Annotated in this window: 54 protein-coding genes, 1 pseudogene and 1 riboswitch (2 of these 56 running past the window's edge); of the genes and pseudogenes, 21 read left to right on the forward strand and 34 right to left on the reverse strand. The window is 66.9% G+C overall.

The genetic code is table 11. The annotated features are described in order from the left end of the window. From AC4D14_RS14520 to aspS, 4 genes are all read right to left on the reverse strand, one after another. Positions 1-192, reverse strand: the 5' end (the start) of a protein-coding gene (locus AC4D14_RS14520) for a riboflavin synthase (protein ID WP_490903366.1). It extends 468 nt beyond the left edge of the window; 192 of the gene's 660 nt are visible here — the first part of the coding sequence; its start codon is at positions 190-192; its stop codon lies beyond the left edge, outside the window. Positions 193-195: 3 nt separating this feature from the next. Beyond that, complete coding sequence (gene ribD, locus AC4D14_RS14525; RefSeq protein WP_490903367.1) at positions 196-1,392, reverse strand: bifunctional diaminohydroxyphosphoribosylaminopyrimidine deaminase/5-amino-6-(5-phosphoribosylamino)uracil reductase RibD; 1,197 nt, start codon at positions 1,390-1,392, stop codon at positions 196-198. Next, the gene (gene pnuC, locus AC4D14_RS14530; RefSeq protein WP_490903368.1) at positions 1,389-2,081 is read right to left on the reverse strand and encodes a nicotinamide riboside transporter PnuC; all 693 of its coding nucleotides are present in this window, start codon (positions 2,079-2,081) and stop codon (positions 1,389-1,391) included. Before pnuC ends, ribD begins: the two co-directional genes overlap by 4 nt. Positions 2,082-2,198: 117 nt before the next feature. Further along, positions 2,199-2,342: riboswitch (FMN riboswitch) on the reverse strand. A 331-nt stretch (positions 2,343-2,673) separates the two neighbouring features. Next, a complete protein-coding gene (gene aspS / locus AC4D14_RS14535; RefSeq protein WP_490903369.1) occupies positions 2,674-4,473 on the reverse strand; it encodes an aspartate--tRNA ligase in 1,800 nt (599 codons plus the stop codon). A 163-nt stretch (positions 4,474-4,636) separates the two neighbouring features. Here aspS and AC4D14_RS14540 point away from each other — a divergent pair, with 163 nt between their 5' ends. Continuing rightward, positions 4,637-5,920, forward strand: a complete 1,284-nt coding sequence (locus AC4D14_RS14540) for an APC family permease (protein ID WP_490903370.1) — start codon at positions 4,637-4,639, stop codon at positions 5,918-5,920. Between the two features lie 115 nt (positions 5,921-6,035). Here the strand turns inward: AC4D14_RS14540 and hisS are convergent, their stop codons facing one another. Beyond that, positions 6,036-7,364 carry a histidine--tRNA ligase gene (hisS, locus tag AC4D14_RS14545; RefSeq protein ID WP_490903371.1) on the reverse strand — a complete coding sequence of 443 codons (1,329 nt, stop codon included), beginning with the start codon at positions 7,362-7,364 and terminating at the stop codon, positions 6,036-6,038. A 287-nt stretch (positions 7,365-7,651) separates the two neighbouring features. Here hisS and AC4D14_RS14550 point away from each other — a divergent pair, with 287 nt between their 5' ends. Next, entirely contained in the window at positions 7,652-9,154 is a 1,503-nt protein-coding gene (locus tag AC4D14_RS14550) for a DUF349 domain-containing protein (RefSeq protein ID WP_490903372.1), read from the forward strand. A gap of 94 nt (positions 9,155-9,248) precedes the next feature. Then, on the forward strand, positions 9,249-9,944 hold the full coding sequence (locus tag AC4D14_RS14555) for a hypothetical protein (protein WP_490903373.1): 696 nt from the start codon (positions 9,249-9,251) through the stop codon (positions 9,942-9,944). A gap of 188 nt (positions 9,945-10,132) precedes the next feature. Here the strand turns inward: AC4D14_RS14555 and AC4D14_RS14560 are convergent, their stop codons facing one another. The 9 genes from AC4D14_RS14560 to pdxT form a co-directional block, all read right to left on the reverse strand. Continuing rightward, on the reverse strand, positions 10,133-12,523 hold the full coding sequence (locus tag AC4D14_RS14560; protein WP_490903374.1) for a RelA/SpoT family protein: 2,391 nt from the start codon (positions 12,521-12,523) through the stop codon (positions 10,133-10,135). 113 nt (positions 12,524-12,636) lie between these two features. Then, the gene (secF, locus tag AC4D14_RS14565) at positions 12,637-13,635 is read right to left on the reverse strand and encodes a protein translocase subunit SecF (protein ID WP_490903375.1); all 999 of its coding nucleotides are present in this window, start codon (positions 13,633-13,635) and stop codon (positions 12,637-12,639) included. Further along, entirely contained in the window at positions 13,632-15,371 is a 1,740-nt protein-coding gene (gene secD / locus AC4D14_RS14570; RefSeq protein WP_490903376.1) for a protein translocase subunit SecD, read from the reverse strand. The genes secF and secD overlap by 4 nt, the downstream gene beginning before the upstream one ends. A gap of 87 nt (positions 15,372-15,458) precedes the next feature. Further along, positions 15,459-15,929: a preprotein translocase subunit YajC gene (yajC, locus tag AC4D14_RS14575; RefSeq protein ID WP_490903377.1), complete on the reverse strand. Its 471-nt coding sequence runs from the start codon at positions 15,927-15,929 to the stop codon at positions 15,459-15,461. A gap of 108 nt (positions 15,930-16,037) precedes the next feature. Then, on the reverse strand, positions 16,038-17,150 hold the full coding sequence (ruvB, locus tag AC4D14_RS14580; protein ID WP_490903378.1) for a Holliday junction branch migration DNA helicase RuvB: 1,113 nt from the start codon (positions 17,148-17,150) through the stop codon (positions 16,038-16,040). Continuing rightward, positions 17,150-17,773: a Holliday junction branch migration protein RuvA gene (gene ruvA, locus AC4D14_RS14585; protein ID WP_490903379.1), complete on the reverse strand. Its 624-nt coding sequence runs from the start codon at positions 17,771-17,773 to the stop codon at positions 17,150-17,152. The genes ruvB and ruvA overlap by 1 nt, the downstream gene beginning before the upstream one ends. A 141-nt stretch (positions 17,774-17,914) precedes the next feature. Beyond that, a complete protein-coding gene (gene ruvC, locus AC4D14_RS14590) occupies positions 17,915-18,493 on the reverse strand; it encodes a crossover junction endodeoxyribonuclease RuvC (protein WP_490903380.1) in 579 nt (192 codons plus the stop codon). Positions 18,494-18,526: 33 nt separating this feature from the next. After that, entirely contained in the window at positions 18,527-19,285 is a 759-nt protein-coding gene (locus tag AC4D14_RS14595) for a YebC/PmpR family DNA-binding transcriptional regulator (protein ID WP_490903381.1), read from the reverse strand. Between the two features lie 2 nt (positions 19,286-19,287). Continuing rightward, positions 19,288-20,001 carry a pyridoxal 5'-phosphate synthase glutaminase subunit PdxT gene (gene pdxT, locus AC4D14_RS14600; protein WP_490903382.1) on the reverse strand — a complete coding sequence of 238 codons (714 nt, stop codon included), beginning with the start codon at positions 19,999-20,001 and terminating at the stop codon, positions 19,288-19,290. 84 nt (positions 20,002-20,085) lie between these two features. Between pdxT and AC4D14_RS14605 the strand changes: the two genes are divergently transcribed. The 4 genes from AC4D14_RS14605 to AC4D14_RS14620 all read left to right on the forward strand — a co-directional run bounded on the left by AC4D14_RS14605 (position 20,086) and on the right by AC4D14_RS14620 (position 24,884). Beyond that, the gene (locus AC4D14_RS14605; RefSeq protein WP_490903383.1) at positions 20,086-21,357 is read left to right on the forward strand and encodes a Mur ligase family protein; all 1,272 of its coding nucleotides are present in this window, start codon (positions 20,086-20,088) and stop codon (positions 21,355-21,357) included. Next, the gene (locus AC4D14_RS14610; RefSeq protein WP_490903384.1) at positions 21,357-22,079 is read left to right on the forward strand and encodes a type 1 glutamine amidotransferase; all 723 of its coding nucleotides are present in this window, start codon (positions 21,357-21,359) and stop codon (positions 22,077-22,079) included. Before AC4D14_RS14605 ends, AC4D14_RS14610 begins: the two co-directional genes overlap by 1 nt. 78 nt (positions 22,080-22,157) lie before the next feature. Continuing rightward, on the forward strand, positions 22,158-24,167 hold the full coding sequence (locus AC4D14_RS14615; RefSeq protein ID WP_490903385.1) for a M3 family metallopeptidase: 2,010 nt from the start codon (positions 22,158-22,160) through the stop codon (positions 24,165-24,167). 6 nt (positions 24,168-24,173) lie between these two features. Next, positions 24,174-24,884: a GNAT family N-acetyltransferase gene (locus AC4D14_RS14620; protein ID WP_490903386.1), complete on the forward strand. Its 711-nt coding sequence runs from the start codon at positions 24,174-24,176 to the stop codon at positions 24,882-24,884. A 62-nt stretch (positions 24,885-24,946) separates the two neighbouring features. On the opposite strand, the gene AC4D14_RS14625 is transcribed toward AC4D14_RS14620, so the two are convergent. Further along, positions 24,947-25,573, reverse strand: coding sequence for a hypothetical protein (locus tag AC4D14_RS14625; protein ID WP_490903387.1), 627 nt, complete (start codon positions 25,571-25,573; stop codon positions 24,947-24,949). A 286-nt stretch (positions 25,574-25,859) separates the two neighbouring features. On the opposite strand from AC4D14_RS14625, the gene AC4D14_RS14630 reads away from it, so the two are divergent. Beyond that, a complete protein-coding gene (locus tag AC4D14_RS14630; RefSeq protein WP_490903388.1) occupies positions 25,860-26,672 on the forward strand; it encodes a DUF2382 domain-containing protein in 813 nt (270 codons plus the stop codon). An 84-nt stretch (positions 26,673-26,756) separates the two neighbouring features. Here the strand turns inward: AC4D14_RS14630 and pdxS are convergent, their stop codons facing one another. The 5 genes from pdxS to thrS form a co-directional block, all read right to left on the reverse strand. After that, complete coding sequence (gene pdxS / locus AC4D14_RS14635) at positions 26,757-27,671, reverse strand: pyridoxal 5'-phosphate synthase lyase subunit PdxS (protein WP_490903389.1); 915 nt, start codon at positions 27,669-27,671, stop codon at positions 26,757-26,759. Between the two features lie 185 nt (positions 27,672-27,856). Beyond that, positions 27,857-28,792 (reverse strand): diacylglycerol/lipid kinase family protein, encoded by a 936-nt coding sequence (locus tag AC4D14_RS14640; RefSeq protein WP_490903390.1) that lies wholly within the window; start codon positions 28,790-28,792, stop codon positions 27,857-27,859. A gap of 2 nt (positions 28,793-28,794) precedes the next feature. Beyond that, the gene (pgsA, locus tag AC4D14_RS14645) at positions 28,795-29,421 is read right to left on the reverse strand and encodes a phosphatidylinositol phosphate synthase (protein WP_490903391.1); all 627 of its coding nucleotides are present in this window, start codon (positions 29,419-29,421) and stop codon (positions 28,795-28,797) included. 3 nt (positions 29,422-29,424) lie between these two features. Beyond that, on the reverse strand, positions 29,425-30,045 hold the full coding sequence (locus AC4D14_RS14650) for an HIT family protein (RefSeq protein WP_490903392.1): 621 nt from the start codon (positions 30,043-30,045) through the stop codon (positions 29,425-29,427). Continuing rightward, positions 30,045-32,057, reverse strand: coding sequence for a threonine--tRNA ligase (gene thrS, locus AC4D14_RS14655; RefSeq protein WP_490903393.1), 2,013 nt, complete (start codon positions 32,055-32,057; stop codon positions 30,045-30,047). The genes AC4D14_RS14650 and thrS overlap by 1 nt, the downstream gene beginning before the upstream one ends. 222 nt (positions 32,058-32,279) lie before the next feature. On the opposite strand from thrS, the gene AC4D14_RS14660 reads away from it, so the two are divergent. Together AC4D14_RS14660 and AC4D14_RS14665 are read left to right on the forward strand one after the other, a co-directional pair. Further along, the gene (locus AC4D14_RS14660; protein ID WP_490903394.1) at positions 32,280-32,711 is read left to right on the forward strand and encodes a VOC family protein; all 432 of its coding nucleotides are present in this window, start codon (positions 32,280-32,282) and stop codon (positions 32,709-32,711) included. 149 nt (positions 32,712-32,860) lie between these two features. Further along, entirely contained in the window at positions 32,861-33,085 is a 225-nt protein-coding gene (locus AC4D14_RS14665; protein WP_490903691.1) for a glutaredoxin domain-containing protein, read from the forward strand. On the opposite strand, the gene AC4D14_RS14670 is transcribed toward AC4D14_RS14665, so the two are convergent. Then, positions 33,082-33,789 carry a lipoate--protein ligase family protein gene (locus AC4D14_RS14670; protein WP_490903395.1) on the reverse strand — a complete coding sequence of 236 codons (708 nt, stop codon included), beginning with the start codon at positions 33,787-33,789 and terminating at the stop codon, positions 33,082-33,084. The genes AC4D14_RS14665 and AC4D14_RS14670 overlap by 4 nt on opposite strands. Before the next feature lie 168 nt (positions 33,790-33,957). Between AC4D14_RS14670 and AC4D14_RS14675 the strand changes: the two genes are divergently transcribed. Next, a complete protein-coding gene (locus AC4D14_RS14675; protein ID WP_490903396.1) occupies positions 33,958-34,407 on the forward strand; it encodes a DUF4383 domain-containing protein in 450 nt (149 codons plus the stop codon). A 53-nt stretch (positions 34,408-34,460) separates the two neighbouring features. Beyond that, the gene (locus tag AC4D14_RS14680) at positions 34,461-35,351 is read left to right on the forward strand and encodes a diacylglycerol/lipid kinase family protein (protein ID WP_490903397.1); all 891 of its coding nucleotides are present in this window, start codon (positions 34,461-34,463) and stop codon (positions 35,349-35,351) included. A gap of 24 nt (positions 35,352-35,375) precedes the next feature. On the opposite strand, the gene AC4D14_RS14685 is transcribed toward AC4D14_RS14680, so the two are convergent. The 3 genes from AC4D14_RS14685 to AC4D14_RS14695 all read right to left on the reverse strand — a co-directional run bounded on the left by AC4D14_RS14685 (position 35,376) and on the right by AC4D14_RS14695 (position 37,629). After that, the gene (locus AC4D14_RS14685; protein WP_490903398.1) at positions 35,376-36,407 is read right to left on the reverse strand and encodes an aldo/keto reductase; all 1,032 of its coding nucleotides are present in this window, start codon (positions 36,405-36,407) and stop codon (positions 35,376-35,378) included. Positions 36,408-36,465: 58 nt separating this feature from the next. Further along, the gene (locus AC4D14_RS14690) at positions 36,466-36,750 is read right to left on the reverse strand and encodes a DUF427 domain-containing protein (protein ID WP_490903399.1); all 285 of its coding nucleotides are present in this window, start codon (positions 36,748-36,750) and stop codon (positions 36,466-36,468) included. Between the two features lie 102 nt (positions 36,751-36,852). Next, the gene (locus AC4D14_RS14695; protein WP_490903400.1) at positions 36,853-37,629 is read right to left on the reverse strand and encodes a thioesterase family protein; all 777 of its coding nucleotides are present in this window, start codon (positions 37,627-37,629) and stop codon (positions 36,853-36,855) included. Positions 37,630-37,903: 274 nt separating this feature from the next. Between AC4D14_RS14695 and AC4D14_RS14700 the strand changes: the two genes are divergently transcribed. Further along, the gene (locus AC4D14_RS14700) at positions 37,904-39,403 is read left to right on the forward strand and encodes an MDR family MFS transporter (RefSeq protein WP_490903401.1); all 1,500 of its coding nucleotides are present in this window, start codon (positions 37,904-37,906) and stop codon (positions 39,401-39,403) included. A gap of 9 nt (positions 39,404-39,412) precedes the next feature. Here AC4D14_RS14700 and AC4D14_RS14705 read toward each other — a convergent pair whose 3' ends face one another. Then, entirely contained in the window at positions 39,413-40,288 is an 876-nt protein-coding gene (locus AC4D14_RS14705) for a Rieske (2Fe-2S) protein (RefSeq protein ID WP_490903402.1), read from the reverse strand. Positions 40,289-40,594: 306 nt separating this feature from the next. Here AC4D14_RS14705 and ypfJ point away from each other — a divergent pair, with 306 nt between their 5' ends. Continuing rightward, complete coding sequence (gene ypfJ, locus AC4D14_RS14710) at positions 40,595-41,500, forward strand: KPN_02809 family neutral zinc metallopeptidase (RefSeq protein ID WP_490903403.1); 906 nt, start codon at positions 40,595-40,597, stop codon at positions 41,498-41,500. Positions 41,501-41,672: 172 nt separating this feature from the next. Further along, complete coding sequence (locus AC4D14_RS14715; RefSeq protein WP_490903404.1) at positions 41,673-42,752, forward strand: ATP-dependent DNA ligase; 1,080 nt, start codon at positions 41,673-41,675, stop codon at positions 42,750-42,752. A 44-nt stretch (positions 42,753-42,796) separates the two neighbouring features. Here AC4D14_RS14715 and AC4D14_RS14720 read toward each other — a convergent pair whose 3' ends face one another. Then, the gene (locus AC4D14_RS14720; protein ID WP_490903405.1) at positions 42,797-43,486 is read right to left on the reverse strand and encodes a hypothetical protein; all 690 of its coding nucleotides are present in this window, start codon (positions 43,484-43,486) and stop codon (positions 42,797-42,799) included. Positions 43,487-43,583: 97 nt separating this feature from the next. Between AC4D14_RS14720 and AC4D14_RS14725 the strand changes: the two genes are divergently transcribed. Then, positions 43,584-43,919, forward strand: coding sequence for a VOC family protein (locus tag AC4D14_RS14725; protein WP_490903712.1), 336 nt, complete (start codon positions 43,584-43,586; stop codon positions 43,917-43,919). 74 nt (positions 43,920-43,993) lie between these two features. Here AC4D14_RS14725 and AC4D14_RS14730 read toward each other — a convergent pair. Then, positions 43,994-44,662, reverse strand: a pseudogene (locus AC4D14_RS14730) (alpha/beta fold hydrolase); the annotation flags it as partial. A gap of 627 nt (positions 44,663-45,289) precedes the next feature. On the opposite strand from AC4D14_RS14730, the gene AC4D14_RS14735 reads away from it, so the two are divergent. Continuing rightward, positions 45,290-46,036, forward strand: a complete 747-nt coding sequence (locus AC4D14_RS14735) for a YqjF family protein (RefSeq protein ID WP_490903406.1) — start codon at positions 45,290-45,292, stop codon at positions 46,034-46,036. Positions 46,037-46,060: 24 nt separating this feature from the next. Here AC4D14_RS14735 and AC4D14_RS14740 read toward each other — a convergent pair whose 3' ends face one another. The 4 genes from AC4D14_RS14740 to AC4D14_RS14755 form a co-directional block, all read right to left on the reverse strand. After that, complete coding sequence (locus tag AC4D14_RS14740; protein WP_490903407.1) at positions 46,061-46,639, reverse strand: dienelactone hydrolase family protein; 579 nt, start codon at positions 46,637-46,639, stop codon at positions 46,061-46,063. Next, positions 46,632-47,663, reverse strand: a complete 1,032-nt coding sequence (locus AC4D14_RS14745) for a Rossmann-fold NAD(P)-binding domain-containing protein (protein WP_490903408.1) — start codon at positions 47,661-47,663, stop codon at positions 46,632-46,634. Before AC4D14_RS14745 ends, AC4D14_RS14740 begins: the two co-directional genes overlap by 8 nt. A gap of 86 nt (positions 47,664-47,749) precedes the next feature. Continuing rightward, the gene (locus AC4D14_RS14750) at positions 47,750-48,517 is read right to left on the reverse strand and encodes a sulfite exporter TauE/SafE family protein (protein WP_490903409.1); all 768 of its coding nucleotides are present in this window, start codon (positions 48,515-48,517) and stop codon (positions 47,750-47,752) included. Positions 48,518-48,556: 39 nt separating this feature from the next. Then, positions 48,557-49,243, reverse strand: coding sequence for a cupin domain-containing protein (locus AC4D14_RS14755; RefSeq protein ID WP_490903410.1), 687 nt, complete (start codon positions 49,241-49,243; stop codon positions 48,557-48,559). On the opposite strand from AC4D14_RS14755, the gene AC4D14_RS14760 reads away from it, so the two are divergent. Then, on the forward strand, positions 49,226-49,600 hold the full coding sequence (locus AC4D14_RS14760) for a DUF2087 domain-containing protein (RefSeq protein ID WP_490903411.1): 375 nt from the start codon (positions 49,226-49,228) through the stop codon (positions 49,598-49,600). The genes AC4D14_RS14755 and AC4D14_RS14760 overlap by 18 nt on opposite strands. Positions 49,601-49,732: 132 nt before the next feature. Continuing rightward, a complete protein-coding gene (locus AC4D14_RS14765) occupies positions 49,733-50,323 on the forward strand; it encodes a hypothetical protein (protein WP_490903412.1) in 591 nt (196 codons plus the stop codon). 36 nt (positions 50,324-50,359) lie between these two features. Here the strand turns inward: AC4D14_RS14765 and AC4D14_RS14770 are convergent, their stop codons facing one another. Then, the gene (locus AC4D14_RS14770; RefSeq protein WP_490903413.1) at positions 50,360-51,379 is read right to left on the reverse strand and encodes a LacI family DNA-binding transcriptional regulator; all 1,020 of its coding nucleotides are present in this window, start codon (positions 51,377-51,379) and stop codon (positions 50,360-50,362) included. Positions 51,380-51,529: 150 nt separating this feature from the next. On the opposite strand from AC4D14_RS14770, the gene AC4D14_RS14775 reads away from it, so the two are divergent. Then, positions 51,530-52,717, forward strand: coding sequence for an FAD-dependent oxidoreductase (locus AC4D14_RS14775; RefSeq protein ID WP_490903414.1), 1,188 nt, complete (start codon positions 51,530-51,532; stop codon positions 52,715-52,717). A gap of 122 nt (positions 52,718-52,839) precedes the next feature. Continuing rightward, positions 52,840-53,556 (forward strand): DUF4386 domain-containing protein, encoded by a 717-nt coding sequence (locus AC4D14_RS14780; protein WP_490903415.1) that lies wholly within the window; start codon positions 52,840-52,842, stop codon positions 53,554-53,556. 123 nt (positions 53,557-53,679) lie between these two features. Here the strand turns inward: AC4D14_RS14780 and AC4D14_RS14785 are convergent, their stop codons facing one another. After that, entirely contained in the window at positions 53,680-54,408 is a 729-nt protein-coding gene (locus tag AC4D14_RS14785) for a TetR/AcrR family transcriptional regulator C-terminal domain-containing protein (RefSeq protein WP_490903416.1), read from the reverse strand. Positions 54,409-54,514: 106 nt separating this feature from the next. Next, on the reverse strand, positions 54,515-55,476 hold the 3' portion of the coding sequence (locus AC4D14_RS14790; RefSeq protein ID WP_490903417.1) for an AMP-binding protein. It continues 646 nt past the right edge of the window; the window shows 962 of its 1,608 coding nt (coding positions 647-1,608); its start codon lies off the right edge, out of view — the gene reads right to left on this strand; it ends in the stop codon at positions 54,515-54,517.

The raw sequence follows: 55,476 nt of genomic DNA on the forward strand, positions 1-55,476 counted from the left end.
GACGTCGACGGCGATCCGGCCGCCGTCCCGGCGCACGGCGGTCAGGCAGACGCCGTTGACGGCTATTGATGCTCCCGGCTGGAGGTCGGCGCCGGTGGACGGCGCGTCGAACACCAGGACGGCGCTCTCCTGGTCGGCTGAGACGTCGAGTGAGACGACGCTGCCCTGTTCGGCAACAATTCCTGTGAACATGCTCTACTCCTGGGAGAACTGGGGGGTGTGGGCTGCGTACCCGGGGGCGTCGGGGTTTTGCGGGTTGTTTCGGGCACTTCGGCCTTCGGTGCCCGTGGTACCGGGCGGTGCGGATCCGGAGGGCCGCAGGCGCAGGCGGACGTCGCTGCCGAGCTGGAGCACGGCGGGTCCTCCCGCGGGGTCGGACTGCCAGCGGTTGGCCTGGGCCAGCGTGGCGACGCCGATGGGGGGAAGCATTGGCGTTCCCTCCCCCAGGAGTACCGGAGCGAGGTAGCTGACGAGCTCGTCGACAACCCCCGCGCTCACGAACGCTCCGGCGATCCGGGGCCCGCCCTCAACGAGGACGTGCCGGACGCCGATGGCTGCCAGTTGCGCCAGTGCCTCGTGCACGTCGCGGGTCTGCAGGTGCACGAACCCGGGACCGCGCACGGCTGCGTCCTCGGGGACCGCTCGCAGGCCCATGACGGCGCGCCGTGGCTGCTTCGCGCGCTGGAGGGGATCGGATCCGCCGTCGTCGCCGGCCGGCCGCGCGGTGAGGCGCGGATTGTCGGCAAGGACGGTGCCGGTGCCGGCGAGGACGGCGTCGGCCCGGACCCGGATCGAGTGGCCGTCCTGCCGCGCTTCGGGTCCGGTGATCCACTGGCTTGTGCCGTCGGCGGCTGCCACCCTGCCGTCGAGGCTCTGCGCCGTCTTCAAGGTCACGAACGGGCGGCCTTCGGCGACGGCGCGCATCCACCGCTCGTTGAGGTGCTCGGATTCCGCTTCGAAAAGCCCGCCGTCGCACTGGACACCGTGGTCGGCAAGCCACCGGGCGCCGCCGGCGGCCTCGCTGGTCTGGTCGGGCGCGGCATAGACAACCCTGGCGACCCCGGCGTTGAGGATTGCGGCCGAGCACGGTCCGGTGCGTCCTTGGTGGTTGCATGGCTCGAGGGTGACGACCATCGTTGCACCTTCCACACTGGCGTTGCCGCGCTCGCGGGCATCGGCCAGAGCCGCGACCTCCGCGTGGTCGGTTCCGGCACCGCGGTGGTGGCCCGTGCCGAGCACCGTGCCGTCGGGTGCGAGCACCACCGCCCCGACGAGAGGATTCGCGCCGCGGACCCCTTGGCCCGCGAGTTCGAGAGCGAGGCCCATGGCTGCGGCCTCAGCCGCCGTCCGGGCGCTGGACCCGGTCGCCGGACCGCCCGAGGCCACGCTCATGGTGCCTGCCGGGCGGGAACGCCGGGCACTGCCGTCTTTTCCGCTGCGTCCTGCCGGCCGCGGGCGCGGTACCAGACGAAGAATCCGACGAGGGTGAACCCGCCGTAGATGAGGTACATGACCGCGCTGGCGTAGTATCCGGCGCTGAACAGCAGCGGCACGCCGACAATGTCAACGGCCACCCAGATCAGCCAGAACTCCACCCATCCCTTGGCCATCCCGAAGGTCGCGAGGAGGGATCCGACGAACGTCCAGGCGTCGGCCCAGACCGGCTCGTAGGAGCCGAGGACCCGGAAGAGGGGGGTGAGGGCAACGGTTCCAAGGATCATGCCTGCGACGAGGCCGATGCGCGCCCGGCCCGAGGCCCAGCGGGGGGTGATGGCGGGGCCGCCGTCGTGGCGGCTGCGGCGCCACTGGCGCCATCCGTACACTGAGACCGCAATGAACATGACCTGCCGGCCGGCCTGGCCGAGGAGGTTCACGGCTCCCGCTCCGCCGAAAACCGAGCCGAGGAACACCGTGAGGAGGAGGACGTTTCCAACGATCCCGACGGGCCACGCCCACACCCGGCGGCGCATGCCACCCAGGGCGCTGAGCAGGCCGAAAACGTTGCCGATGACCTCACGCAGCAGCAGCGATCCGCCGCCAACGGGAATGCGGGCCTCGAAGAGCCACTGAAGAAAATCCATGTCGTTCCTTAACCGTTTCAACGGCTGCGGGGTGACGACAAAAGAGCTGCCCGCGCGCGGCAAAAACCGTGGCGCGGGCCCCCTCGGCGCGAATGCGCACGTAAGGGTGCCCTGCTGTTCGTGCTTCTCCCATCCAGACTTTAACTGTCGGTGCCGGAATTTCACCGGCTCAACCGGGGCTGACAACGCGGGTGCGCAGCCTGCCGTCGGGTCGCGGACTATAACCGCCGGTTCGGAATTACACCGACCCCGGAGCACGTACTCCGAAGATTATTTCACAACCGGATGCGGGCTCTTCACAATTCGTCCCACAGCGATCACGCGCCCGCCCATCCGGGTCGGCCGCGTCCCGTCACGCCCAGCCGAACGGCAGGAAGGAGTCCGCCCGAAACAGCAAATCACCACGTTATGGGGCGCCGAAAGCGTGGTCATGTGCACATTCAACCCAGGGCGCCGGACCACGCGCAAGGAGTCCCCCAAAACAGCAGATCACCACGCCTTCCGGGCCGGAGGACGTGGTGATCTGCAGTTTCGCTATGGGGTTGCGGCAGCCGCGGTTGCGGCGGGAACGACAAGGTGGAGGGTCCGGGCCCTAAGAGGCCGAGGCCTCCCCCGACGCCTTTGGTGCTTCGGCGCTCTTCGGCCGGGCGTCGACGCCAGCCTCCTTGCGCTGCTGCGGTGTGATCGGTGCCGGAGCTGCAGTCAGCGGGTCATAGCCGCCGCCTGACTTCGGGAACGCGATGACGTCCCGGATCGAGTCGGTGCCCGCGAGCAGCGAGACGACCCGGTCCCAGCCCAGGGCGATTCCGCCGTGGGGAGGCGCGCCGTACTTGAAGCCCTCGAGCAGGAACCCGAACTTCTCCTGCGCCTCCTCGGCGCTCAGTCCCATGACGGCGAAGACGCGCTCCTGCACGTCGCGGCGGTGGATACGGATCGACCCGCCGCCAAGCTCGTTGCCGTTGCACACGATGTCGTAGGCGTACGCCAGCGCGCTCTCGGGGTCGGTGTCGAAGGTGTCCATGAACTCGGGCTTGGGCGAGGTGAACGCGTGGTGCACGGCGGTCCAGGCTCCGGCGCCGACGGCGACATCACCGGCGGCGACGGCGGCCGAAGTGGGCTCGAACATCGGCGCGTCGACAACCCATACGAACGCCCAGTCGCCGTCCTTGATGAGCCCGGTGCGGTGGCCGATTTCAACGCGGGCGGCACCCAGCAGGGCGCGGGAGGAGGTTTTCTCGCCGGCGGCGAAGAAGATGCAGTCGCCCGGGTTCGCCCCGACGGCGGCGGCGAGGCCCTCGCGTTCGGCGTCGTTGAGGTTCTTCGCGACGGGGCCGCGGAGGCTGCCGTCGTCGTCGATGAGGACGTAAGCGAGGCCCTTGGCGCCGCGCTGCTTGGCGAACTCCTGCCACGCGTCGAGCGTACGGCGGGGCTGGGAGGCTCCGCCGGGCATGACGACGGCGCCCACGTAGGGGGCCTTGAAGACGCCGAAGCCGGTGTCCTTGAAGAACTCGGTGAGTTCAGTGAGCTCGAGCCCGAAGCGCAGGTCCGGCTTGTCGGAGCCGTACTCGGCCATGGCATCGGCGTAGGTCATCCGGCGGATCGGGGTGGGGATCTCGACGTCGATGAGCTTCCACAGGCGCGTGATCAGCTGCTCGCCCAGGGCGATGATGTCGTCCTGCTCGACGAAGCTCGCCTCGATGTCGAGCTGGGTGAATTCCGGCTGGCGGTCGGCGCGGAAGTCCTCGTCGCGGTAGCAGCGGGCGATCTGGTAGTACTTCTCGAACCCGCCGACCTGCAGCAGCTGCTTGAACAGCTGGGGTGACTGCGGCAGCGCGTACCAGGATCCGGGGGCAAGGCGCGCGGGCACCAGGAAGTCGCGTGCGCCCTCGGGAGTGGAGCGGGTCAGCGTGGGGGTTTCGATCTCAACGAAGCCATCATTGTGGAGGAGTTCGCGGGCAACCCGGCTCGCCTCGGAGCGCAGGCGGAGGTTCTTCTGCGGGGCGGGGCGGCGCAGGTCGAGGTAGCGGTGCTTCAGGCGGGCTTCTTCGCCCACTTCGACGTGTTCGTCGATCTGGAAGGGCAGCGGGTCGGAGGTGTTGAGGACGACGACCTTGTCGGCCATCACCTCGATCTCGCCCGTGGCCAGGGCGGGGTTCTCGTTGCCCTCGGGCCGCTTCTGCACGGTTCCGGTGATCTGCAGGACGTACTCGTTGCGCAGGGTGGAGAAGACCTCCTCCTCGCGGACGACGACCTGGGCCACGCCGGAGGCGTCCCGGAGGTCGAGGAAGGCGACGCCGCCGTGGTCGCGGCGCCGGGCCACCCAGCCGGTCAGGGTTACGGTCTGTCCAATATGCCCGGATCCGAGCGAGCCGAGTTCATGCGTGCGCAGCACAGCATTCCTTCCTACAGAAGTACCGCAGGCGAATGTTCACCTGCCTAGTGTTAGATCAAACGTGTCCGAGTTTACCGGTCATCCCCCGCGGCGCCCGCCAGCAGGCCGGGGCGGCGGATTCCGGCCGAGGATGCGGGCAACGACAGTGGAAGGCGGAACCCCGATGAGCAGTGGTCCGGGACTGCGGCGGTCCATGGGAGGCTTCGACGCGACAACGGTGGGCGTGGGATCGATGATCGGCGCCGGCGTGTTCGTCGTCTTCGCACCGGCTGCCGCGGCGGCAGGCAGCTGGCTTCCCGCCGCCGTCCTGCTGGCGGGTTTCATCGCCTACTGCAACGCGGCCGCAACGGCCTCCCTCGCCACCGTCTACCCGCAAAGCGGCGGCACCTACGTCTACGGGAGGCGCCAGCTGGGGCATTGGCCGGGGTTCATCGCGGGGTGGGCCTTCGTGACCGGGAAGACCGCCTCCTGCGCCGCAATGGCCTTCACCTTCGGGCTTTACGCGGCGCCGGATTTTGCAACGGCGGCCGCCGTCGCGGCCGTGGTGGGCCTGACCACGGTGAACCTGCTCGGGGTGAGCCGGACGGCACTGATGACCCGCGGAATCGTTGCCCTGGTGGTTCCGGTGCTCGCGTTCGTTATCGTCGCCGCGTGGGCGGCGCCCGGCACGGGCGGCTCGATGCCGCCGGACGGCGGGGCGGCGGGGCTGCTGCAGGCCTCAGGTCTGCTGTTCTTCGCCTTCGCCGGATACGCGCGGGTCGCAACGATGGGCGAAGAGGTGCGCGAGCCGCGGAAGAACATCCCCGCGGCGATCCTCGGCGCCCTCGGCTTCACGCTGGTGCTGTACCTGCTGCTGGCCGTCTCTCTGCTCTCCGCCCTTGGGCCTGCGGCGCTTGCTGAATCGCCGGCGCCGCTGCGCGATGTGTTCACCGCCGTCGGAACAACCGGCGGGTCAACCGGCCCTGACGCGGGCTCGGTGGCCCGGACGGCGGTGGTTGTGGCGGCAGCCCTTGCGAGCCTCGGGGCGCTGCTGGCCCTGATCGCCGGCGTGGGGCGGACAACCCTCGCGATGGCGCGCGAGGGCGACCTCCCCCGTGCCCTGGCAGGGATCTGGGAGCGGTACGGCGTTCCCTGGGCGGCAGATCTGACGACCGCCGGGCTGGTGATCTTGCTCCTGCTGACCACCGATGTCCTGACCGTCGTCGGGTTCTCGAGCTTCGGTGTGCTGCTCTACTACGCCATCGCCAACGCCGCGGCCCTCACCCTCCGGGAGCGGCAGTGGTACGCCCCGCGGCTGCTCAACGTCATCGGTGCCGCGGGCTGCCTGCTGCTTGCCTTCACCCTTCCCGCGGCCTCGGTGCTCACGATGACCGCGGTGCTCGTTGTGGGTGTCGCCGTCCGCGCCATCGCACTCACGCGGCGCCGCCGGCAGACCGAGCGCGGCTGAAGTTCCAACGGAAACGCACCGGAAAGCGGCTGCCGCAGCGGATTAATCCGGTGCGCCCATCGTTATGGGGTGCGCCGGTCATTGCGCGGTGCGCCCGTCGCTAAGCGGTGCGGCCTCAGGCGCGGGTGACCTGCGGCAGCAGATCGTCCGCCGGGGGCGTCCACGTGGCGGGGTCGGCGGCGGTCTGGTCGCCGGAGCGGATGTCCTTGACCTCGTGGGTCCCGTCGGCGCTAGTGAACCAGACGAACGGAATGCCCCGCCGGTCGGCGAACTTGATCTGCTTGCCGAACTTCTCCGCGCTCGCCGCGACCTCCGCGGAGATGCCGCGTGAGCGCAGCGAGGCGGCGACGTCCTGCGCCTGCGACCAGGAATCGTCGTCGGCGAGGGTGATGAGCACGGCGGTGGGGACCTGGCGGGACACCACGGCGAAGTCCTGGCTGAGGATCCGCGAAACGATCCGCGTGACGCCGATCGAGAGCCCGACGCCGGGGAAGGTGCGGTTGCCCTTTGAGGCGAGGCTGTCGTAACGGCCGCCCGAGCAGATCGAGCCGAGTCCCTCGTGGCCGTCGAGCACCGTCTCGTAGACGGTGCCTGTGTAGTAGTCGAGGCCGCGCGCGATGCTCAGGTCGGCCACGACCCTGCCCGGCGCCCGGCGTGAGGTCTCGGCGATGACCTCCTCCAATTCGGCAAGGCCCTGCTCAAGGAGGTCGTCCTCCACACCCAGGGCGCGCACCTGCGCCACGAACGACGTGTCCGGGGTGCGGATCGCGGCGAGGGCAAGGGCCGCCTCGATCTGCTCGTCCGTCGCACCGAGCTCCTCGCGGAGCAGGTCACCCACCTTCGCGGCGCCGATCTTCTCAAGCTTGTCGATGCTGCGCAGCACCGATGCGGTGTCGGTGATCCCGATGCCCCGATAGAAGCCCTCGGCGAGCTTGCGGTTGTTGACGCGCACGGTGAAGTCGGGGATGGGAAGCGCGCCGAGTGCCTCGACAATGACGAGGGTGAGCTCGACGTCATTGCGGAACGGCAGGGCGCCGTCACCGACGACGTCGATGTCCGCCTGGGTGAACTCGCGGGCGCGGCCCTCCTGGGGGCGCTCGCCCCGCCAACACTTCTGGATCTGGTAGCGGCGGAAGGGGAACGCGAGGTGGCCGGCGTTTTCGACGACATAACGGGCGAAGGGCACGGTGAGGTCGTAGTGGAGGGCGAGGCCGTCCTCGGAGGCCGAGGCCTCCTCCGCCTGCAGCCGCGAGACCGCATAGACCTCCTTGTCGATCTCCCCCTTGCGCAGGAGCTGGCCGACGGTCTCAACTGCCCGGGTCTCAATGTTGGAGAAGCCGTGCAGTTCAAATACGCGCCGCAGGGTGTCGAGCACGTGCAGTTCAATCAGCCGCTCCTGCGGAAGCCATTCCGGGAAGCCGGACAATGATGCCTTACGTGCCATGGGGCGGGTCTCCTTGGGTTGGCGCATACACCGGTGCGGCACTCAGTTTAGGGCGGGATGACCCGCGCGGCGAAACCCGCGCGGGAGTGCCCTCCCTGCCCGCCCCAGCACATCATTCGTCACACCGGCCACCCTGTTCCCGCTGGTTCGTTGCAGAACGAAACACAGCGGGCAGACGCGCTGCCGAACGGACTGCCAGCGGTTCCCGGAACGATAGACTCCTAATCTCTGAAGTAAGTGGCTCCGGACGCGTGCCTGGCCATCCAACGAGCGAAAGACTTCCAGCGGTGACAGATAGTCAGCAATCCGACGAAATGACCATCGGCGACGTAGCCCCCGCCGCAGACTCCCCGACAGACACACCCGGTACTGAGCCGGCGGACAGCACCGAAGCCGCTCCGCCCGCCGGCGGGAGCGTACCCGCACCCGCGGCGCAGCCGGTTCCCGCCCCGCGGGCTCCCCTGCCCACAGCACTTGCGCCGCGTCCGCATGGCAAGGTGCAGCGCCCGGTCGCCGTTCCTCCCGTGCACAGCACGCCGCTCGAGGAAGCGGCGAAGTTCGCGCGGGTCGAGGACGACGGTCACGTGTTCCTGCTGCTCGACGGGGAGGAACACCCGGTGGGGCAGCTGCCCGATGCGTCGAAGGATGAAGCCCTCGGCTACTTTGTGCGCAAGTATGACGACGTCGCGAGCCAGGTCGCATTGCTGGAACAGCGGGTGAAGAGCAAGGCCCCGTCGTCGGACATGCTGAAGACCGCCGGCCACCTGCGCAGCCAGGTCGCGGAGCGCAAGCTCGTCGGCGACGTCCCGGCCCTCGAGGCACGCATTGACGCGCTGTCCGAGTCGATCCGCGGGCTCGAAAAGGCCGAGCGGGCCGCACAGGAAGCGGTCAAGGCCAAGGAGCTCGCGGCGAGGGAAGCGATCGTCTCCGAGGCCGAGGAACTGGCAGCCCGCGACCCCGCGACTGTCCAGTGGAAGGCAAGCAGCACGCGGATGAATGAGCTGTTCGAGCTGTGGAAGACGGCGCAGAAGAACGGTCCCCGCCTGGGCCGCGGCACCGAGGACGCCCTGTGGAAGCGGTTCCGTGCCGCACGCACCGTCTTTGACCGGCACCGCCGCGCGTACTTCTCCCAGCTCGACAGCGAGAACGCCGAGGCCAAGCGGGCCAAGGAGGCGTTGATCGCCAAGGCCGAGGCGCTGGCGACCTCCACCGACTGGGGTGCGACGGCGGCCGAGTACCGCCGCCTCATGGACGACTGGAAGGCCTCAAAGCGGGCGAGCCGCAAGGACGACGACGCCCTGTGGGCGCGCTTCCGTGCCGCCCAGGACCGATTCTTCGAGGCGCGCAAGAGCGCCAATGAAGCAGTGGATGAGGAGTACGGGGCGAACCTCGTGGTCAAGGAGGCCCTGCTCCAGGAAGCGAAGCAGCTCGTGCCGGTGCGGAATCTCGCTGCCGCGAAGAAGGCCCTGCAGTCGATCCGTGACCGCTGGGAAGAGGCGGGCAAGGTTCCCCGTGCGGACATGGGGCGGATGGACGCCGGGCTGCGCTCGGTCGAGGACGCGGTCAAGGCCGCCGAAGACGAGCACTGGCAGAAGACCAACCCGGAGACCAAGGCACGCACCAACAGTGCGCTGAGCCAGCTTGAGGCAACCATTGCCTCCCTGCGCGAGGACCTTGCCGCGGCCCGGGCAGCCGGAGACGCCAAGCGCATCTCCGCCGCGGAGGAAGCCCTCGCCGCGCGGGAACAGTGGATGGAAATGCTGCAGCGCTCGGCCCAGGACTTCTCCTAGCCTCCCCGCTCCGGCACGCTGTGCCCCTCCCCCCGTTTTCCACATTCGGGAGGAGGGGCTTTCTCAGTGCTGCGCCGTTGGCGATGCTGGAGCAATGCCGCCTCTGCTCGACCCCGCCGGCACCCAGCCGGTCCGGCTCCTGCCACGCCCTCCGGAGCTCGGAACCGGACCGCCGGGCACCGCGTTGTTCCATGCCGGCGACCTGTTCAGCGCCGTTGAGCTTCAGGCGATGTCGATGGATGGCCTGGTGCGGCGCGTGTATGGCCAGTCGTACGTCCGGACCGGGCAACCCGACGACCCGGTCTGCCGGGCGCAGGCGGCGGCGAACGCCGTCCCTTCACCGCTGCGGGCGAGGGTGGCGCTGGGCCGCCAGTGCGCGGCGTGGGTGTACGGCTGCGCTCCGCCGCCGCCGCTGGTGAGCGTCGTCACCGACCACCGCCGCCGCACCACTGCCCTGCCCCCGTTTAGTGGTGCGACGATGCACCAGGTTGCGCTGGGGCCATTCGACATCAACCTCGTGGGCGGGGTACCGGTGACCACGCCCCTGCGCACAGCCCTGGACATCGCCGTGCACGGGTGCGACGGCTCGGCCGTTGAGGTGCTCCGCGCGATCGGCTCGAACCCGGCGCTCGACTGCCCGCTGCGGCTTGTCGAAGCGGCACTGGCGTGCACGCGCCGGGTTCCGGGACGGACCCGGGCCCTGGAGCGGATCCGCAGGGCCAGCGGGGGTGCGGTCGGCAGGGCACCGCAGCCTGGGGCGGCTGAACGCGCCGGGCGCTGCGGGAAATGAAGGCTGTGCACGGGACGGTGTGCATTGGACGCAGTGCGGTCGGACGCGCCGCGCTGTGGGACGTGAGGACGGTGCACGGGACGGTGTGCGATCGGAGGCCGGTTGAACGACGGCGATGGAATGACGGCGGGCGGCGGGCCCCCTGGCCCTCCGCCCGCTCAGGTTGCCCGCCTGCCCGGACAGCGGGCCTAGGTGCGGCGCTGGGAACCGGTGGTGCGGTAGACGTCGAAGACACCGTCGATGCGACGCACCGCCGCCAGCACGTGGTCGAGGTACTTCGGGTCGCCCATCTCGAAGGCGAACCTCGACATCGCCACCCGGTCGGAGGAGGTGTTCACGTTCGCGGCCAAGATATTGACCTGGTTCTCGGAAAGCACGCGGGTCACATCCGAGAGCAGGCTCTTGCGGTCGAGCGCCTCGACCTGGATCTCGACGAGGAACACGCTCGACTGGGTGGGAGCCCATTCCACGGGAACGATCCGGTCGGGCTGGTCGCGGAGGTCGACAACGTTGCGGCAGTCGGAGCGGTGGACCGAGACGCCGGAGCCGCGGGTGACGAAACCGACGATCGGATCGGGCGGAACCGGGGTGCAGCACCGGGCCAGTTTCACCCACACGTCCCCCACACCGCGCACGGTCACGCCTGAGTCGGAAAATTTCGGCCGGCGCGGCTGCGTGGCGACGGCGGTCTCGGCGAGGTTGTCCTCGGCGTCCTCGTGCCCGCCCATCAGCGCGACAAGGTGCTCGATGACGTTCTGCGCTGAGGTGTGGCCGTCGCCGACGGCCGCATAGAGTGCAGCGATGTCCTGGTGGCGCAGCTCCTGGGCGACAGTGAGCAGGGCCGAATGGGTCATCATGCGCTGCAGGGGAAGGTTCTGCTTGCGCATGGCGCGGGTGAGCAGGTCCTTGCCCTTGTCGATTGCCTCCTCGCGGCGCTCCTTCGTGAACCACTGGCGGATCTTGTTCCGGGCCCGCGGGCTCTTGACGAAGCCCTGCCAGTCCTGGCTGGGCCCGGCGCCTTCGGCCTTGGAGGTGAAGATCTCCACCCAGTCGCCGTGGTTGAGTTCGCTGTTGAGCGGCACGAGCCTGCCGTTGACGCGTGCGCCGATCGTCCGGTGGCCGACCTCGGTGTGGACGGCGTAGGCGAAGTCCACGGGGGTCGAGCCCGCCGGCAGCGCCATGACCTCGCCCTTGGGCGTGAACACGAACACTTCGCGGGCGTTGATCTCAAAGCGCAGCGAATCGAGGAACTCGTTGGGGTCGGCCGTCTCCTGCTGCCAGTCGACGAGGCTGCGCAGCCAGCCCATGTCCTCGTTGTCCGGCCCGTCGGAGGCCTTCCCGGCACCGTTCTTGTACTTCCAGTGCGCCGCGACGCCGTACTCGGCCCGCCGGTGCATGTCATGGGTGCGGATCTGGATTTCAACGGGCTTGCCGCCGGGTCCGATGACCGTCGTGTGGAGCGACTGGTACATGTTGAACTTCGGCATGGCGATGTAGTCCTTGAACCGCCCGGGCAGCGGGTTCCACCGCGAATGGAGCGAACCAAGGGTGGCGTAACAGTCACGGACGCTGTCGACGAGGACGCGCACGCCCATCAGGTCGTGGATGTCGTCGAAGTCTTTGCCCCGCACAATCATCTTCTGGTAGATCGAGTAGTAGTGCTTGGGCCTGCCGGTGATCGTGGCCTTGATCTTCACGGCGCGAAGGTCGTCGTCAATCTGGTTGCGGATCAGGTTCAGGTGCTTCTCGCGCTCCGGGGTGCGGTCCCCCACCATGCGCACGATTTCCTCGTACACCTTGGGGTGGAGCGCGGCGAAGGAAAGATCCTCGAGCTCCCACTTGATCGTGTTCATGCCCAGCCGGTGGGCCAGCGGCGCGAAGATCTCAAGGGTCTCCCGCGCCTTCTTCGCCGACGATTCAGGCGAGACAAACCGCCAGGTGCGCGCGTTGTGGAGGCGGTCGGCGAGCTTGATGACGAGGACCCGGATGTCCTTGGCCATCGCGACCACCATTTTGCGCACTGTCTCGGCCTGGGCCGCGTCGCCGAAGGACACCTTGTCGAGCTTGGTGACACCGTCGACGAGCATGGCGACCTCGGGACCGAAGTCCCGGCGCAGTTCGTCAAGGGTATAGGCGGTGTCCTCGACTGTGTCGTGGAGCAGGGCGGCGGCGAGCGTGGTGCCGGTCATGCCCAGTTCGGCGAGGATCGTCGCAACAGCCACGGGGTGGGTGATGTACGGGTCGCCGCTCTTGCGCATCTGGCCCTCGTGGCTGCGCTCGGCCACCAGGTAGGCCCGCTGGATGAGGTCGAGGTCTTCCTTGGGGTTATTCGCCCTGACCGTGCGCAGCAGCGGTTCAAGGACCGGCGAATATCCGCTTGTGCCGCGGCCCGCAAGCCGGGCGATCCGTGCCCGCGTGCGGGCGCGGCGTCCCGGCGACGCCTGGTCGGGGCTTGCCGCCGTCGGCGCCGGTTTGACGGTGAGCGAGGGCGCCACCGGACCCGGGACAGGGCGCTTGGGGGCGTCGGCCTGTGCCGTGCGGCCCTCGGGCCGCCCGGCGGAGGTTCCCGCGTCAGCCATGTTCACCCCTCATCTTGAGTGCGTTCTGTACAGGCCGGGCCCGTGGGGTGGGCCCGCCGCACTGTACACACAATCAAGTTTAGCCGGGTCCGACGGCGGACCCGGCCACCGCCTCAGGCTTCGGCGGCTTCGAGGGCCCGGCGGTGCTTGACCTTCTTCTCCTGCTTCTTCATTTCGGGCTCGTTCAGGCGCAGCGCCGCGTACATCGGCGCGGCGACGAAAATGGTGCTCAGTGTGCCGAGGATGATGCCGATGAACAGGGCCAGCGAGAGGTCCCGCAGCGTACCTGCGCCGAGGAGGTAGGCGCCGATGAACAGGATCGAGGCAACCGGCAGCACCGCTACAACGGAGGTGTTGATCGACCGCACGAGGGTCTGGTTGACGGCGAGGTTCACCTGCTCCGCGAAGGTGCGCTTGGTCGTCGTCGAGACTTCGGCGGTGTTCTCCCGGATCTTGTCGAAGACTACGACCGTGTCGTACAGGGCGTAGCTCAGGATTGTGAGGAAGCCGATAATCGCCGACGGCGTAACCTCGAAATCGCTCAGCGAGTAGAGCCCTGCGGTGACCACCATGACCACGACGAGCGCGGTCATCGCGGCAACGGACATCTTCCAGGTCCGGAAGTAGAGCGCCATGAGGACCGCCGCGAGAAGGACGAACACAATGAGCCCGATGAGAGCCTGCCGGCTGACGTCCTCGCCCCAGGTGGGACCGACGTAGCTCGAGGTGACCTGCTCCTCGCTGACGCCGTAGGCGGTGGTGAGGTTGTCGCGCACGCTCAGCGTCTGATCGTCGGTGAGGCGCTCGGTCTGGATGCGCATCGTTGCCGGGGCGATGTTGGTGACCCGCGGCACCACGTCGGCGACGACGTCGGTGACCGCGCGCTCCCCGGCGGCGACGTCGGTGTTCTCGGTGGCCGACACGGTGAATTCGGATCCGCCGCGGAAGTCGATGCCCAGGTTGAAGCCGCCCTTGACCACCGGGACGATCAGCGAGAGCAGCACGGCGGCGGCGGAGATGATGAACCAGAGCCTGCGCTTTGCGACGAACGGGTAGGACCGTTTGCCCGAGTAGAGCTCGTTGCCGAAGTTGGCGAAGCTGCTGCCGTTCATCGGTTCTCTTCTTTCTCTTCGCCGCGGCCGCGACCGGCCAGGGCTTTCTGCTGCTCGGCGATGCGCCGTTCGGCGATGGTCATCCGGCGTTCGGCCTCGCCGGCGGCGGCGCGGTTGCGCGCGCTCACAGGGGCGGCAGGCTTGTCGGCCGGATCACGGAACCTGCCCGCGCCGCGGTAGAGCGGGGTGACGCCGAGCCGCTCCGGGTCGAGTCCGGACCACCGGTGGCCCTCGCCGAAGAACCGGGTGCGTGCAAGGAGGCGCAGGACCGGATGGGTGAACAGGAAGACGACGATGAGGTCGGCGATCGCGGTCAGGCCCAGGGTGAAGGCGAAGCCGCGCACGTTGCCCACTGCCACGAAGTAGAGCACAAGGGCGGCAAGGAGGTTTACGGCCTTGGAGGCGAGCACCGTGCGCTTGGCCCGGCGCCAGCCGTTCTCGACGGCGGAGATCATGCCGCGTCCGTCGCGGAGTTCGTCGCGGATGCGTTCGAAGTAGACGATGAACGAGTCGGCGGTCTGGCCGATGGCAACGATGAGGCCCGCCACGCCGGCCAGGGAGAGCCGGTAGTTCTCGGTCCAGCCGAGGATGGCGATGGCGAGGTAGGTCAGCACGCCGGCCACGACGAGCGAGGCGATGGTCACCAGGCCGAGCATGCGGTACTGGAACATCGAGTAGAGGGCAACGAGGGCAAGGCCGATCACGCCGGCGATGAGGCCGAGGCGGAGCTGGTCCGCTCCAAGGGTTGCGGAGATCTGCTGCTCGCTCTGGATCTCGAAGCTGATCGGCAGGGCGCCGTACTTCAGCTGCTCGGCCAGGGCCGCGGCGGATTCCTCGGTGAAGCTGCCGCTGATGCTCGGGTTTCCGTCGGGGATGACGGCATTCGTCGTCGGCGCGGAGATGATCCGCCCGTCAAGGACGATCGCGAACTGGTTGCGGGGATCGCCCCGGCCGATCGAGAAAAGGCGTTCGGTGACTTCGCGGAAGGTCTTTGCGCCCTCGTCGTTGAAGTCGATGTTGACGACCCAGCTGTTCAGGGCCTGGCCCTGGCTCCCGCGCTGGAGGCCGTGGCTGGCCGTGTCGATCTGGGTTCCGGGGACCTCCACCGGGCCGAGGATGTACTTGCCCTGGGTGTCGGGTTCACACGCGACCATCGGCTGGTCCGCCGGGGCGTTCTCCTCTTTGGGCTCGAGCGCCGCGGGGTCCGTGCAGTCGAGGGCTTCGAACTGCTTGAACACCTCGGGCGTGATCCAGTTCGGGTCGCTCGCGTTGGTCGGCTCGGCGGTCGGCTTGGGCAGCTCATCCTCGGGGGTGGGCGTCTCGGCCGCGGGCGCCTGCCCGGGGCCGCCGAACAGCACGGGGCGGAACTCCATCTGCGCGGAGGCCTGGATAAGCTCGCGCGTTTTCGCGTCGGGAATCCCGGGGAGGGAAACGATCACGTTCTGCCCGGACTGGGTGTTGATTTCGGCTTCGGCGACGCCGCTGCCGTCGACGCGCTGCCGGATGATCTCGACGGCCTGCTCAAGCTGCTCGTCGGTGATCTCGGTTCCGCCGTCGGAGAGCTTCGGCGACAGGATCATCTGGGTGCCGCCCTCGAGGTCCAGGGCGAGCTTCGGAGCCCAGCTCGCGGAACTCCAGATGGATCCTGCTCCCAGCAGAACTGAAAGGAGGGCTATAAGTACGCCCAGCCAGACGAGTGTCCGTTTGGCTGCCGTGCCCGGGCCGGTACGTGGCATTGGGGATTGTCCTTTGGAATGTGGCGTTTGCGCGCCGTGCCGATCCGTTCCGGCCGCCGGCACGAGGCAGCGGCCGGGAAGGGAATGCTAGTTGTCTTTGTTCCTGTTGTTTTCGCGGTTCAGCCGCTCCACGGTTTCCTCGGGGGTCTCAACCCGCGTGGACTCAAGGGGGTCGCTCTCGGCCGCTGTGGCTCCGGCGCGCCCGGGGGCGTCAACGTCGGCGTCGTCGATGTCTGCGGCCTTCGGCTCCTGGTGCACGACCTTGCTCAGGGCCTGGGTGTGGACCGTTGCTGTGTTGCCCGGGGAGAGTTCGATGACCGCCTTGTTGTTCTCCTGGTCAATCGAGACGATCGTCCCGAACAGGCCGAACTGGGTCATGACCTCGGCACCCGGTTCCATCTGGGTGCGCATCTCCGTTGCCTGCTGCTTGACCTTGCGCTGCTTGCGGAACATCGTGAAAATCAGGAACGCCAGCGCGAGCGGGAGCAGGATGGAGAAAATGTCGAAAGGCTGTTCTTGGGCGGCATTGCCGGCGGTAGCTACTACGTTTGCGAACACAGAGAAGTTCCGTTCCTATCACTCGGGTCGGCGTAAGCGCGCGTAATGAACCGGCGCACACCGCGTATTCTCCCAGTGTAAAGGGAAACACCTCCGGTGAAGCACGGCTCAGCTTCCCGGCCAGTCCCCTGCGGCGAGATCCTCCGCTTCTCCGTCCTCGGGCAGGACGGAGAACAGGTCTTCGGGCATCGCCGCCGCAACGGAGGCCGGCATGGCGAGCCCGAGGTGGCCCCAGGCGGAGGCGGTGGCGATCCTGCCGCGGGGTGTCCTCCCCAGCATCCCCTCACGGACCAGGTACGGTTCGGCAACCGTCTCGACGGTCTCCGGCTCTTCGCCCACGGCGATCGCGAGGGTGGAAAGCCCCACCGGTCCGCCGTTGAACTTGGTGATCAGGGCGGTGAGGACGGCGCGGTCGAGCCGATCAAGGCCCTTTTCGTCGACCTCGTACATGTCGAGGGCCGCACCCGCGCTCCCCGCGTCGATGAGGTCGGTGCCGTGCACCAGGGCCCAGTCCCGCACCCGCCGCAGCAGGCGGTTGGCGATACGCGGGGTTCCCCGGGACCGCCCGGCGATCTCGGCGAAGGCCGCCGAGTTGACCTTCATGTCCATGAGCATTGCGGAACGGCGCAGCACAAGTTCAAGCTCGTCGGTCGAATAGAACTCGAGGTGCCCGGTGAACCCGAAGCGGTCGCGCAGCGGCCCGGGCAGCAGGCCGGCGCGGGTGGTTGCTCCAACGAGTGTGAACGGAGGAAGGTCGAGCGGGATGGCGGTCGCGCCCGGGCCCTTGCCGACGACGATGTCGACGCGGAAGTCCTCCATGGCCATGTAGAGCATTTCCTCGGCGGGCCGGGACATGCGGTGGATCTCGTCGAGGAAGAGGACTTCGCCCTCCGTGAGCGAGGAAAGGATCGCGGCGAGGTCGCCTGCGTGCTGGATCGCCGGGCCCGAGGAGATCCGCAGAGGTGCGTTCATCTCGGCGGCGATGATCATCGCCAGGGTGGTCTTGCCCAGGCCCGGGGGGCCGGAGAGCAGGACGTGGTCAGCGCTGCGCCCGCGCATCCGGGACGCTTCGAGGACGAGGGACAGCTGACGGCGTACGCGTTTCTGGCCGACGAAGTCGTCGAGGTTCTTGGGCCGGAGCGCCGCCTCGACCGCCCGGTCCTCGGGATCGGAACCGGCGGCGACAAGCGGCGCTTCATCGGGGTGTTTGGAGGGGCTCATCAGAGGCTCTTCGTCCGGACCGAACTCCGGGCGCCGTCCTGGCCGAGCCGGCGGAGGGTGAGTTTGAGGATCTGGCCGACGTCGCCGGTGGCGGCGACCTCCGGAGCATCGGCGATTGCCGCGTCGATGGCGGAGCCGGCGTCCTTCTCCGACCAGCCAAGGCCCATCATTGCTGTGAGCACCTGCCCCTGCCAGGTGTTCTTGGGAACGCCCGGCGCCTCAAGCGGCACGAGCTTGCCCGCGAGTTCGAGCACGATCCGGCGGGCACCCTTGGGGCCGATGCCGGGAACCTTGCTGAACGCCTTGTCGTTCCCGGAGGAGGCGGCGATGCGGATGGCCTCGGGTGCGTGGACGGCAAGCACGGCGAGGGCGAGCCGAGGGCCGACACCGCTGATCGCGAGCAGGGTGTCGAACACTTCCCGCTGTTCGGCGTCCTCGAAACCGAACAGGGTCATCGAGTCCTCCCGCACGACCATCGTGGTGAAGACCTGCGCCTGGCTGCCGACCCTCAGTGTCGCCAGCGTCTGCGGGGTGGCCTGGACCTGCATGCCAAAACCGTTGACGTCGAGCACTGCCGACTGCAGGCCGACGTGGGCGACGGTGCCGCGGAGGGAACTGATCATTTCAGGGGGCTCCAAGGAAGGTGGGGTAGGGACGGCCCGAACCAGCGTCCGAACATACTTTCTATTACGTTACCTTCAACCGGGGCGCTCCGCCCGGCGCCACACCGGTGCGGAGTGCTTCCGGGCGCGGGCTCGAGAGGCCTAGCGGCTGCGGCGGGCGCGAGCCTCGGCCTCGGCCCACAGCCGCTGTGCCGGGGTGGCGGCTCCCGCTCCGGCTGCGGCGCCCGCGGCCTGCAGTCCGACTCCCCTGCGCCAGGCGTGGGTGATGGCGAGGGCAAGCGCGTCGGCGGCGTCGGCCGGCCTCGGCGGGGCGTCGAGCCGAAGGATCTTCGTGACCATCTTGGTCACCGCCACCTTGTCGGACTGGCCGTTGCCGGTGACGGCCGCCTTGACCTCGGTCGGGGTGTGAAGGGCAACCGGGATGCCCCGGCGGGCCGCCGCGGCGATGACGACGCCCGACGCCTGGGCCGTGCCCATGACGGTGCTGACATTGAGCTGGCTGAACACCCGCTCGACGGCGAGCACCGCCGGCTTGTGCAGGTCGAGCCACTCATCGACCGCCTCGGCGATCACCAGCAGCCGCTGGTCGAGGCTGCGCCCGGCCTCTGTTCCCACGACCCCGACGGCGACGAGCGTCGAGTGCCGGTTCGGTTCCACATCGACGACGGCGAGACCGCACCGGGTGAGCCCCGGGTCGACGCCCATCACCCTGAAGCTCATGGTGTCCCGGCTCCCGGAGCCCGCCCGCCGGTGCTAATCGTCGCTCTCGAGTTCCGCGAGAACCTCTTCGGAGAGGTCCGCGTTCGAGTAGACGTTCTGCACGTCATCGAGGTCTTCGAGCGCATCGACGAGCTTCAGGAACTTCCGCGCGCCGTCGACGTCGAGCTGCACCTGCATCGAGGGGACGAACTCGGCCTCGTCGGTGTCGTACTCGATGCCGTTCTCCTCGAGGGCGGCGACCACGGCCCGCAGGTCCTGCGGCTCGGAGATGACCTCGAACGTCTCAGCGCCCTCCTTGACCTCCTCTGCGCCGGCGTCGAGCACGGCCATCAGGATGTCGTCCTCCGACAACCCGTTCTTGGGCAGTGTCACAACCCCCTTGCGGGTGAACAGGTAGGAAACCGAACCGGGGTCGGCCACGCTGCCGCCGTTGCGGGTGATGCCAAGGCGCACCTCGGAAGCAGCACGGTTCTTGTTGTCGGTAAGGCACTCGATGAGCAGGGCCGAGCCCTGCGGCCCCCGGGCCTCGTACATGATCGTCTGGTACTCGACGGCGTCGCCGAGCAGCCCGGCGCCGCGCTTTACGGCGCGGTTGATGTTGTCGATGGGGACGGAGGTCTTCTTCGCCTTGGACACCGCCAGCTCAAGACCCGGGTTGCCCGCGAGGTCCGCGCCGCCGGCCCGTGCCGCCACTTCGATGTTCTTGATCAGCTTCGCGAAGGACTTCGCGCGCTTGGCATCGATCGCGGCCTTCTTATGTTTGGTTGTTGCCCACTTAGAGTGCCCCGACATGCTTACGCTTCTCCTCTGATCATTCGAATAAACAACTGATGGACCCGCTGCTCGCCGGTGACTTCCGGATGGAAACTGGTGGCCAACAGGTTGCCTGACCGCACTGCGACAATTCTAGCGACCGCTTCGGACCGTGCGGCGTCGGCCTCGTGCGAGTGGTGCGGCTGCGGGGTCTCCCCCGCCGGGACCTGCGCCAGGACCTGAACCGATTCCCCGACGCTCTCCACCCAGGGCGCCCGGATGAACACGGCGCGCACCGGATCCGCGCCACGGGCACCGCCCGTTTCCTGTAGCCCGGCGAAGTCGAGGTCCGTTTCGAAGGATTCGCGCTGACGGCCGAACGCGTTGCGGCGCACCACCATGTCGAGGCCGCCGAAGGTCTGCTGCGGGTTGCCCTGGCGGTCCGTCGACGGGTCGGCGATCACATTGGCGAGCATGATCATCCCCGCGCAGGAGCCGTAAGCGGGAAGCCCGCCGCCGATCATGTCCTTCAGCGGGCCGGCGAGGTCGAACGACCGCGTCAGCTTGTCGATCGTCGTTGACTCCCCGCCCGGGATGATCAGCCCGTCGATGCCCTTCAGTTCCCCGGGGCGCCGAACACCCGTCGCGGTGCCGCCGAGCGCTTCGATGGTGCGGATGTGCTCGCGGACGTCGCCCTGGACCGCCAGAACGCCGATGCGCACGCCGGAGGTTGAAGAAGGAATCGATGAGGCCATTGGTCAATTCTAGGTTGGACGCCGTGCGATTCCTGAATCCGGGCCGGCGGCCGGTCCTCCCGCCGTTGCGCTAGGTTTAACAGCATGAATCCCCTCAGCGTGCTCGTTGGAAAAGCTGTGCGCCGCGCGTCTCGGCTGCGCGGCGGCGGCTCCGCCCTGCCCGGTCTCGTGGTGGAGCGCATCGACCCGGGCTTCATGGGCCGGGCCCTGTCCTCCCTTGAGCACGGAGTCGTCGTCGTCAGCGGCACGAACGGCAAGACGACCACCACCAAGATGGTCGTGGAACTGCTCGAAGGCCAGGGCCTGAAGGTGTTCACGAACCGCACCGGCAGCAACTTCACCCGCGGTGTCGCTGCGGCCCTGCTGGGCGAGGTGGACTGGCGCGGACGGCTCCGGGCCGATATCGCCGTGCTTGAACTGGACGAGGCCCACGCCGTGCACTTCGTGAACCGCGTGGCGCCCCGGCACTCGCTGCTCCTCAACGTCCTGCGTGACCAGCTCGACCGGTTCGGGGAAATCGACGCGACGACCCGGCTCCTCGAGCAGATCGCCGCGAAGACCACCGGCACCGTCATCCTCAACCGTGAGGATCCGCGGGTGGCGGGCATCGCCCAGACAGTCCGCGGCGCACACGTTGTCTACTTCGGGCTCGATTCCTCGCTGCGGAGCACCTTCCCCAACGACGACGAACTGCGCGGCGCCGCAGGGATCCCCCAGCCCTCCCACCTGCCGGCGGAAGTGGTGCTCGAGAAGGTGGACGGGAATTCGGCGGTCTTCTCGATCGCCGGGGAGTCAGTCGGGACCGACCTGCTGCTCCGCGGCGTCTACAACGTCTTCAATGCGGCTGCCGCCCTCACCGCGGCACGCGTGGTCCTCGGCGACGCGGTCGACCGCGAAGCCCTGCTCGCCTCACTGGCCGCCGTCCAGCCGGCCTTCGGCCGCGGCGAAAGCCTCACCGTCGAGGGCCAGCCCCTGGAACTGGTGCTCGTGAAGAACCCCAGCGGCTTCCGGCTGGGCCTGAAGTCCTTCGACCCGCAGGGCTGCTCCACAATGATCGCGATCAACGACAACTACGCCGACGGGCGGGACATGTCCTGGCTGTGGGACGTCGACTTCGATTCCCTGCGCGCCGGCGGCGTCGACATGGTCTCCGGGGTGCGCGCCTACGACATGGCGCTGCGGCTCAAGTACGACGACGTCGCGGTGGGCGGCGTCGACGTGGACCTCCAGTCGGCGCTGCGGGGCTTCCTCAAAGCCGGCTCCGGCCAACCGAAACGCATCTTCTGCACCTACACGGCCATGCTGGCGATCCGCCGCGAACTTTCGAAAATCACGACCGTCGAGGTGGTTTCCTGATGTCCAAGGGCACAATCAGCATCGTTCAGCTCTACCCGCGCGAAATGAACATCTACGGCGACTGGGGGAACGTCCTGGCGCTCAAGCAGCGCCTCGCCTGGAACGGCTACGACGCCGTGATCTCCGAACACAACGCCGGCGATGACTTCCCGGAGGACGCCGATCTGATCGTCGGTGGCGGCGGCCAGGACAGCGGCCAGCTGGTCATCCAGCAGGACCTCCAGGCGATCGCGCCGCGGCTGCGTGCCCTCGCCGACCACGGCCAGCCGATGCTCCTGATCTGCGGCATGTACCAGCTGTTCGGCAAGTTCTTCCGCACCGTCGACGGCACCGTCATTCCCGGCATCGGCGTGCTCGATCTCGAGACCCGCGGGGGCGAACAGCGCCTGATCGGCAACGTCGTTGCCACGAGCCCGGAATTCGGCGAGATCCATGGCTACGAAAACCACAGCGGGCAGACCTTCCTCGGCACGGGCGTCGCCCCGCTTGCGACGGTGACCAAGGGTGAAGGAAACAACGCCGAGGACAACCATGAGGGCGCCCGCTACAACAACGTCGTCGCCAGCTACCTCCACGGCTCGCTGCTTCCGAAGAACCCGGCGATCGCCGATTTCCTCATCCGCACGGCCGTTGAACGGAAGTACGGCTCCTTCGAACCCGGCGAGGTCGACGACAGCGTAGCGGAACTCGCCCGCCGGCATGCCGCCGCCCGGCCGAGGTGACCCGCCGGCACCGGCCGTGCCGCATCCTTCGGTCCTCCTGATGCGCTCGCCCGCCCCGGCGTGCAAAAGTTGATCCCTATGAGCAACCCTTTCCTTGAGCCGAGCACGCTTCCGTACCAGCTCCCCGATTTCGGCAGCATCCGCGACGAGCACTACCTGCCTGCGTTCGAGGCCGGGTTCGCCGAGCACCTCGCCGAGATCGACGCAATCGTGGACTCCGGCGGGCCCGCGGACTTCACGAACACCGTCGAAGCCCTTGAACGGGCAGGCAGCACCCTGCGTCGGGTGGCAGAAGCGTTCTACAACCGCACGGGGTCCGACTCGACGGAGTCCATCCAGGAGATTGAAAAGCTCGTGGGGCCGCGCGTCGCCGGCCACGAGGACGACATCTACCTGAACCGCCGGCTCTTCGAGCGGCTTTCGCAGGTACCGACGGAAAACCTCGACGCCGAGGCGGTCCGGCTCGTTGACGAATACCGCAGGCGGTTCGTCCGGGCGGGCGCGGAACTCGACGACGCCGCGCAGGAACGGCTGCGGGACCTGAACTCCCAGCTGTCGGAGCTCGGCACCGAGTTTCAGCAGCGGCTGCTGCGCGACACCAACGACGCCGCCGTGCTGCTCACCAGCGCGGAGGAACTCGACGGCCTCTCCCCCGAAGGCATTGCCGCGGTGGCCGGTGCCGCCGAAGCGGCGGGGCACCCCGGCAAGTACCTCCTGGGCCTGATCCTCCCCACCGCCCAGCCCGCCCTCGAACTGCTGGCCAACCGCGACGTACGCCGCCGGCTCCACGAAGCCTCGGTGACCCGGGGATTCCGCGGCAACGAGAACAACACGCTTGGGCTGGCCGCGCGTATGGCCACGCTGCGCGCCGAACGTGCCTCCCTCCTCGGATTCGCCAACTTCGCCGAAGCGGCGACCGACGACCAGACCGCGCCCTCGCTCGACGCAATCCGCACGCGGCTGCGCGAGCTCACCGCCCCGGCAGTGCGCAACGCACGGGCGGAGGCCGCCGAACTGGAGAAGGCGGCAGGGCATCCGATCGAACCCTGGGACTGGGCCTACTACGCGGCGAAGGTGCGCCAGGCCACGTTCGACGTCGACCTCGCTTCCCTGCGCCCCTACTTTGAGCTGGAGCGCGTCCTTTCCGACGGGATTTTCTTCGCCGCCAACCGGCTCTACGGGCTCACCTTCACCGAACGCAGCGACCTGCGCGGCTACCACCCGGAGGTGCGGGTGTGGGAGGTGTTCGAGGCGGACGGCAGCGAGCTCGGACTGTTCCTCGGTGACTACTACACGCGCGACACAAAGAACGGTGGCGCGTGGATGAACTCCTTCGTTGAACAGTCAGCGCTTCAGGGAACGCGCGCGGTGGTGGTGAACAACCTGAACATTCCCAAGCCGGCCCCCGGCGAGCCGACCCTGCTCACCTACGACGAAGTGGTGACCGCCTTCCACGAGTTCGGCCATGCGCTTCACGGACTCCTCTCCAACGTCACCTACCCCTCGCTGTCCGGGACCAACGTGCCCAGGGACTTCGTCGAATACCCCTCGCAGGTCAACGAGATGTGGATGCTCTGGCCGGAGGTCGTCGCAAACTATGCCCGCCATCATGCGACCGGCGAGGAACTGCCGCAGGAAGTGACCGCCCGGCTGAAAGCTGCCCGGACCTGGGGTGAGGGCTTCGCGACTACCGAGTACCTTGGTGCGGCCCTGCTTGACCTCGCCTGGCACAGCCTCGAGGCGGGGACGGAAATCACGGACCCGGAGGCCTTCGAGCGGGAGGCCCTGGAGACGGCCGGACTCGACTTCGCCCTGGTTCCGCCGCGGTACCGCACGGGGTACTTCCGGCACATCTTCGCCGGAGGGTATGCTGCCGGCTACTACGCGTACATCTGGAGCGAGGTGCTCGACGCCGACACGGTCGAGTGGTTCAAATCCTCGGGAGGGCTCACCCGCGCAAACGGGGATTATTTCCGGCGTGAACTCCTCTCCAGGGGCAACAGCCTCGATCCGCTTGAGGCGTTCCGCAACTTCCGCGGGCGCGACGCCGAGATCGGGCCGCTGTTGAAGCGGCGCGGGCTGGACTAGCACCCGATGGTCACGATAGCCCAGTGCCAGCACCTGCAGAGCGCCTGGTTCGCCGCGCTTGCCACAGCGACCGGCGGGAGGACCTTTTCCACCCACGGATGCTCCTGGGCATGGCTTCCCGCCCGGCGTGAACTGATGCTCCTGTTTCCCCAGGAGATCTCACCGGCAGGCATTCGGCCGGCTCTGGCGGAGGGGTCGCGCCTCGGGGCAAAGACGGTCGGGGTCTGGCTTAACGGCGCAGTGAAAAGCACAAGCCTGTCGGGAATGGGTTTCGACCCAGGGTGGCAGCCGTCATGGATGGCCGCTCCGGTGGGCCTCCCGGCGGGGTACGACGACGCCGCCGCCTCGCTCTCCACCGAGGTTCCGGACTACCGGGGGCCGCTGGCGCGGGAACTGAGGGTGGTGCGTTCCCAGCCCCGGCAGGCGTGGCACGCGGAGGCTCGGGTTGAGGGAAACCTCGTGGGGGCCGCGTATTCGTTCTACCCTTCGGGAGTTGTGGGGCTGCGCGGTCTGGGCGGCATCTTTTCCGTCGAGGTGCTGCCGCCGTACCGGCGCCGGGGGCTCGGCACGGCACTGGTCAGCCGGGCGGCGAAGGCCGCCGCGGCCTCCGGTGCCCAGCACCTTGCGGTGAATGCCGCACCGCAGGGGGCGGAGTTCTTCCAGGCCCGGGGGTTCAACCTCGTGGGGCGCGGCAAGACGTTTTGGATGGGTCTCTGAGGACGGCTGCGGGCCCGGCCTCCCCGAGGGGAAGCCGGGCCCGCATACCGCCGCAGGTCCGCTTAGGAGCGGGTCAGGCCGGCCTGGTGCTCGATGCCTGCCTGGTCGACCTTGCGGTGGAAGTGCATCCCCGCCTTGCCGCCGAGGACTGCACCAACGAGGGGAACCAGCACGGCAATGACGAGGGCAATGATTCCGCCCGTGGTCAGTGCCCCCTCATTGATGGGAATGCGGGGGAACCCGTTGATGCTGCCGAGAATGTTGAACTGGCTCCCGGCAACCGCACCGAGGATGGCGAGAACAACAGCGACGACGACGGCCCACAGCCACACTGCGAAGCCCTGCTTGGCGCCGTCGAAGCGGGCCATGCGGCCGGCGACGTACCCTCCGCAGTAATACGCGACGAACAGGATGACCGCCAGCACAATGCCGCTGACGATTCCGACGGTCTGCAGGTCAGAACTGGCCTGGTCGGCCACCTGCCCGGCGTCCGCGTTGTTGGCCACCCCGACCCCTGCCCCGACCGCGGTGAGCAGTGCGGTGAGCAACACGGCGATGCCAGTCGCAGTCATCCAACCAAAGAAGGCTGAGCCAAACTTGATGCCGCCGAACTGCCGCCGTTCCTCGGCAACGAGGTCATCGCGCCGTCCCTTGGGCGTGCTTGCCCCTGCAGCGTTGTGGTGCGTCATTCACTTCTCCTTCTGGTATCTGGTCCTGTCTCAGCAATCCTCCAGCGCGTTCCCGCACCGGCTTCCCAGAGCCGGAAGCCTCTGGATTATTCGACAGCCTACTTACTAGTTATACGAAGAATCTGCCTCGGCGCAACTCAAAGGGGCGGGGGAATAGATGAAAGTCCGCGCGGGAAATTCACTTGACACTCTAGTAGTAAGTTAGCTTGTCATTTTCATGACACGCCCCTAGAGTGGGGTCGGACGCAAGGGAGCCACCGCTCCCGTGAACAGCAGGAGAGGAATCATGATTACTTCCGAACAGCTGAACCGCCTGGCCGAGGGCCGGGGCAAGGTCTACACCGATGACGGACAGAAGCTTGGCTCCGTAGGCCAGCTCTACGTCGACGACGAGACGGGCAATCCGAGCTGGGTCACTGTGAACACGGGCCTTTTCGGAACATCCGAATCGTTTGTCCCGCTTGAGGCGGCCACGGTCGATGGAGACGACATCCGGGTCCCCTACAGCAAGGACCTCGTCAAGGACGCACCGAACCTCGAAGGCGACGGCCACCTGAGCCCCGAGGAGGAGGACCGTCTCTACCGGCACTACAGCCTCGGCGGACGGAGCGGCACGGACATCTCCAACGGAACCGGGACTGCCCGCACCGATCGTGACGCAACCGCTGGTGCCCCCAGGGACGCGGTCGGGCACGACACCTCTGGCCCGACGACGGACGAAGCCATGACGCGCTCGGAGGAGCAGCTCCGCGTCGGCACCGCCACACGCGAATCGGGACGTGTCCGCCTGCGCAAGTACGTCGTCACCGAGAACGTGACGAAGACTGTTCCGGTGTCGGAGGAGCGCGTGCGCCTGGAGCGGGAGCCGATCACCGACGCCAACCGCGACCAGGCCCTTGCCGGTCCCGCGATCAGCGAAGAGGAACACGAGGTCGTGCTCCACAAGGAGACCCCCGTGGTCCAGAAGGAGGCGGTCCCCGTCGAGCGCGTGCGGCTCGACAAGGAGACCGTGACCGGACAGGAAACCGTGAGCGAGGAAGTCCGCAAAGAGCAGATCGAACCGGACGGAATCGACGGCAGGAACGTACGCGGCAGCTAGTCTCCGCGAAAACGAAAGGGAGGGGTGCAGCCAGCCGGCTGCACCCCTCCCTTTCGTTGTGCCGGCGCCACGGCGCCGCGCCTGTTACCAGCCGCGCTCGGCCAGGCGGTGGGGCTGCGGGAGCTCGTCGACGTTGATGCCGACCATCGCTTCGCCCAGGCCGCGGGAGACCTTGGCGACCATGTCCGGGTCGTCGTGGAAGGTCGTGGCCTTCACGATGGCGGCGGCGCGCTCGGCCGGGTTGCCGGCCTTGAAGATGCCCGAACCGACGAACACGCCGTCGGCGCCGAGCTGCATCATCATTGCGGCGTCGGCCGGCGTCGCGATCCCACCTGCAGTGAACAGGACCACGGGAAGCTTGCCCTCACGGGCGACTTCCTTCACCAGCTCGTAGGGCGCCTGGAGTTCCTTTGCGGCTACGTACAACTCGTCCTCGGCCATCGAGGAAAGCCGCGCGATTTCGGAGCGGATCTTCCGCATGTGCATCGTGGCGTTCGAGACGTCGCCGGTGCCGGCCTCGCCCTTGGACCGGATCATCGCGGCGCCCTCGTTCAGGCGGCGGAGGGCCTCGCCGAGGTTCGTGGCGCCGCAGACGAAAGGAACCGTGAATTTCCACTTGTCGATGTGGTTGGCATAGTCGGCGGGAGTGAGCACCTCGGACTCGTCGATGTAGTCGACGCCGAGCGACTGCAGCACCTGCGCCTCAACGAAGTGCCCGATCCTTGCCTTTGCCATGACAGGGATGGAGACGGCTTCGATGATGCCGTCGATCATGTCGGGGTCGCTCATACGAGAAACACCGCCCTGGGCGCGGATGTCGGCAGGCACCCGTTCCAGCGCCATGACCGCCACGGCACCGGCGTCCTCGGCGATGCGTGCCTGCTCGGGGGTGACCACGTCCATGATCACGCCGCCCTTCAGCATCTCGGCCATTCCGCGCTTGACCCGGCTGCCTCCGGTCTGCGCTGAAGTTGTCGAATTGTCGTCAACGGTGGACACAAAAAGCCCCTAAAGATTGGTAGAAGATACGCCTCCATGATACGCCTGTCGGCGGCCTGCGCCTTCCGCAACCGGGCCGCGCCGCACGGACGTTCACGGTGGTGCTCCTGCGCCGCGTCACCCCGCGTCATGCTGCACCCGGCGGTTGCGGTCGGTGCCGGGCCCGCACTCGGGCGTGGACCGTCCTAGAGGTGCGCTGATACGTCGCCGGGCAGCTCGCGGAGGACAGGGCTGGCGCGGGGAACCAGCGCCAGGATCGCTGCCGGCAGCACCGTGACGTCGACCGGGAGCGGGCCGACCAGTTCTCCGTCGGCATAGAGGCTGATGCCGGGCGCGGCGTCGATGCGCAGCGTTTGCCCGGCGAAGCACCGGATCCCGGGCTGGGCGAGGTGGGCGCCGCGAAAGGCCCGCAGGAACACGCTGACTACCCGAAGCCGGCTGCCGGCGCCCATCGCAACGACATCGAGCCGGCCGTCGTCCACCACCGCGTGCGGCGCAATGCAGAGCCCGCGGCCGTACTGGCCCACGTTTCCGGCTGCCACGAACCACCCCGGGAACACGTGCTGCGTCCCGTCGACCGTGACGCTAAATTCCGCACCGCGCCAGGCACACAGTGCCTTGACGCCTCCCAGGATGTAGCTCAGCGGCCCGAGGGGAAGCCTGACCTGGTTCGCGAACTCAGCCGCGAGCGCATCGAAACCCGCGTGGGCAACCCCGAGGAAGGGCACGCCGTTCGCCGAACCGAGATCGAGCGGCCGCACGGCCAGTTCCAGCACCCGGCGGGCGGAGCGCACCGGGTGGACGGGCAGGCCGAGCCTGCGCACCGTGTCGTTTCCTCGGCCGCCGCCAAGCACCAGCAGTACCGAGCCGGTCCCCCGGACCCCCGCGGCAACCGCTCCGTGCAGCCCGTCGCCACCGAGGGAGGCCACGAGGGTCCCGGATCCGGCGCCGGCGGCCGCGGCGGTGGCATCGGGCAGGCTCGTGGTGATGTGGACGGCGACATCGAAGCCGTTCGCCTGCAGCGCTTTACGGACCCCCGGCCACAGCCGCCTGCTGCGGCCCCGGCCCGAGGAGGGGTTGACGATCAGCAGTGCCGTGGTGGAGAGGAGGGTTGAACCCACCCTCAGCCCTGTCCGGCGGCATCGTGTACCAGGGACTGCCGGCGAACGGCGGCAGTCCGCTGGAACACCGTGATCAGGCTCGCCACGGCAAGGAGCACCAGCACTCCCAAGAGGAACCCGTGGGGCAGCCCCAATCCGGTCAGCCCGGTGACAACGAGCACCGAGACAAGGCGCTCGGCCCGCTCCGCGATGCCGAGGTTGGCGCTGAATCCCAGGGACTCGGCCTTTGCCCTGGCATAGGAGACGAGCATCCCGAGGACGAGGCACACGAGCGCCGCGACCGCGATCGGGGTGTTGGCGCCGCCGGTGAAGAACCAGACGGCGAGGCCGGCGAAGACTGCGCCGTCGGCAACGCGGTCGAGAGTCGAGTCGAGGAAGCTCCCCCAAGGGCCGCCACCTCCGCGGATGCGCGCCATGATGCCGTCGACGACGTCGGAGAAGACGAACAGGGTGATGAACAGGGTCCCCCAAAAGAGCTCCCCGAGGGGGTAGAAGACCAGAGCACCGCCTGCCACCCCGGCGGTGCCGGTGATCGTGACGGCGTCGGGCGTCACCTTCCACCGCAGGAGAAGCCTGGCCAGCGGGGTGAAGAGGGCGGTGAAGAACCCGCGCGCGTATTTGTTGAGCATCGCCTACGCCGGCCCGTCGGCGGGCGCCGACTCCGCTGTGCTTTCGTCGGCCGCCCAGCCCTCGGCGACCTGCCGGCGCACCTCACCGAGGGTCTGGGTCACCGCCTTGGTCTGGGCGATGATCGGCAGGAAGTTCCCGTCTCCCCCCCAGCGCGGCACAACGTGCTGGTGCAGGTGGGCTGCGATGCCCGCCCCGCCGGTCATTCCCTGGTTCATCCCGATGTTGAAGCCACCGGGATTGGACACCTTGCGCAGCACCCGCATCGCGGTCTGGGTCAGCTCTGCGAACTCCGCCGTCTCCGATTCGTCAATGTCCGTGTAGTCGGGCACATGGCGGTAGGGAACGACGAGCAGGTGACCAGGATTGTAGGGGTAGAGGTTGAGCACCACGTAGGCCGAGGCGCCGCGGTGGACGATCAGCGATTCCTCATCGCTGCGCGTCGGGGCGATGCAGAACGGGCAGTCCTGCTGAGATTTCACCTGATCCTGCCCGCCCTTGATGTAGGCGAGGCGGTGCGGTGTCCACAGCCGCTGGAAGGCATCAGGGACGCCGGCGATCTCGAAGTCGTCGGTCACCGCCTCGTCTCCTGGATAGCTCGGTCCAGCGGCCGGGGAGTCCGGCATCAGACTGACTTGTCCCGTGAGCGCACAACCTCGACGATGCGTTTGACGGCCTCGTCGACGGGCACCTGGTTTTCCTGGCTTCCGTCGCGGAAGCGGAAGGACACCGCCCCCGCCTCCTGGTCCTCTCCGCCGGCGATGAGGACGAACGGCACCTTCTCCTTGCTGGCGGTCCTGATTTTCTTCGGGAAGCGGTCCGTGCCGGCGTCGACCTGGGCCCGGATGCCTTCGGCCTTCAATTTGTCGACGACGTCGTACATGTAGTCGTTGAAGGCCTCGGCAACCGGCACGGCGAGGACCTGCACCGGGGCGAGCCACGCGGGGAAGGCACCCGCATAGTGCTCGGTGAGCACGCCCATGAACCGCTCGATGGATCCGAACAGTGCACGGTGGATCATCACCGGACGCTGGCGCGTCCCGTCGGCAGCCTGGTACTCAAGCTCGAAGCGCTCGGGAAGGTTGAAGTCGAGCTGGATGGTGGACATCTGCCAGGTGCGCCCGATCGCGTCCTTGGCCTGGACCGAAATCTTCGGGCCGTAGAACGCGGCTCCCCCGGGGTCCGGAACGAGCTTCAGCCCCGATTCCTCGGCCACTTCGGCGAGGGTGCGGGTCGCTTCCTCCCAGATGTCGTCGGCGCCGACGAACTTCTCCTCGTTCTTCGTCGAGAGTTCAAGGTAGAAGTCGTCGAGGCCGTAATCCTTGAGGAGTCCCAGGACGAAGTTGAGGGTCCCGGTCAGCTCTTCCTTCATCTGCCCGCGCGTGCAGTAGATGTGGGCGTCGTCCTGGGTCATGCCGCGCACCCGGGTGAGGCCGTGGATGACCCCGGATTTCTCGTACCGGTACACGGAGCCGAACTCGAACAGCCGCAGCGGGAGCTCGCGGTAGGACCGCCCCCGGGACTGGAAGATCAGGTTGTGCATGGGGCAGTTCATCGGCTTGAGGTAGTAGTCCTGGCCGGGCTTGCGCACCGAGCCGTCCTCGTTGAGCTCCTGGTCGACGTGCATCGGGGGGAACATTCCGTCCCGGTACCAGTCGAGGTGGCCGGAGACCTCGTAGAGGTGGCCCTTGGTGATGTGCGGGGTGTAAACGAACTCGTACCCGTCCTCGGTGTGCCGCTGGCGGGAGTAGTCCTCCATTGTCTTGCGGATGATTCCGCCCTTGGGATGGAAGACCGGCAGCCCCGAGCCGAGCTCGTCCGGGAAGGAGAAGAGGTCGAGCTCGGTGCCCAGGCGGCGGTGGTCGCGGCGTTCGGCTTCGGCCAGCCGCTCCTGGTAGGCCTTCAGGTCGTCCTTGGTGGGCCAGGCGGTGCCGTAGATGCGCTGGAGCTGCTTGTTCTTTTCGCTGCCACGCCAGTACGCGGCCGCGGAACGGGTGAGCGCGAAGGCGTTGGAGATCAGTTTGGTGTTGGGCAGGTGCGGGCCGCGGCACAGATCCTCCCAGACGACGTCGCCGGACTTCCGGTCGACGTTGCCGTAAATCGACAGCCCTCCGGCGCCAACCTCGACCGACGCGCCGTCGTCGTCGGCGGCATCACCCTTGAGCCCGATCAGTTCGAGCTTGTAGGGCTCCTCGGCCATGGCCTGGCGCGCCTCGTCCTCGGACACCTCGCGGCGGACGAACAGCTGGTTCGCGTTGACGATCTTCAGCATCATCTTTTCGAGCTGCTTCAGCTCGTCCGGGGTGAACGGCTCATCGACATCGAAGTCGTAGTAGAAACCGTCGGTGATGTATGGGCCGATGCCGAGCCGGGCGCCCGGGCGCAGCTGCTGCACCGCCTGGGCCAGCACATGGGTGGCCGAGTGCCGCAGCACCTGGAGTCCCTCGGGCGAGTCGATGGTGACCGCCTCAACCTGCGCCCCGCCAGGCAGCACCTGGTCGAGGTCCTTCAGCTCTCCGTCGACCCGGACCACGACGACGTCGCGCCGTTCCCGGAAGAGCTCGGCACCGGTGGTTCCCGCGGTCACCTGATTCTCTTCGCCATCGACGATGAGGGTTATCGGTTGGGGCGCTGACACGGTGGACTCCTAGGGAAGTGGAACTGGTTTCGGTGGTGCATTGCAGATTCCGGGCGGTATGGGGCCGGGCAAGCGCTCGTCGCATTCGTGCCGCGGTTCACTCGATCGTATCGGTTGGGTACGAGGCCCACCAACAACCGCCACACCTGCTGTTCGACGTGCCCGCCGAGCACACCGCGGGGGGTGTCGCGGAAACGGCCGCGGAGGTGAGAGCATCGAGCAATGAAACCTCAGATCCACGTCGTTACCCTTGGCGTGCGGAGCCTTGACGCCTCCCTGCGCTTCTATGCGGACGGGCTTGGCTGGAAGCCGCTTCTTCACGTTCCCGGGGAGGTGGTGTTCTTCCAGGTTGGGCACGGGCTGCTGCTCTCGCTGTTCAGGGCCGACCACCTCGCCGCCGAGGTCGGAGGCGGCCCCGGCAGCGCCCAGCTGTTCACCCTGGCGCACAACGTCGACTCGCCCGAGGAAGTCGACGCCGCGCTGAATACGGCGGTCTCCGCTGGTGGAACGATCGTGGCGGAGGGAACGCAGATGAGCTGGGGAGGCTACTCCGGGTACTTCGCGGACCCTGACGGGTTCCGGTGGGAGGTCGCCCACAATCCAGGTCTTTCCGTCGCGGACGACGGCACCGTGACCCTCGTCGAAATCGCCTGAGCGCCGGCCCCGGCGTCCCTGCCTGAACCCAGTGGACGGGGTTCGGAATCGATTGGACGCATCCTGTGTTGGGATTATTGAAGGAATAACCAACAATCCTCTTTCAAGGGAGCACCGTGGAGTACACACCAGCCGACGGAACAATCACCATGTTTTCAACATCGTGGTGCGGGTACTGCCGCAGGCTCAAGTCCCAGCTCACCGCCCAGGGCATCGGCTTCCGGGAAGTGAACATCGAGGAAACCCCGGGGACGGCAGAACTGGTTGCCTCCCTGAACGGCGGAAACCAGACGGTTCCCACAATCATTTTCCCCGACGGGACCTCGGCAACGAACCCCTCTGCCGCTGAAGTGAAGAGCCGGCTGGGTCTCTAGGACCGCCGCGCATACGCGCCGAGAACGGCTTCTTCGACATCGGACACCCGCAGGCCCGGCACGAGGTCCTCGGCCGCGCCGGCGGTTGCCGGGTCCCATTCCAGGCCCAGCGCGGAGTAGGTGTCGATGAGCACCCCGCGGATTGACGCGGAGTCCTCAACCACGATCACTGAGGAAAACAGCCACGCCCCGGCGATGACGCGCTGGGCGGTGCCGACAAGTTTCAGCGGCGGGCGCCCGGGAGCGGCACCGTGGACGCTGAACTCTCCGGGACAGTACTCCCCCGGGATCTCCCCGACTCCCGCCTGCACGCCAAGGCCGGCCAGCGCCTCGGCGAAGAGCGCCCCGAACTCGGCGAAGCGGGAGCGGGTCTGCGCGACGGCATCGGCCGCGGGCTCGATATGGTCAACGATGAGACAGCCTCCATGATAGGCAGCCGCCCGCCCGCCGGCGCGCCGCACCACCGGAGTGAAGCCGCCCGCCCGCGCCTTGTCCTCGGCGTCGGCGAAGCCGGGCAGCCGGGCGTCGCGCTGCCCAAAGGCCACGGTGGGCTCCGGCCGATAGAACCGCAGGGTGGCTCCTCGGGTTCCCGCGGCGACGGCCCCGAGCAGATCAAGACCGGAGGCAAGGTCGGCGACCGGCCCCTCGGATGTCTCCTGGCGCAGCAGCGAAAGTCTTCCCAATCCGGGGTCCGCGGAGGTCATGCGTTGTGAATTCCTTCCCGGTTGTGGCACGCACCGAGGCAGCCGGGCCCTCGACAAGGTGCTGATCCAGCCAATCTAGCGGAGCACTGATGGTGCGTGAAAACTAAGTGCGCTTATGATTGAGGTCGCCACACCTCCGCGCTGGCGGTGACCAGAGATTGGAAAGCCATGAATGCAGTTGCCCGAAGGCGAGGGATCCGGTGGACCCGCGTCCAGAAGGCCTCGGCCGCCGTGAGCGCCGGGTTCCTCATGCTCGGGCTGCTCGGCTTCGTTCCGGGCTCCACGACCGGCATCGAGAACCTGTCGGTTGCCGGAAGCTCCTCCGGCGCGTTCCTTGCCGGCCTGGTCCAGGTCTCGGTCCTTCACAACGCCGTCAACCTGCTCCTCGGCGCCGCGGGGATCGCCGCCGCGCGCACTGATGCCGGCGCCCGGGGCTTCCTGGTCGTCGGCGCCGCGTTCAACCTGTTCCTGGCAGCGTACGGGGCATTCATCCGCAACGACTCGATCCTGAACGTCCTGCCCCTGAACGACGCAGGAACCTGGCTCCACCTGATCTCCTGCACGTTCATGGCCGCGTTGTTCCTGCTCCTGTGCAGGGTGTCCTGGAACGCCGAATGAGCCCGGACGCCTAACGTCCCCCGCCCCTTATCCGCTCCGAAAGAAAGCCAATCATGGTCTCCGCACACCAGTTCGATTCGATCTCCATCATCTTCAACCCGAACAGCACCGGGGATGCCCCGAAGCTCGCCGCGGAACTTGAGCGGCGGCTGCGCGACCTGCTCGACTACCCGGTGGACATCACACCCATGCCTACAGCACACGCCGGCCACGCGGTGGAGTTGGCCCGCGAAGCGGCACGCCGCGGCAATGCGCTTGTGGTTTCGGTCAGCGGCGACGGCGGCTACAACGAGGTGGTCAACGGAGTCATGCAGAGCGGAAGCGCCGACGCCGTGTGCGCGGTCATGGCCGCCGGCAACGCGAACGACCACCGGAGGGTCACCGGACAGAAGCCGCTCGCCGAGGCGATAGCCGACGGCCAGGTGCGCAGGATCGACCTGCTTCGCATCAACATCGGCGACGGGTCTGCCGACCAATACGCCCATTCTTACATCGGATTCGGGCTGACACCGGTTGTGGCAATCGACCTCGAGAAAGGCAACAAGGGTTCCCTCAACGAAATGTTCTCGGTGGTGCGCACCTTCGCCCGCTTCAAGCCCTTCGAGATCCGGCTGACCGACGGCAAGCACAAGAAGTTCGACAGCCTTGTGTTCGCGAACATCGCCGAGATGGCGAAGTACGCGACGCTCAGCGAGGCCGAGGAACTTCCGACTGACGGGAAATTCGAGGTCATCACCTTCCCGCACATGGCGAAGTGGCGGGTGCTCCTGACGGCGCTGCGTGCAGCAACCAAGGGGCTCGGCGACCAGCCGAGCATGAGCAGCTACGAGTTCACCACCCTCAAGCCCATGCCTTACCAGATCGACGGCGAAGTGAAGTCCGCACCAGCCATGACGACGGTGCGCATCAACAGCGCACAACGTGCGCTCTCCGTGCTCGGCTGAGCCCTTCGGCGGCCGGCGCCCGGGTCAGCGTCCGCCGGTGATGTTGCGGCTGCGCTGCTCGAGGCCGGGGGCACCATAGGGGTAGTCGTCGAAGGCAGGGGCACTGGCGGCGTCGAGGCGGTCCAGTTCCGCCTCTGAAAGCTTCAGTGCGCCGGCGGCGAGGTTGTCGGCGAGCTGCTCCTGGGTGCGGGCACCGAGGATGACAGAGGTGACGGCGGGCTGCTGCGCGACCCACGCGAGCGCCACCTGGGAGGACGTCACATTGCGGGCTCCTGCCACTTCATCCACTGCGTCAAGGACCTGCCAGGTCCGCTCACTGGCATTGCGCTTCTCCCACGCCTCCATCCCCCGTTTGGGGTTCTCGCCCAGGCGCGTCGTCCCGGTAGGGGCGGTGTCGCGCTTGTACTTGCCGGTGAGCCAGCCGCCGCCGAGCGGTGACCAGGGCAGCATGCCCATTCCGGCGTCGAGGGTTGCGGGTACGATCTCCGCCTCGATGCCGCGGACCAGCAGGCTGTACTGGGGCTGGATGGTAACGGGCAGGCTGTAGCCCCGGGCTTTGGCAACCGCAACGGCTTTGGTGAGCTGCCAGCCCGTGTAGTTGGAAAATCCGTAGTACCCGATCTTGCCGCTGCGCACCGCTTCGTCGAGGAACCCAAGGGTCTCCTCGAGCGGGGTCAGCGGATCCCAGGAGTGCACCTGATACAGGTCGAGGTGTTCCACCCCGAGCCTGGCCAGTGACGCATCGAGGGCCCGGCGGAGGTGCCTGCGCGAGAGGCCGACGTCGTTCACGCCCTCACCCATAGGGAAGCGGCCCTTGGAGGCGAGGACCATCGACTCCCGCTCGGCAGGGTTCTTGTCCAGCCAGCGGCCCACGATCTCTTCGGAGGCACCGGCCGTGTACACATCCGCCGTGTCGATGAGGTTTCCGCCTGCTGCTGCGTAGTCACTGAGGATGCGGTGGGACGTGGCTTCGTCCGACTCGGCACCGAAGGTCATGGTTCCCAACGTGAAGGCCGAGACGGCCGTTCCGCTGTTGCCTAGCTTGCGGTACTCCATGGGTGGTGTCTCCGTTCCGGTAGTGATTCAGCGGTGCAGCAGGCGGAAGCCGCGCGGGTTACTCGGTGACCGTCACGCCCCGCCAAAAAGCGAAGTGATCCTTGATGTTACGGGCTGCGTCTTTCGGCTGCGGGTAGCTCCAGGCCGCGTCGACATTCTTTTCACCGTTCACTTCGAGCGTGAAGTAGGTTGCCTTGCCCTTCCACGGGCACGTCGTGCTCGTGTCGGTCCGCTGAAAGTACTCCTTCTTGACGGAATCCTCGGGGAAGTAGTGGTTTCCCTCAACCATCACTGTGTTCGCAGATTCAGCTATGACCTCGTTGTTCCAGACTGCCTTGGCCATGATTCCTCAATCTCTTGTCGACATGGATGTGCGGCGCCGCTGCGGCGTCGTAAAGAGTCAAACGACAGGGCGGCGCCAACCATTCCATCGGCATTGTCCGCCCTAGATTTGCCGGACCGTAAGGATCTGCTCGGATCGGCCGAAAGGCCCGCTGAGATCGTGGAGGACGCTCGAGGTCACCCCTACTCCGTCCTGCCCGAATGTCACCCTCGTGTCGAGACCGAGCCATTCGCCGGCGGGCAGGCGGTGGAAGTGCAGCTGGAGGTCGACGTTGGGGAACATCCAGCTGCCCTTGCCGGGCCGAACGCGCGCGGCGATTCCGTTGGCGGCATCGATCATGCCGCTCAGGCGCACGAGGTCGGGCGTCGGCCCGTCATCGATCAGTTCCAGCGGTGAACGCAGCCAGATCTGACCCCTGCCCGGACGGTGACCGGGCACCACCCTGAACTCGAGGGATTCGATGAAGCCGCCGGGCCACTGCGTCATGCCGCCGTAGGGGCCCGCCTGGTCCGGTCCGGGCATTGCGGCGTCCTCGACGGCGGCGACGTCGACGGTGTCGGTGCGGGCCAGCCGCCACGCCCTCGCAGTGACCGCCGTGCGTCCCTGCGCACGCAGTTCGGCCTCGAGCAGCTCGATCGTGCGTCCCGGGCGGAGGACCCGCGTGGCCACCTCGAATTCGCCGCCGGGAATCATGCCCAGGATGTCGAAGCCCACGCGGGCGAGCTGCAGGTCCGGGCGGGGCGCGCAGTCGAGGAGGCACTTGACGAGCAATCCCGCCACGGGTGCCATGTGCTGCTCGTCGGGATTCCAGGCCCCCTGGGCGTGGACGGTGGATTCGAAACGGCCCTCCCCCAGTGAGCGGTAATACGAGCCGGGCATGCGCTACTCCTTCGGGAATCAGCAGGTGGGAAGCGCCGGGCCGTGCTCCGGCGCACCCGCACCATGCTAATGCAGCCGGCCGCCGGCCCCGCCGCGTGCGGTTCGGCACCGCGTGCCGGCGGCAGTTTCGACCCACCGGAATAGAGCAGGCGGTGAGCGGGTTGTCGAAACTGGACCCAGCCAAGCGCCGGCGCTCCCGCCCGGGAGTAAAGGGGACGCCGCGGCATCCGCGGCAGAAGCAAAAGTAGGCGCCGTCTTAGAAGAAAGAGAGCTCATGCCTCGCAGCACGTCACCACAGGTGTCTCCAGGTACAGTCCAGCCGAAGCCGGCACCAAGGCCGGCCGAGCCGGACGTCTCCGCGAAGGACCGACTGGTCATCCGCCTGCTCATCGTCTCGGCGTTCGTCGTCATCCTCAATGAGACGATCACCGGCGTGGCCATCCCGCGCCTGGTCGAGGACCTCGGCATCACCGTCGGCGCCGGGCAGTGGCTCAGCACCGCGTTCCTTTTGACCATGGCGGTCATCATCCCGATCACGGGCTTCCTCCTGCAGCGCTTCAATACCCGTCCATTGTTCCTGGTCGCCATGTCGCTGTTCAGCCTCGGCACGCTCGTTGCCGCCCTCGCCCCGGGCTTCGGCACCCTCGTGACCGGGCGGGTGATCCAAGCCAGCGGTACCGCAATCATGCTGCCCCTGCTCATGACCACGGTCATGACACTGGTGCCGGCCGCCTCCCGCGGGCGCACCATGGGCAACATCTCAATCGTGATCTCCGTGGCTCCCGCCGTCGGCCCCACCGCCGCGGGCGCCATCCTCAGCGTCCTTGACTGGCGCTGGATGTTCTGGCTCGTCCTGCCCATCGCGCTGGTCTCCCTCAGCCTGGGAGCAACCAAGATGACGAACGTCACCTCCCCCCGCAAGAGTGCAATCGACGTGCTGTCGGTGATCCTCTCGGCCCTGGCCTTCGGCGGCATCGTCTACGGCTTCAGCCGGCTCGGTGAGGCTGGCGCCGAAGCCGCGGTTCCCGCCTGGATTCCCCTGGCAGCCGGCATCGTCTTCCTGGCGCTGTTCATCGCGCGCCAGATCCGGCTCCAGCGCGCAGACCGTGCACTGCTCGACCTGCGCACGTTCACCTCACGCAACTTCACCCTCGCGATCCTGACCACGTTCCTCGCCTTCATGGCCCTGTTCGGCACAATCATCCTCCTGCCGATCTACGTCCAGAGCGTGCTGGGTGAGACGCCGCTGGTCGCGGGCCTCCTGCTGCTGCCCGGTGGCATCCTGATCGGCGTCCTCGGACCGTGGACCGGACGGGTCTTCGACCGCCGGGGACCGCGCCTCCTGCTGGTGCCGGGGGCGCTGCTGATCGGGGCTTCCTTCGTGGCCCTGAGCTTCACCTCGGAGACCACGCCGATCCACCTCGTGCTGATCGCCCACATCGTCTGGAGCCTGGGCCTGGCCCTGATGCTGACCCCGTTGCTGACCTCGGCGCTCGGCTCGGTGACGCCGAACCTGTACTCCCACGCCAGCGCCGTCTTCGGCACCGTGCAGCAGATCGCCGGCGCCGTCGGCACGGCACTGTTCATCTCGGTGACCACCATCGTGGCGGCCAACCTGGCGGCCGCGGGGCAGTCGGAGACTGCGGCCCTGGCCGGCGGCATCCAGGTGGCCTTCATCTGGGGAGCCGTCATCTCCCTGGCCGCCGTGATCGCTGCCATCTTCGTGCGCAAGCCCAAAAACGCGCCGGACTCCTCGGCCGTGCCGGCGCACTAGGCTCCGGCCCTAGGAGGAGCTGATGCTCTCCTCCGCAGCGGCCCGGCGGACGGTGATCATGCCGTCGTCGACCCTCGCCTCGTACACGGGCTGCGGGTTGCTCGCCGGGCCGCGGACGACGGTCCCGTCATCGAACCGGAAGGTACTGCCGTGCCAGGGGCAGGTGACGCAGCCGTCGGCGATCTCGCCCTCCTCGAGCGGACCGCCGAGGTGGCTGCACACGCTGTCCATGGCGCTGATGGTTCCGCCGTCGCGGTACAACAGGATCGACACGCCGTCGGCCTCCACCAGGCGGCGCGCGCCGTCAGCCAGTTCGCCGTCCGTCAGGACCGGTGTCCACGCCGCGGGGCCCTCGCGCCACGCCGTGCGGTTGACGTTGACGCCGCGCGCGTAGCTCAGGTGTCCGCCGAGGAAGGCGCTGAACAGCAGGGCGCCGCACCCGCCGACCCCCAGGATGGTGCCGGCGGTGCGGTTGCCCCGCCGACGCGCCACAGCCGAAAGGCTGTAGAGGGCCAGTGCGGTGCTGTTCCCCACAGCATGGACCAGCCCTACCCGGCTGTCCTTTCCTACGGTGTCCGCCCAGTCGTTCGCTCCGCTGAGCGCCGTCGGGACGGCCGAGGCAATGCCCACCCCCACCAAGAGGTCCGCCGAGTGTTCCGAGTCCCGCCCGCCGACCAGGTCGAGAAGCGTCGCCATGGTCCAGGCGCCGGTTGGAATGTCGGTGAGGACCGGGTGCAGCCGGTGGCCCAGGGCCGTGCCGCTCAGGGCGTTCCGCAGGGCGCGCGGCCTCAGGGTCTTTTCCACGGCCGATGCCACGGGCGCCGCGACAGTATCGAGGGCTTTGAATCCTTCAAGGGCATCGACCAGCGAGTGCAGCGGGTTCACGGAGTTCTCCTTCGGGTCGGCGGCCCGCCCGGTCACGCGCGCGGTGCTCCCTCAAGCCGGAAGACCGCGGGGCGGTAACCCTATTGTCAGGGGCGCCCGGGGTGCCGCAAGCCGGCAGGCCCGCGCTAAATTTCCCTTGGAGCAACGGCCGGACACTGGCACAATGGCACGCCGGAGGTCCGCCGCAGCGAACCGTCCACGGCGACCATCACCTCTTTCCCGCCGCACCTTGAACCGCCTCACCACCTCGCTGGGTCGCTTCACTCGCACTGCCCAAGAAACCATCAGTTGGCTTATGGTTGGTCAATGAGTTTCAACGACAACGTCCGCCTCGACCCCTCGCGCGTGAGCGACCGGCGCGGCAGGGGGCGCGGCGTGGCCATTGGCGGCGGCCTCGGTGGCGGCCTCGTGCTGATCCTCTCCCTCCTGTTTGGTCCCGAAGTGGTGGGCCAGCTCGGGCTCGAGGACGGCACGGGCCAGGACCAGGGCAGCCGTGCGGGCGCCCAGGAGGCAATAACGTCCTGCAGGACGGGAACCGATGCCAACGAGCGCCTCGACTGCCGCATCCTCGCGACTGCCGAGAGCCTCGACAGTTTCTGGCTGCCCTACCTGGACCAATACGGCGTGCAGTACAGCGAACCCGGGGTGGCCCTATTCAGCGGCCGGACGGACACCGGTTGTGGCAGCGCCACCAGCGCCGTCGGCCCTTTCTACTGCCCGGCGGACCAGCAGACCTACTACGACACCGAGTTCTTCGATGACCTCGTAACCCGGTTCGGATCCTCCGGAGGGCCGCTGGCGCAGGAATATGTCATCGCGCACGAGTTTGGACACCACATCCAAAGTCTGACCAACACCCTTGAGGCCGGGCAGCAGGACCCCCAGGGTCCGGAATCCGGGGCCGTTCGGGTCGAACTGCAGGCCGACTGTTATGCGGGGCTGTGGGCGGCCCACGCGTCAAGCACCCCCGACCCCGAGACGGGCGAACCGTTCCTGCGCGAATTCACCACCACCGACCTGCGCGATGCCCTGTCGGCCGCATCGGCCGTTGGTGATGACCGGATCCAGAAGTCGGCAACGGGCCAGGTGAACCCGGAGGCCTGGACGCACGGTTCGAGCCAGCAACGCCAGGCCTGGTTCCTTGAGGGATATTCAACCGGCGACATCAATCAGTGCGACACCTTCAGCGCAAGCAACCTCGACGCCCCCTGACCGCCCGGGGCCGCGGCAAGTGTCCCGGTTGCACCCCCTTCCCGAGGCGGGCCGGTTCGTTAGGGTGTAACCACACAGCGCTCCGGGCATCGCGGCGTATGCCTGGGTCACCGCCTGGCGGACACTGATCGACCGCGGCACGCCGGCCACCGCCCCACTCGAAAGGGACAGCATGCACCTTCCCGTCAACCCTCCCGTCACGCCGATGCTGGCCAAGGCCGCAGCGCGCATGCCGGACGGCGCAATGAGCTATGAACCCAAATGGGACGGGTTCCGGTCGATCATCTTCAGGGACGGGGATGAGGTGGAGATCGGGTCACGTAACGGCAAACCCATGACGAGATACTTTCCAGAGGTGATAGCTGCAGTCCTGGACAACTTTCCGCAGCGGTGCGTGGTCGACTGCGAGATCGTCGTCGTGACCGGCGAGCACCTGGACTTCGAGGTGCTCCAGCAGCGTATCCACCCGGCGGCGAGCCGGGTTGCCAAGCTCGCCCAGGACACGCCGGCGAGTATTGTCGCCTTCGATCTGCTGGCCCTTGACGACGCCGACCTGACGCTTCGGCCCTTTGAGGAGCGCCGCCGGATGCTCGAGGAGGTGTTCGCCACGGCCAGCCCACCGGTCCACCTCACCCCCGCCTCCACCGACCGCGAGGTGGCGCTTCGGTGGTTCCAGCAGTTCGAAGGCGCCGGGCTCGATGGGATCATCGCCAAACCGCTCGACGGCACCTACCAGCCCAACAAACGCACAATGGTCAAGGTCAAACACGAGCGGACCGCCGACTGTGTTGTTGCGGGGTACCGCACCCACAAGGGCGACGCCGAGAGCGTCGGATCCCTGCTGCTCGGGCTTTACACCGACGACGGCGACCTCATGGCGGTGGGGGTGATCGGCGCCTTCTCCGCCGCCCGCCGGCGTGAACTGTTCGCCGAACTGCAGCCGCTCGTCACAGCCATCGAAGGCCATCCCTGGGAGGAGGTAGGCGGGGAGGAGGGAATCCGCACCCCGCGCAATGCCGAGGGCAGCAGGTGGGCGGTCGGCAAGGACCTCTCGTTCACTCCCCTGCGCCCCGAACGGGTGGTGGAGGTCCGGTACGACCACATGGAAGGCCGGCGCTTCCGTCACACCGCCCAGTTCAACCGCTGGCGCCCTGACCGGGAACCGACATCGTGCGGATTCGACCAGCTCGAGGAACCGGTGCGCTACGACCTCGCCCAGATCCTCCCGGCGGCCGCCGGAAAGGACACGTGACCTGACCGCACCGTGACCCCGCGCCTACACGGGTGCAGCACGGCTCAGGCCCCCGCGTGCGCGGGGGCCGGGGTGAGGAGATCGTGATGGAATGCGTGCCATGCGATCCATCCCCCGGCCACCGCAAGCAGCAGCGCTCCGATCGGTTGTGTCAGCAGGCTTGCCCCGGTGGTCACCATCCCCAGCACCACTCCGAGGGGATAGAAGATCACGGCGGAAACCACCCACAACACTGCGGCGCCACGCGGAAGGGTGCCCGAGAGCCAGGCAGCGGTTCCCAGCAGGATGTTGCCCAAGAAGGCGAGCAGCAGCCCGAGAAGGTAGGTTCCCGTAATGGCTCCCGGGAACTCGATGCGCATCACGCCGGGAATGCCCTCGAGGTAGGCACGTCCCACTGCGGGCGTTGCAAAGGTGGAAATCACCGCTGGAACAAGCAGGAGCGCGTGCCCCACCGATGTGACAACCATTGCTGCCAACGCCAGTGCCCCGCTCCTACTCGGTGCGAGCCATGCACCCAGCGCGAAGACGCCGAAAATCGCGATAATCGTTCCACCGGTGCTGCCAATCAAATGGCTGACGAGGTACTGAGGGGAACTGACGAATTCCGCCCACGCCTCGGTATTCACCTCCTGATCCGGTTGGGGCTTGAGCGAGGACCAGGCGGTGAGCAGCCCGTACACGGGCAGGGCGAGCAGGCCGGCCCTGATCCACCGACCAATCGTCTGGGAATTCATTGTTGGAATCCGTCCCCGGGTCCGGTGGCACCTAGCGCCGCCGCCACTCACCGATCATTATCGAGGCTGACGGAAGTCGATTCGAGGAGGTGGCACGGTGGCGGTTCAGCATGTCCTCGCGCAGATGACGGTCAGTGATCTGGATGCGGCCCTTGCCTGGTACACAGCACTGTTCGGGCGGGATCCCGATGCCCGCCCCATGGACGGACTTCTCGAGTGGCACGTGATCGATTCCGCCGGTTTCCAGGTCTGGGCCGAGCCGGGGCGGGCAGGGCGTTCAACGATGGTGTTGGCCGAGTCGGACCTGTCTGCACGGGCCGCACAGTTGAATGAGCTCGCAATCCCGAACCGCGGCGTGGAAACCGCCACATCCTCAAGGGTTATCGCGATTGAGGATCCCGACGGCAATCGCATCGTCTTCACCGGGCAGTAGGCAGGAGCCCGGGCGGTATCCAGAACTGGGGTTGCGCCGCGAGCTGGAGATCTCGACGGTCGTGGCACCGGCGCGCTCCGCCATGAACCGCTCCGCCTCCGGAGGAAGGGAACGGTCCTCGGTGCCCACCAATGCCCAGCTTGGAATGGTCTTCCACGCCGCCGGCCCTGACGGAGTAGTGGTGGAGCGGGCCGTGAAGGGACGCTGCGTCGCGGCGAGGATCGTGGCCTCCCGGGCAGAGGGGTCCTGTGCGAAGAGTCCGTGGACGAACAGCGGGTCAATATAGAGATCAACGTCCCCTTCCGGGCGCCGGGGTACGGCCGCGCGATGAGGTGGTTGCCGGTGTCGGTCTTCCCTCCGCCCAGCACACCAGCCTCGGCCAGGGTCTCACCCTCCTCCGGGATATACGCGCTGATGTAGACCAGCGCCTTGACCTCGGGATTGCCCGTTGCGGCATTGGTGATCGTTGCACCCCCGTAGGAATGGCCGACGAGGATGAGGGGACCGGGAATCGTCGTGAGGAACGACCTCAGGTAGTCCGCGTCTTCAATGATGCCGCGCAGCGGATTAGGCAGGGCTATCACCGGGTTGCCATCCGCTTGGAGTCTCTCGATGACACCCGCCCAGCCGGATGCATCGGCGAAGGCGCCATGCACGAGGACCACCGTCGGTTTGACCGCGTGGCTCTTAGTCTCGGTGCCCCTACCCACGGCCGGGGGAAGTCCCACTCCCAGTGTGAACACCAGGACCAGGATGATGAACAGCCGCCGCAACGGAGTTTTGGCGGTGGGGTTTTGGAGCTACGACCGCTTCTCCGGCCGGCAGGAATTGGGAATGACCAGCCTGATGGCACAGGTAAATATCTCGTACATTGGGAGTGAAATCCCAGTATGGCCGTCTCACCGACCGAAAGGGGGCGACGGCGGAATGGTGAACCGTTGCGTGGATTGTTTTATGGGCCACGACGTTGACTAATATTCTTCCCCCTTTTGTCGGTTCGTCTAGGTTTGTGGGCAACAGGCCGGACCGGGAAGGGCACCGTCGCCACTCCACTTGACCTCCTGCCCAGCCGTGACCAGCGGCGTCCCAGGGCCGGCATCATCGGACCGACTATAAGGGGGTAATTCCCCGCGCGAACAAATGGATAGATGACACGCGCTGCCGTGGCGGCAGCGATTAAATCTTTGCAACCCGACAGAAAAGAACACGAACGGCTAGCGCGTTACCCGGCCGGTCGATTTGAGTCAAGGGCCCATCGATGAGAGGCATTCAAGAAAACGATCAATGATTGAAACTTCCGCATATCGGGATGGGATAAGCGTCGGCTCGCATCTGTGGAAACCAGGCAGTATTGCTGTTAGGTTTGCCGCATGCAATCGGATCGCCGAGACGCCTCGGACCCATGGCCGGCTGCACCGCCCCTGCCCCGGCCCGTGTTCCTGGATCAATTCTGGAGCGACACAGTCTTCCTTCACTGGCGCCTTCCCGTTTCCGCTGCGGCGCCGTATATGCCGCCCGGCGTCGCGCCGGACGTGTTTGAGGGATCTACCTGGGTTGGTCTGATCGGGTTTCGTATGGGCGGAACTCGCATCGGCGCGGCCGTCCCGGCTCCTTATTTCGGGTCCACCACTGAAATAAACGTGCGTCTATATTCAAAGGCGACGGACGGGTCGCGGGGAGTTGTATTCGTGTCGCTCGATGCGTCGAGGCTCGCCATTGTGCATACCGCCCGCGCCTTCGGGATCCCCTACGTTTGGTCACGGTGTCGGCCCTCGAGCACCGGCGCCGCCCAGACCTATGGATACGACGTCGACCGCTACGGTGGGCAGGCAACGTCGTCCTTCGTCGTTCGAGCCGACACCGCCAGCCAGGCCGATGATCGCCTTTCGCTCGAACTCACCGCCCGGTTCGGGCTTCACGCTCGCATTGCTGGCCGAACCGTCTTCATCCCCAACTCACACCGGCCGTGGCCGCTTCATCCGGCCTCGCTGGTCAGGTTGGAGGACCGCTTGGTGCGGGCGGCCGGTTTTGACGTCGAGGGCCCACCAGAATCTGTGCTGTTCTCCCCCGGCGTCCGGACGCTGTTTGGACGGCCGAGGTCTATTCCGGTGCCCTGACCGGCCCGTCGGCCGAGTATTCGCTTAAGCAACGCGGTCAAGGAAGCCCAGCACGCGTTCTGCGAGCAGCCCCGCCGCCTGTCCGTCGTACGAGGGAAGGCTGCTGTCGGCGAACAGATGCTGCCCACCGGGATAGAGGAACAGTTCGGCGTTCGGTGACGATTCAGCCAGGGCGCGGGCGGCGTCGACGTCGCCTTCGCCAATGAAGAACGGGTCGGCGTCCATGCCGTGTACCTGCACCGGCACCGCCGGGGGCCACGCCGTACCGAACTCGGAGACCGGGAGGCACGAATGGAAGAACAGGGCGCCTTTGGCGCCGGGACGGGTCTGGGCAAGCATTTGGGCGGGCAGTACGCCGAGGGAGAATCCGGCATAGACGAGACCGGGAGGCAGCGTGTCTGCTGCCTCCCGGCCCCGTTCGATCAGGGTTCCGACCCCGGTTTCCTGGGCGAAGGCAATCCCGGATTCGAGGTCATCGAAGAAGCGGCCCTCGTACAGGTCCGGAAGGTGGACGTCATGCCCACTCCTCGCAAGCATGTCTGCAAAACTGCGGACACCAGGCGTAAGCCCGTGTGCGTGGTGGAACAAAAGCACCTCAACCATGTCGCTCCCTTCTGAGCTGGTTGTTGCCCGGGACCAGTTCGGCGAGCAACTCCGCTTCCTCATGCGGCGAGAGCCCCGCGCGCCGGGGCCTGTCGATGCCCTCGGCTTCCTCCCACCGCAGGGTGGCCCTCAAGGTCTCTTCAAGCGGCCGCAGCAGCATACCTGCGGACTTGGCACGCTGATTGGATCGCGCGTTCATCCCCTGCCAGCCTGGATCGCTCAGCCACAGCGGAAGGGATTTCGGGCCTGCCCAGTCGGCGACGCCGTGCGAGTGGAGCCAGTCATTGCCGGTCTTCACCACAGGGCTCTGGTGACCGGCGACCGCCCTTGCGGCAGCGATGTGTTCGTGGAAAGGCACGGTCTCGCCCATCGCGTTATAGGTGCCGCCGAGGCTCACCTCGCAGCTCCGGACGAGCCACGCCGCAAGGTCCCGCACGTCGATGACCTGGGTGGGCAACGTCGGGGTATCTGGGATGAGCACCGTTCCGTCCGGCACAGAGGGGTGCGCAAACCGTAGTGGCCAGTATCCGGTGCGCCCGAAGATGTCACCGGGGCCCCCGATCAGCCCCACGCGCGCAATCATGCTGCGACGGTGGCCGAATCCGTCTAGAACGGCCTGCTCGCAGGCGACCTTTGCCTCTCCGTAGGATTCCATCGTTTCCATGACATCCGATTCCAACGGCGGGAGCAGCGGCGCAGCTTCATCCTGGCCCAGCGGTCCCTGATTGGCGTACGCGCTTCCCGAGGAGACGAAGAGGTAGTAGCGGCTCCCTGCGAGGTCGCGGACTGCGCGCTTGACCTGGCCTGGCTGGCGGGACACATCCACGACCGCGTCCCACTGAAGGGCGGCCACCCGAGCCAGTCCGTCCTCTGAGTCCCGATCCGACCGGACGAGTGACGCACCGGCGGGGACCGAACCCGATTCGCCCCTCGCCATGCACGTCACCTCGTGTCCGCGCCCGACCGCTTCGCGGGCAATCTCACGACCGAGCCATGCGGTGCCGCCAAGGATAAGAAGCTTCATCAAGACACCATAGGTCAGAAGGAGCGGATGGAGGCCCTACAACCGCAGTTGGTTCTCCCGCGGATTGAGCGAGGAAGGCATCGAAACTAGTTGAAGAAAACCATCCGGATCACGGCCGCGCTTCCGACCACGATGATGGTAGCCCTGAGCACAAGCGGGGAGAGCTTCCGCCCGAATCTCGCTCCAATGAACCCTCCGATTGACGCACCGCAGGCGATCAGAAGGACGGCGCCCCAGTCTATTGACTCCCCTGCTGCAACCACGAAGATCCCTGCCGCTACTGCATTCACGGCTGTGACCAGGACGTTTTTCACCGCGTTAATCTGCTGCAGCGCCACAACGGTTGTGAGACTCATCAGGCCCACGACGAGGACGCCCTGGGCCGCGCCGAAATAACCCCCGTAAACGCCCAGCACGAGAATGCCCCCCAGCAGGACGGCATTTTTCCCGGTGGCGCGCACCGGATGGTTCTGGCGTTTGAGGGCTGTGCGCCGCTGGATTGTGGGCCCGAATGCCACCATCAGCAGCCCGAGGGTGATGAGGATTGGAACTATCGTGTGGAATGCCCCGGCGGGGCGGACGAGCAGCAGCACAGCCCCCGCGATCCCGCCGGCTGCAGAAGCCGGCAGGAGCCGCAAAAGCAGGTCCTTGTTCGGGGCGAGTTCTCGGCGGTATCCCCACGCCCCGGAAAGCCCTCCGGCGACCAGCCCGATGTTATTGGAAATATTGGCCACCAGGGGCGGATGCCCGAACAGCAGCAGCACTGGGAATGTCACCAGGGTTCCGGATCCAACGGCAACGTTGATCAGCCCGGCACAGAATCCCGCGAGGAGTATTACCGTCGATTCGACCAAACCCGAGTCCGATCGCTGATGTTGTAACCGAATGACACGTCAGGAGAACCGGTAATGGACGTCGGAAAAACTGTCTGTGGCCAGCGCATAAGAGAATGCCAGCGGAACCGGACCATCATTCCTGATTCCATGTTCGGCGCCGCCGGGAATGAATGTGGTTGACCCTGCCCTGACTTGGTGCTCCTGGCCCTCAAGAGTGACTGCTCCAGTGCCGGAGAGAACGTAGTACGTTTCAGCCTGGTCGTGTCGATGCAGGGCGAGGAAGCCCCTTTCGGGCAGCTCGGCGACCCCTGTCACCAGCATTGAGGTCGGCGTGCTGTCAGCGGAGAACAGAGTCCGCCACGTCACGGTGCCCCGCTCGTCGTTCCAACCCTCCTCGGGCAAGTCTTCAACGTTTCGTACGAGCGAAGCCGGGGTGCCATATGCCATAGCCCCAACATAACCTCTGTCCATCACCTGCCGCTCACGGTCGAGCTTGAAGGGATAACGGGTAACCAGCATCCCCAGCCGGGCGGGTGCGGCGTAGGATCGACGCACCACGGCCCAGCCGGCGACGAGCGGGAGATCAGGCAAGGAATTGTGAACAACTGGCGAAAAGTATTGGCAGCGCTGAGCAACGATAAACTTCGGATCATTTTCGCGGAAATGGTGTTGGAGGATGCCCGGAACAGGGGTCTGGCCGTACCGCCCGGAAAGCGCCCGAAAGCGATGGAACAGCTCGCCCACTCAGGTCTGGTGCTCAACGACAACGGGTGGGTGCTGAACTCCGGTATCTTTCGGTCACTCCTGCAGGAGCACGACGACGGACCGAGACGTGAAGGGATTCAGCGCTTCCTGGTGGATGGCAGGATCGATCAATATCCAGCGAACCAGCGTCAACGGTACGAGCTGCTGAAGTGGGTCGCCGCTGACGCCCTCAAGCCCGGTGAAGAGCTTTCAGAAAAAGACGTCAATGAACGGTTGAAGAAATACGCCAAGGATTACGTCACGCTGCGCCGGTACCTAGTCGACGCCGAACTGATGGAAAGAACCCGGGCAGGCACCTTGTATTCACTGGTCATCGACACTGACGAAACCCAATAGAAGCGCAGATTCAACAGGGAGCCCGGTAGCGGCCGATGATCCATTGACATATCTGTCCGCCGGGCGGACTCTGTGCATACCAGCACGTCTGAAGGATTCTCCTCCATCCGTGCTCGTCCGAATGGGGTGGCGATGAAGCGCGTGAAAGGCATCCTGGTAGCTGTTTCCTGTGTGTCGCTGCTTCTCTCCGCCTGCGGGCTGCCGAACAGGAATACCCCTCCCGAGCCGCACGACGATGCCCGCGTGGTGCTCCCGTATCGATACGATGCAGGCGGCCCCAGTGCCCAGCTCCGCGGCGTGTACGAGCAAGTCGTGCGCCATGTGGAAGAACATCCCGACGAGTTCGGCGGCGCACACTTCGATTGGTCCTTTGAGACAGTGCGGGTTTGGACCGCGGCGGAGAGCGCCTGGTCCAAGGCAGAGTTTGCGGCGCTCCGCAACGAGCTTGACCCCGAAGGCGAGTTGATCGGGCATCAGGGGAACGGAAAATCCCTGAGCTATCTGAGGGACCTCCAGGAGAAACTCCTGTCCAAATACGACCCGGATGAATCGAGCAGGATCGCTGACATCTACGTGGACCCCACTCTCAACGGGGTTCGCGTACTGATCGAATACAAATTCGGCGACCCGGACCTGCACCACTTGCCATTAGCCAAAGAACTGACAGCCTTCGCCCCGGAAGTCCACATCCAGGACGTCGGGTCGCCGAACGTAGCGACGTGATGATTTCGGCACAAGAGGCGCTGGTGCTGGGTTCGGCTAGGTTGATTCCCTGTGCAATGTACGGGCCGGAAGCCGGACGCTCGCGACCGGTGCGCCGGTGAGCAGACCGAGAAGCGCGCTGATCGCTTCCCTGGCGAGATCGGCCAACGGCTGCCTTACCGTTGTCAGGGCCGGTTTACTCCGCTCGGACCATTCATTACCGTCGAAACCCACAACGCTGATGTCTTCCGGGATGCGGTGACCCATGTCGAGCAGAGTCTGCATGCCGCCGGCAGCAACGACGTCGGACGCGACAAAAATGCCGTCCACGCCGGGATTCCGCTTCAACAGGACTTCCATGGCATTTTGGCCGGCCTCGTACGTGACACCGGCCGCTTCGATGACCAGGTCGGGGTTGAAACGGGGCCCGAGGGCTGACTTGTACCCGCGCAGGCGCGCCCGCCCATAGCCGGTGTTCAAACCGACCGCGATCATTGCGATGCGACGGCGTTCGGCCGCCACCAGGATGGAGGTGATGTCCCGCGCCGCGGACTCGTCGTCAATCGATACTGAGACGGGCCCACTTGAACGGGTTGGTTCACACATCAGGACGGCGGGGAGCCCTGTGTCCTCGATCGCTTCCAGGACCCGTGGGCACTGTTCATCGGACAACAGGATCACGCCATCGACCGACCCCGACCGAAGGAACTGGGCCGCGCTCCTGTCGTCGTCGCCGGCTCCCAGCAGTACCGTGACCGCGCGGTAGCGGTGTGCCGAAAGGCCCGCCTGGAGGGAGAGCAGCAGAGCCGAGGTGTTCGCATCGCCGGTCAGCCGCGTGCGGGCCTCATCGACGATCACCGCAACGGTCCGCGACTTTCCAGCCGCCAGGTCGCGTGCCGCCTTATTCGCCACGTACCCGACCCGGGCCGCGGCGTCCTCGACGGCGACGCGGGCACGGTCGGACACATAAGCCTCACCGTTCATGACCCGTGAAACGGTGCCCCGCGAGACGCCGGCGGCTGCGGCAACATCCGCAATTGTCACCCGTGCCCGCACCTCGTCTCCACTCCCGCTCACAACCCGACCTTACGTGGGTTTCTCCAAAAACCGCGTGCCTACAGGAGTGATTCCCTTCGTCTCCCCCTTCCACTAAGGCCAGCCGGGCCGACGCTCACCTCTCCGGCGTCCTCCGCCTACGATTGCCCATGAAGGACGAGGGAGGGAACCATGGCCGAGCAAGGACACAATGCGGTAGTCGTCGGGGGCGGCATCGCCGGACTCACCGCCGCGGCTTCTCTCCTGCGCGAGGGGTGGAACGTGACGGTGCTCGAACAGGCCCCCAGCTTCGCCGAAGTCGGGGCCGGCCTTGCCCTCACAACGAACGGCCTGTCCGCCCTTGCAGCCGTGGGTGCCGCCGCCGCTGCCCGGGCGGCCGGCCATCGGGTTCACATGGCCGGCACCATGGACGAACGAGGCAGGTGGCTGATAAGGATTCCCGGCAACGGAGGAGCCAGTCCAGCACCGGAATTCTACGGGATCCACCGGCAGGAACTGCATCGCCTTCTACTGGCGTCGGCCCAAGGGGCAACCCTTGTGAACGGCGTGCGGGTCACCTCTATCGACCCCGGACAGGCTGACGGACCACGGGCGATAGTTCGGACGGGCTCAGAGGACGGAAGCAACTCCTATGAAGCGGACCTCGTTGTCGGAGCCGACGGGCTGCGCAGCGCCCTGAGGACCCTGTTGGCTCCGGTGACGACACCGCACTACAGCGGCAAGTCCTCCTGGCGGGGCGTCATTGATGATTCAGCCCTGGTCAGCGATGGCGTCGTTGTCCGCTGGGGTCCCGGCACGGAGTTCGGCGCCGTGAGAATCGGCGCCGGCCAGGTGTACTGGTACGGCTACACCCACTCAGCGGAAGAGAAGGACTCGCCCGATGAGAAAGCTGATGCGCTTGACCACTTCCGTGGCTGGGCTGAACCGGTGCCATCGCTGATTGAGGCAACTCCCGGCCACCGGATAATGCGCCATAACGTCTATGCGCTCGCGCCGGAACTCGGGACCTTCGTTCATGGACGTACCGTCCTGATCGGGGACGCCGCCCACGCCATGGTGCCGACGATGGGGCAAGGAGCCAATTCGTCCCTAGAGGACGGTGTATGCGTCGGTCTACTCATCGCCAGGGCGGTCAACGACGGCGCCACCCTCGCGTCCGCGTTGCAGATTTTCGATGACCAGCGCCGTCCCCGCACCCAATGGATGGCCCGCCGCTCCCACCGCGCCGGGCAAATTGGAGCGGATCTCCGCGGCAAGCCCGGCATCAGCATCCGCAATTCCATCCTGAGAGCCATCCCCGGGCACCTGGCCGCACGGGCCGGAATGTCAGTGCTGTCCTGGAAGGCACCGCTCCGGTGAGGCCCGCACGAAAGCGGCTCCGCAGCGCAAATCGTTCCTGCTCTTGACTTGTATACGGCGTATACCTAGATTTGATGTCGATGGTGTACGCCGTACACCACAGCTACAGGAGAGAGTGGGAAATGACTTCAACCCGAAGGATTGCCATCGTCGCCGGCATCCTCTTCCTGATTACCCACGTCACTTCAATCACGGCGCGGGTTCTCTATGTTCCGGTTCTCAGCAACCCCGACTACATTGCCGGTCCGGGGCCGGACACGCTGATCCTTCTGGCAGCCTTCCTGGACGTGCTGCTCGCAGTCGCAATCATTGGGACAGGCGTCGTCCTCTTCCCCGTGGTCAAGCGGCAAAACGAAGGCGCCGCCCTCGGTTATGCTGCGCTGCGGACATTCGAGGCCGCCGTCATCACCGCCGGCGTCATTTCCCTTCTGGCGCTCGTAACCCTGCGTCAGGACCTGCCGGAAACGGGTCCCGATGCGATCGCCCTCGGCAGCGCGCTTGTGGCATTCAACAACTGGACCTTCCTTGTCGGACCGAGCTTCATCTGTGGAACAAACACTCTGCTGCTCGCGTACCTGCTGTACCGCTCGGGCCTGGTGCCTCGGTTCATCGCCGTGCTTGGACTCGTGGGAGGCCCTCTGGTCTTCGCCTCGGGAGCCGCCCAGATGTTCGGGCTCTACGAGCAGGTTTCGGCATGGGCGGTCATCGCCGCCCTCCCGGTGTTCGCCTGGGAGGTGTGCCTTGCCGTCTACCTGATTGCGAAGGGCTTTCGACCTTCCGCGCTGACGGCACTGAACGCCACATCGGAACCGGCACGCAGCGAATCCGTCCCTGCGTAATAGGCGAGCGTTCTCGCCCCCGGGACGACTGCAGTGCGGCGGGCTGTGCCTCACGGCGCGGCCCGCCGCCGTGCCCTTCCCGGAGCATGACGCACGGAGCAGCCGGCAGGGTTCCCGGGCTTGCTATCGGCGATCCAGTTTCGCTGCCTGCGATGTCCAACCGCTCGCATGAAGGCGCTCAAAGCCATCGAGCAGCAGGTCGAGGGCGAACTCGAACTCGAACTGGTCGTCACAGCCGTGACCGACCACTGAACCTTCGTCGTGCGGCATCGACGTGGCGACGGCCACCACGTTCGGATATCGCTGCGCCGCCTGCTCGAGCATGGCGGCCCTTGCCCGTGCGGCATCCGGCGACGCCTCAGGTTTCGGGGCGGCAGGGTCATCGAAAAGTTCCTGGGTGAACCCCCACATCCGTCCACCGAGGGCATGCATGACGTGGTGGGTGAGATCCACGGAGAACCCGCCGGCCAGGAACGCGCCGATGAACGACTCAACGTAGTCGAGTACGGCAGGCGTCATGCTGGTTCGGGTCTCGATTGCCCGGCGCGCCCACGGGTGCCGCTGGAGGGCCCGCCTTGCCGAGAGCACTCTCGACCGGACCGCGTTCTTCCAGTCGGAAGCGCCCAGCGGAGGCTCGATCTCGCCAACGATGACGTCGACCATGCCGCCCAGGAGTTCTTCCTTGTTTGCGACGTGCTTGTAGAGCGCCATGGGCGCAACGTGGAGTTCCTGTGCGAGCCTGCGCATGCTGAGTGACTCGATGCCGATCTCGTCGGCAAGGGCGACCGCAGCCTGCAGCACCCGGTCCCGGTTCAGTCGCACGCGCCGCTCGGTCTGGGTGTGCTGGGTCATCGTCGACCCCCTCTCACTTCGCCAACCTGTCCCTTCGACAGGAGTACAGCGTACGCGTCGGCGAGGCGCAGGCAAAAACCTGCTGCTTTGACCTGCGCCGGGGCCTCTATTCCGAGGAAGCGCGCCGGGCCCGCAGAACGTACCGCTGGATCTTGCCGGAGGGCGTTTTCGGAAGCGCATCGATGAAATGAATTCTGCGCGGGAAGGCGTGGGCCGCGAACCGGGTCTTGACGAGCTCCTGCAGCTCCTGAACGAGGGCCGCGTCGCCGTCCGTTCCCTCGTTCAGGACAACATAGGCCTCCAGCACCTCTCCCCTGATTTCGTCGGGAGCACCGACGACGGCGCTTTCAAGGACCGCCGGATGCGTGGACAGGACGCTCTCGACGTCGAAGGGGCCGATGCGGTATCCGGCCATGATGATGACGTCGTCGTCTCGGGCCGAAAAATAGTAGTAGCCATCAGCATCGCTCATTCCCGCATCGCCCGTGACGTACCAGCGGCCGTCGGCGCTGAACCGTTCAGCGGTTCTTTCCGGGGCACCGTCGTACCCTTTGAACCACATCATCGGGCTTGCCGGGGCATCCACCGCCACCCGCCCCATCTCCCCTGCCTGCGCCTCCTCGTCGGATTCATTCTCGAGGACGGCGCAGCGCCAACCCGGCATGGGATGGCCCATCGACGCGGGACGCAGGTCCTTGCGGATCGAGTCATGCCAGCCGTTGATGATCATCATGCCGTGTTCGGTCTGCCCGTAGTGATCCCGGACGGGGACGCCGAACGTCTCCTCCGCCCAGGAGATCACTTCGGGTGTCAAGGGCTCGCCGGCCGAGGAGGCCCTGCGCAGGCGCAGCTTCCCGGTCATCAGCTCGGACTTAGACCGCATCGTCCGGTACACGGTGGGGGCGGCCGCGAAGTTCGTCACCCCAAAGCGCTCGAGGACGGCGAAGCTCAGTTCGGCCGAGAAGCCGGCGTGCAGCAGCAGGCACCGCCTTCCCGCCGCCAGAGGGCCGAGAATGCCGTAGTACAAGCCGTACGCCCACCCGGGGTCGGCTGCGTTCCAGAAGACGT

This window comes from Arthrobacter sp. TJ-254 (genome assembly GCF_058269175.1).

Excerpts from the sequence above, each read along its gene's own strand:
- AC4D14_RS14735 (WP_490903406.1), top strand. The coding sequence starts at position 45,290 with ATGCAATCGGATCGCCGAGACGCCTCGGACCCATGGCCGGCTGCACCG.
- AC4D14_RS14695 (WP_490903400.1), bottom strand. The coding sequence starts at position 37,629 with ATGCCCGGCTCGTATTACCGCTCACTGGGGGAGGGCCGTTTCGAATCC.
- ruvA (WP_490903379.1), bottom strand. The coding sequence starts at position 17,773 with ATGATCAGTTCCCTCCGCGGCACCGTCGCCCACGTCGGCCTGCAGTCG.
- pdxT (WP_490903382.1), bottom strand. The coding sequence starts at position 20,001 with ATGGCCTCATCGATTCCTTCTTCAACCTCCGGCGTGCGCATCGGCGTT.
- AC4D14_RS14620 (WP_490903386.1), top strand. The coding sequence starts at position 24,174 with ATGGTCACGATAGCCCAGTGCCAGCACCTGCAGAGCGCCTGGTTCGCC.
- ruvB (WP_490903378.1), bottom strand. The coding sequence starts at position 17,150 with ATGAGCCCCTCCAAACACCCCGATGAAGCGCCGCTTGTCGCCGCCGGT.
- AC4D14_RS14605 (WP_490903383.1), top strand. The coding sequence starts at position 20,086 with ATGAATCCCCTCAGCGTGCTCGTTGGAAAAGCTGTGCGCCGCGCGTCT.
- AC4D14_RS14650 (WP_490903392.1), bottom strand. The coding sequence starts at position 30,045 with ATGCCGGACTCCCCGGCCGCTGGACCGAGCTATCCAGGAGACGAGGCG.
- AC4D14_RS14540 (WP_490903370.1), top strand. The coding sequence starts at position 4,637 with ATGAGCAGTGGTCCGGGACTGCGGCGGTCCATGGGAGGCTTCGACGCG.
- AC4D14_RS14715 (WP_490903404.1), top strand. The coding sequence starts at position 41,673 with ATGCACCTTCCCGTCAACCCTCCCGTCACGCCGATGCTGGCCAAGGCC.
- AC4D14_RS14765 (WP_490903412.1), top strand. The coding sequence starts at position 49,733 with ATGAAGCGCGTGAAAGGCATCCTGGTAGCTGTTTCCTGTGTGTCGCTG.
- AC4D14_RS14740 (WP_490903407.1), bottom strand. The coding sequence starts at position 46,639 with ATGGTTGAGGTGCTTTTGTTCCACCACGCACACGGGCTTACGCCTGGT.
- ypfJ (WP_490903403.1), top strand. The coding sequence starts at position 40,595 with ATGAGTTTCAACGACAACGTCCGCCTCGACCCCTCGCGCGTGAGCGAC.
- hisS (WP_490903371.1), bottom strand. The coding sequence starts at position 7,364 with ATGGCACGTAAGGCATCATTGTCCGGCTTCCCGGAATGGCTTCCGCAG.
- AC4D14_RS14775 (WP_490903414.1), top strand. The coding sequence starts at position 51,530 with ATGGCCGAGCAAGGACACAATGCGGTAGTCGTCGGGGGCGGCATCGCC.
- AC4D14_RS14660 (WP_490903394.1), top strand. The coding sequence starts at position 32,280 with ATGAAACCTCAGATCCACGTCGTTACCCTTGGCGTGCGGAGCCTTGAC.
- AC4D14_RS14700 (WP_490903401.1), top strand. The coding sequence starts at position 37,904 with ATGCCTCGCAGCACGTCACCACAGGTGTCTCCAGGTACAGTCCAGCCG.
- AC4D14_RS14745 (WP_490903408.1), bottom strand. The coding sequence starts at position 47,663 with ATGAAGCTTCTTATCCTTGGCGGCACCGCATGGCTCGGTCGTGAGATT.
- AC4D14_RS14675 (WP_490903396.1), top strand. The coding sequence starts at position 33,958 with ATGAATGCAGTTGCCCGAAGGCGAGGGATCCGGTGGACCCGCGTCCAG.
- AC4D14_RS14665 (WP_490903691.1), top strand. The coding sequence starts at position 32,861 with ATGTTTTCAACATCGTGGTGCGGGTACTGCCGCAGGCTCAAGTCCCAG.
- AC4D14_RS14780 (WP_490903415.1), top strand. The coding sequence starts at position 52,840 with ATGACTTCAACCCGAAGGATTGCCATCGTCGCCGGCATCCTCTTCCTG.
- AC4D14_RS14625 (WP_490903387.1), bottom strand. The coding sequence starts at position 25,573 with ATGACGCACCACAACGCTGCAGGGGCAAGCACGCCCAAGGGACGGCGC.
- pnuC (WP_490903368.1), bottom strand. The coding sequence starts at position 2,081 with ATGGATTTTCTTCAGTGGCTCTTCGAGGCCCGCATTCCCGTTGGCGGC.
- secD (WP_490903376.1), bottom strand. The coding sequence starts at position 15,371 with ATGCCACGTACCGGCCCGGGCACGGCAGCCAAACGGACACTCGTCTGG.
- AC4D14_RS14560 (WP_490903374.1), bottom strand. The coding sequence starts at position 12,523 with ATGGCTGACGCGGGAACCTCCGCCGGGCGGCCCGAGGGCCGCACGGCA.
- AC4D14_RS14685 (WP_490903398.1), bottom strand. The coding sequence starts at position 36,407 with ATGGAGTACCGCAAGCTAGGCAACAGCGGAACGGCCGTCTCGGCCTTC.
- AC4D14_RS14615 (WP_490903385.1), top strand. The coding sequence starts at position 22,158 with ATGAGCAACCCTTTCCTTGAGCCGAGCACGCTTCCGTACCAGCTCCCC.
- AC4D14_RS14595 (WP_490903381.1), bottom strand. The coding sequence starts at position 19,285 with ATGTCGGGGCACTCTAAGTGGGCAACAACCAAACATAAGAAGGCCGCG.
- AC4D14_RS14785 (WP_490903416.1), bottom strand. The coding sequence starts at position 54,408 with ATGACCCAGCACACCCAGACCGAGCGGCGCGTGCGACTGAACCGGGAC.
- AC4D14_RS14690 (WP_490903399.1), bottom strand. The coding sequence starts at position 36,750 with ATGGCCAAGGCAGTCTGGAACAACGAGGTCATAGCTGAATCTGCGAAC.
- AC4D14_RS14680 (WP_490903397.1), top strand. The coding sequence starts at position 34,461 with ATGGTCTCCGCACACCAGTTCGATTCGATCTCCATCATCTTCAACCCG.
- ribD (WP_490903367.1), bottom strand. The coding sequence starts at position 1,392 with ATGAGCGTGGCCTCGGGCGGTCCGGCGACCGGGTCCAGCGCCCGGACG.
- ruvC (WP_490903380.1), bottom strand. The coding sequence starts at position 18,493 with ATGAGCTTCAGGGTGATGGGCGTCGACCCGGGGCTCACCCGGTGCGGT.
- AC4D14_RS14555 (WP_490903373.1), top strand. The coding sequence starts at position 9,249 with ATGCCGCCTCTGCTCGACCCCGCCGGCACCCAGCCGGTCCGGCTCCTG.
- AC4D14_RS14610 (WP_490903384.1), top strand. The coding sequence starts at position 21,357 with ATGTCCAAGGGCACAATCAGCATCGTTCAGCTCTACCCGCGCGAAATG.
- pgsA (WP_490903391.1), bottom strand. The coding sequence starts at position 29,421 with ATGCTCAACAAATACGCGCGCGGGTTCTTCACCGCCCTCTTCACCCCG.
- AC4D14_RS14720 (WP_490903405.1), bottom strand. The coding sequence starts at position 43,486 with ATGAATTCCCAGACGATTGGTCGGTGGATCAGGGCCGGCCTGCTCGCC.
- AC4D14_RS14760 (WP_490903411.1), top strand. The coding sequence starts at position 49,226 with ATGGAACAGCTCGCCCACTCAGGTCTGGTGCTCAACGACAACGGGTGG.
- AC4D14_RS14630 (WP_490903388.1), top strand. The coding sequence starts at position 25,860 with ATGATTACTTCCGAACAGCTGAACCGCCTGGCCGAGGGCCGGGGCAAG.
- AC4D14_RS14670 (WP_490903395.1), bottom strand. The coding sequence starts at position 33,789 with ATGACCTCCGCGGACCCCGGATTGGGAAGACTTTCGCTGCTGCGCCAG.
- secF (WP_490903375.1), bottom strand. The coding sequence starts at position 13,635 with ATGAACGGCAGCAGCTTCGCCAACTTCGGCAACGAGCTCTACTCGGGC.